The following is a 57,671-nucleotide window of genomic DNA, read 5'->3' as shown; positions in this document are numbered from 1 at the left end:
GCATCAGGGCCGTCTGCAGGAGTTTATAACTGGAGCAACGGAATGACAGGTCAGTCTATTACAGTAAATGAAGGTGGTGCTTATCAGGTTATTTACACGGCACCAAGTGGATGTAAGGTTGTAGGTAATGTACAGGTTCCATTAAGCCTTGAAAGTCTTATGTGGGTATTCCCAACAGGATGCTATGATGAATGCCTTAGAAAGAATTATGTTTTAGGACCAAAAGGAGTCTTCGATCATCATGATTGGCTGTTGTTTGGAAACAGCATCCAGAGTGGAAACAATGATTATATTTATCCGCTATATATTGGTGCTGCAGGAACTTATCAGTTGCAGATTGACCATCTGGGATGTCAATTTACTTCCGGAACCATGAATTACTATCCGGGTAAAGAATGCGGATACGAAACAGAATGTAAGCTGGAAGCGAGCATTAAAGACATGAAATGGGTTGGAGATCACTATAATGTGTATGGTGTGATCTACAACGGCGGAAGCCAGCCGATAAGTCTTACCGTTTCAAGTCTTAATGGATTTGGAATTTATCTTCCATCTATTATTACAATTCCTGCTGGTGGAGTGTATGATATGAACGCTAATCCATTGGCATTCTATCCAAACTCAAACTTCCAGGGTGCGGATGAGATTTTATTCTCCAATGAAACATGTAAGTTTACTACCAAAGCGGTAGATCCTAACTGGATGGGTATGAAAAATGCAGGAAGAAGTGTGGCGGCAACGTCAGTTTCTTCTCTGAAAATGACACCAAATCCTGCGAAGGAAAAAGTGAAAATCTCGTATAATACGGGCAATGAAAAATTACTGGCAAAACAGGTTACAGTTTTTGACGCCATGGGCAATGTCAAATTCCGTAAGGAACTGAAAACGGCTTCCGGAGAGGTAGACGTGGAGGTTACCAGCTGGCTGCAGGGTGTTTATATTGTTATCGTACAAACGGGAGACACCTCATTACAAGGAAAACTAATTAAAAATTAGTAGCTTATAAAGCAGTGTTCTTTTCGGAGAGCACTGTTTTTTTATAGTATGTGATAATTAAATGAAATTTTATGATACGATTAAAAAACAAACTTTGGGGATTACTTCTGATAGTACCAGGATTATCTTTTAGTCAGGCTTATCAGTGGCAATGGGGAAAACAGGCAGGAGGATTAACAGGTTCAGCTGATCCGGGTTTTCATTATGTCTTTGATGAATCCATAAGGGATATTGTAGTAGACAACAACAATAATACCTATTTTCTTGCCACCATGCGTGAACAGGAACAAAACCTGAATGGCGCTTCTGTAACCAATTACGGTTTGAGTGATCTTTTTCTGTTCTCTGCTGATTGCGCAGGAAATATACGATGGTCCAGGCCAATAGGCGGTTCAGGAGATGGAGAAAATGCATGGCATATTAAAGTAGATAATAATGGTGGATTATATGTGTTGGCAACCCTTTATAACAATTCATATGCAGGAGATCCTAATGCTGTTCCTATGCACTTTGATGATACTCATACACAACCGCTGTATACTTATTATGATCAAACGATAGAACCGGCCCATAAAGCGGCTTTTCTGTTAAAATACAATACTTCGGACGGTACACTGGCATGGAGCAAATCTTTACAGGGAGATGTTAATTATTTCTCCCGCATGTGCGATGTTCAGATGATGTATATGGATTCTTCCAAAAATATTCATGCTGTAATGGGATTCAGAGCAGGAACACATCTGAATGGATTAATTACAGTGCCTTCAACCTTCACATCAACCTATCAGTATTATGCGGTCAAGTTCAATTATGATAACGGAAATATGACCCCCGCAACTCCTTTGTTACTTCCTATTACAGGAGATGCAATAAATATTGTAGGTAGAGAGGGAAAGGTGAATGTAATATACGATGAAAGTTTGAATCGTTATTATATTGCTGGTAAAAGAATGGATCCTGGATTCAGTAATCTGGTTGATCTTTCCTATAATAATGTTCCCTTTACAAAAGCGGCTTATGTGTTTGCTTTTGATGGTACTACCGGAGCTGAGGTATGGAGAAAAGAACTTAATAACGGTACAACGAGTACTGATGATGAAATTCATTCTATTATCAAAGATCCCGTAACTTCAGATATTTATATTTCAGGACGGTATTTTAACGGAATAACAGTGCCTGCAACTTTCGGAACTTATACATTTCCTCTGAGAAGTTATGTGGAAGCCGTTCCGTTTGTTATGAAAATGAATGCTGCGGGTGCAGTACAATGGGCAAAAACTCCGGAAGCAATGTCTGGTCTTCAGTTTGGTTATCGTTTTACCAAAGGAACAATTGCCATTAATGGAAATGAAATAGCCTTTGCCAAAGGAAGCTGGTCTGATGTCTGGGGAAGCTATGCAATGATACGTCCTGATGGAGATAGATCCGATCCTTTATTGGTAAGACTTAATAAAGATACCGGAGAGGTCTTGGGAACAGGAGAAATCCGTAGTAACTATTATGTTATAGATGAATTTACAGCAGTTGCTGCAGATAACGATGGCAATTACGTAGTGGGCGGTTTTTTTCACGATCAGCTATTTACGGATGCCAATGATAACGTCAACACAATGGCGGTTAATGTAGCAGGAGGGAAATCTCAGTCTTTTTTTACAAAATTTGCTAAATCAACGTGCAGCCAGATGTCAGTAGAAGAAACCGCTGCTCAGGCAGGAATGCAATTATACCCTAATCCGGTTCAGGATGTATTGACGATCAAAAGTAAAGAGCCTTTGGTTTCTTATGAGATCTTTGGAGCAGCAGGACAACTGGTCAAGCAGGGAACTTTGAATATGATGCAGGAACAGATCGTATTATCTTCTCTTCAGACAGGAGTATATTACATTAAACTACATACAAAATCTTCAACAGTAACAGAAAAGATATTGAAGAAGTAAAAAAACAAAACTGAAAATTAATAACCTTATATATAAAACGGTGTTTTCCAGGAGAGGACACCGTTTTTTTATTGAAAAATATCGGTTTGTTCGCAATTTTACAATTTTTGGGTTTGAGGAATGTTTTGCTTTGTATAAAAATTTTACAATGAAAAAAATACTTATTCTAAGCTTATTATTACTCCTTACTTCATGGTCTGATGCCCAAAACAAAGATCTTAAGCCGGTAAGGAAGATTATAGAAGCCAGTAATGCAATCTACGCGGAACTTGCCAATAAAAATGACGGTTCCATTCTTAGCAGATATACTGATGATGCATGTCTTTTTCCACCCAATACCGCCCCATTATGCGGAAAAGAGCAAATACGTGATTTCTTTAAAAGCGGCCCGAAAGTACATGTTAAGTTTATGATTCAAAATCTGTATGGAGATGGCAGAACCTCAGTAACCGAAGAAAGTTATTATGAGATGACAGATTTAAAGGGCAACAAACTGGACGATGGAAAAGTGATCGTTATCTGGAAGAATACAAAAGATGGCTGGAAGATGCACCGGGACATGTTCAGCAGTAATCATCCTGCAAAATCAAACTAAAAACCAATATTAACAGCCTGTTGGAGATCAGCGTCGTTTTTGATCAGCGAATGTCTGGATGCAGAAGGGGTAATGCCAGTGAATTTTTTAAACTCTTTGATAAAATGAGCCTGATCATAATATCCGCAGTGGTAAGCTATCGTTGTGAGTGATTCCGGGGTGTTGAGAACCATTGGCAGACTTTTGTTAAATCTTGTTACTGAAGCAAAAGAAGAAGGGCTTATGCCCATATTCGTAAGGTAAAGTTTTTGAATATATCTTTCCGATAGACCTGAGCTTTGTGCTATAACAGGCAAATTCAATACATTCTGATTCATGAAAAGCTGTTGATTAAGCGCGTGGAGGATGGCCACTTTTTTAAGATGAGATTCATTTTTTTTCAGCTTTTGAAGAAAATACTTTTCTAAAACATTTATTTTTGAACAAAGATCCCCTGTATTCATAATGCGGTCATACAAATTTCTGTTTTCACTCCCCGTTACATCATACATATCAGTGGCATAGTTCGTGAATTCTGAAAGAGGGTCAGAAAAAAATAAAGTGGCGGCATGCGGAAATATCCTCGCAATAAGCACCGAAGTCCCTTTCGCTGCACTAAGCCGGGTGGGAAGTGTGAGATGTCCCAATAATTCTATATCGGGAGTGTTTTTGTGTTGGCCATTGATAACAGTAGCGGCAAAACCACCGGAAATATTGATAATGAGATCTATATATCCACTCGGATAAAATACTTCATCTCTGAGATCCTTATCAATGGTAACAACGGTGTAACTTTTTATATAAGGTGCAAGGCTGGCGGATGGTGAAATCTGCATAACGGTTAATCAGATTAATTCGTTGACGATTAGCTTGTTCTAAGTTAGGAATAAATACGATATGAAGAGAAAAGATCAACCTGGAAATTAAATTTCCATAATAAAACTTATCGTAATTTTTGTAACGGAGGTTTTGAAAAACCTATTCCGTATTTTTGTACGGAATTAAGCGGCTAAACTGTTTATTCCAATATATGAGCAATAGGTTTTCTGATCATCATCAGGTAGGTGTGGTTTCTTCTTTTTCTGAACTTGTAAATACCCGTTTTCAGGGCCTTATGAATGCCATTTGCTGGCACAGGAATTTAGTGGGTGATTTTAAAGAAATTGTCACAAAGCTTCTGCTGAAAGATAATATTACAGAAGTTTCCAGTGAAGATCTTTTAGCATTGGAATTGTCAGAAGAGGGGAGTATGGCGAGAGAAATTATTTTGAATGACCTGCAGTTATTAACAGATTTCGGCGCATCTCCCGTCCTTAATTTGCTTAAATGTTATGAACGCGATGAGGAGCTCGGTTTTATTTCAACAGATGTGTACTCCTATCATGTCGACCGTTCACCTGTCGGGACGGATACTTTTCTTTGTACTTATCACGGGACGGCAAGTGATATCATAGCTAATGATCAGGTGGAACAGAAAATTTTAATTCCTGAAATCCGGGAACAGCTCAGAAAATTACACGACGGTACTGAAGACGAATTTGAAGACTTCCTGAAAGAGTATTTCTTTGATCTTCATTATCAGCCTAAGCCTCATGCAGAACCTGTCAATTTAGGGGTTGGTCATCTTTGGCGCATTGCAGTAGATCATCCTGATCAGGAAGTATTACCTTGTGTTCACAGAGCACCTGTCGAAAATGATGGAGAGTATAGACTGCTGTTGATCTGTTAACTGATCTGTTATATCTTCAACGATACAAAAATCCAACATCTTCAGGATATTGGATTTCATCGTTGATAAAAAGAGTTACATATCAGTTATTTATTTTCAGAAGATCAGCTTCACCATTTTATTTTTATTTTGGGAACTACCTTTTTTATTTCTTTGGCTACATTAGTTCCTGCTTTCCCAAGCTCGTTACTAATGTTTCTGACCACCTTTACCGCTTCATGATTTTTTCCGGGGCCGTATTGTAAATCATGAACAGTCGTATTCCATGTTTTGACGATATCGTTATTAGGACCAAACTGACCTTTTAAAGCGTCTCCAATCTGGTTTAATCCTTTAACAATCGTATTATTTTTTCCGAAACATCCATTGTCACCACCAACTCCGTTTGTTAGACATTTATTTAATTCACGATAGGTTAACTGGCCGCCCGCACATCCTGCAAATGCATACGGCTGGCCTCCGGTACTTACGGCACATTCCACGGCTATTTGAGCTTCCGTATTCAGATTAAGCTTACCTGCTCCATAACACACGGCAGTTCCCATGAAAGATATTTCACCACTGTTGGCCTGATCTTTAAAGCAGGAAACTAATTGCTTGAGTTCAGGATCATTGACTTTATCAGCGAAACAAAGGGGATACATTTCATAATTGCCGCCATATTCTTTATAGCACTTCAACATATCCTGAGTAATCTGCTTTTCTTTTGAACCGCCTAAAATACTCAGCATACAAAGACTCTGTTCCTCCATGGTTGCCGAGTTTTTGGCGCACTTATAAATTTCAAGTTCTTTCTGTCCTGCCATATTCGTTACCATACAGTCCCCGAATTTCAACTGGTTTAATGAGCCATCAAAATTCAAAGAATTTTTATAACAGTCCACGGCATTCTGTTCACTGGTCATCATGACATCCCCATAAGGTTTTTGCTCGTCAATAATCTGGGTGGGTAAAGGTCTTAATCCGTCAGCGGTTTCAATTCCTATCTGATGATCGTACGTAGGCTTTGGCAGATACATAACCGGTGGAGGAGGAACAGGAATATTGGAATAACCCACGACGCGGTATCCATATCTGTAATCCAGCTCTATAATATTTTTATTGAAATCCAGGAAAAAAGCCTTTTGATAGGGAACAGCAGACGGTAAGCGCAGATAATTAATTCCGGTCTGATCATATACGGCCTGGCCTGCATTTCCCGGATTGCCATCCTGAACAATTACGCCCGTATTATACATCGTAAAAGACTGACCATAAGTAGTCAAAAACATCTGTCCGATAGGATAAACCTGCGCAAACATTAGGGAACAGAAACCCATCAGTGAAACCAGCACACTTAAAATGGATAGTTTTTTAATAATTGCGTCCATGATACTTATTTTTGATAAAGGTACCCCCGCAGACCAATATCAAAACATTACCCTTTTTCGCTATTTTTGAAGTCTGCAAGGCAAAGTCTCCTGATTTTGGAGATCGGATGTTTCAGGAAAGCAACAGATGGGATGAGTTTGGATGCTGATATAAAGATTGCTTTCCCCAATCCTTGCTCAGATTAATTTTTAATACTCAATCTTATGAATACAATTTTACAAATAATACTTCTTATCATTATATTTTCAAATTCAATATTTTTAATGTTGGAAAAAAAAATATCGTCCTTTAAAATATTTAAATTAAGTTGGATTATCGCATTAATAGATATTTTAGTAATCTTATTCTTTTTTGAACTAAAGCAATCTATTATCCTTTATATTACCTTTACATCAATTATAGTTGTATTTACTTTAGGGCTAAGAAGTTTTGTAAATAGTTATAGTACTAATACGTTGCAAAATCATGATAATAAAAAACGACTTGTCAATTTCTTCGCCTATTTTTTACTCTTCTTTTTAGTGATGCTTACAATTGGCGTTATGAAAAATCTTTTATTTGATTCTCCTTTGGAATAAATGATCTAATATTATAAATATATATCCCGCTACGCAAAGTCTCTTCACTTTGGGGCAATAATAAAGTCTTCCTTTTATAATATACTCCAAAGTCAGGAGACTTTGGAGAGCCTGAGATAATTGCCTAAGCAAGGGCAATATTTTTATGGATTCCCGTATTTTTTTAACTCTTAAATTTAATACATTTGTTGGGAATGGACTTTTACCAGTCCATACTTTTAACCTGTAAAATATTAAAACTCTTATGACTAAAAACAGAGGATCTCAATGGAGGAAATGGGATTTACATATTCATACGCCTGCATCCTTTCACTGGAATGGTACAAAACGGCTTAAGGATATGGATGCTGCGGAGAAGCAAGCTGAAATGAAAGCTTTTATCGGCCATATTAATTCATCAGACGTCGATGCATTCTGTTTAATGGACTATTGGACATTTGACTGGTATATTGAACTGCAAGACTACATAAAAGCCAATCCGGATGAATTGAAAAAAACTATTTTTCCTGGAATGGAACTACGGATTGAAAGTCCGACCAGCTACAGACTGAATATTCATGTCATCCTTTCCAATAATCTTACCAAGCAGGAGCTCGTAGACTTTAAATCTGAGTTAAACATAAGATCCATTGACAAGAAACTTTCTGACGATGCGTTGATCAAGTTTGCTAAAACCCTGGATACGGCTAAGGCAAGGAATCACAGTTATGGGGATCCTGCGACACTTGATGATTCCACCCTCTGGGAGCTCGGTTCCAGGACTGCTGAAATAACAAAAGAATCACTGCAGGCAGCATTTGACCAGATTCCAAAAAATAGTGGTTTTATCCTATTGCCATATGATACCAGTGACGGGCTTTTAAATCTGGACTGGGATAAACATCCACACGCTGATAATTACTTTATGCAGTCGGCGCACATCTTTGAGGCGCGTGATGCCCGAAATATCGATTTGTTCAATGGGACAAGAACGACAGATAATGAGAAGTTTTTTGACAACTTTACAAAAACCCTGGGTAATAAGTTTAAACCCTGTGTTTCTGGAAGCGATGCCCACAGATTTGCCGATTATGGAAAATATCCTTCGGAACGTATTACCTGGATCAAGGCTGATCCAAACTTTGAAGGTTTAAAACAGATCATATTCGAGCCAAAATCCAGGGTAAGAATTCAAGGTGCCAGACCTGAACAAAAGGAACAGAAACTTATCATCGATTCTGTCAGATTCATATCCGCAGACGGCAAGTTCAGCCCGGAACCGATTTATCTTAATGAAAATCTCAATGTTATAATCGGTGGAAAATCATCAGGGAAATCGATTTTACTGTACAATATTGCCAGAACATTATTAGCGGATAAGGAATTTTTCAAAAAAGCAAAAATTGAGGATCGTTATAAGTTCCAAAAAGATGATCCTACTTTTAATTTCGAGATTACGACAAAAGGAGGCTTTTCACAACTAATGTACCGTGATGTTGAAGAAAACAGTGTTTTACCACAGATTAAGTATATCCCACAGAATTACCTGGTACAATTAGCCGAGCCCGATGAAAACAAAACAGGTGATGCCCTCAATAAAATTGTTCGCGACCTTATTATAGAAAATTCGGAAGCAAGAGAAAATTATGAAAGTTTTATCACAAAGCTAAAAGCAAATGATAGAAAGAGGGAGTCGCTGATTGACAATTATTTTGAAATCGAAGAACGTGTTACGGGGCTTGAAAATCAGCTCTTTACAAAATCTAAAAAGGAAATCCTGGAGAATAATATTGAGGCCAATAATAAAACCGTAAAGGAACTCAATGAGGCTGCCGGCCTCACACCTGCGGAAATTGAAAAATATGATAAGCTTCAATTAGAGCTTGGAAAATTGACCGCTCTTAGAAATTCTTTAGCTTCCGATTTTAAAAGAATCACGGAATTTAACAAGGATTTTGAGAGTACATTAGTTACATTGAAAAACAGGGAGAAATTATTGGTCGAGTCTTTGGAAAGTAAAGAATTTAGAGTTATTTACCAGGAGGGATCAAACACTTTAGATCACGCATTTCAATTGTTAGCAGAATTTAATGAAAAATTTTTAGTGGTTCCGACTGAGGGTGGACCTAGTCGTTTTAAGGTCGCATCGGATGTATCAGAAATTATTACTGGAACTGTCCGAAGAATAAAAGAGATCGGAGAGGAGCTATTGCCCTATTTAAAGAACGATGAACTAAAAAAACAGATCGAAGAGATTAATAAATCCATTGTTGAGGATAAGGCTGCTGTTCATGCTATTGATCAGATCAATAAGGAAATTGCAGGGGCTAAAAAGACACTTACTGAGTTAAAAGAACAGATCTTTAATCTCTATAAGAGTAGTTATGCTGAATATGAGGCGATTATTGAAGAACTTAAAAGCCGAACTGTTGATCTTGAAAAAGATGGATTAAAAATTGAGGGTCTTACTAAATTTAACTTTTCAAAGTTTAGAAAAGCGATTTTCGACTTTAGTAACGGACGTCAGGCTAATTATAGAGCATATAATATTTGCGACGAGGAAAAGCAATCATTGGATAGCTATGTATTAACGGATCTGATTACTGATTTAAAAAATATGTTCGAGTCCATTGTTGAAAAGAAAGAGTATGCGTTAATAAGTAGATTCGACAGAAAAACCGCCGCAAAAATGCTTCTTGATGATTACTTCTTTGATTATTGGGAAATAGAGTATAAGAACGATAAATTGGGAGAAATGTCAACAGGCAAAGCCAGTTTTGTAATTCTCATGCTGATTGTGGGATTGAGTACCTCTAAAGCACCTATCCTTATTGATCAGCCTGAAGACAATCTGGATAACCGATCTATAACTGCTGATCTGGTGGAATACCTGCGCGAAAAGAAAATTGAACGGCAGATCATCTTGGTTACACATAATCCCAATATAGTGGTGAATGCTGATGCAGAAAACATCATTATCGCCAATCAGCAGGGACAAAACGAAATTGAAACCTCCAGCAAATATCAATTTGATTACATCAATGGTTCATTGGAAAATTCATCGAAAAAAGACGAATCAGAAAAGGATCTTCTAAAATGTATGGGCATTCGTGAGCATATTGCGGATATAGTAGAAGGTGGTCAGGAAGCCTTTAAAAAGAGAGAAGAAAAATATGGCTTTTCGGAAGTGTAATGTATTGAGTCCATCATCATCTGGATTAATCTAATGGATAAGTAAGTAAGAAATTGCCGGCCACATTCTATAGCCGGCAATTTTTATTTTCGACCATTTTAAACCCCACAGCTAAAGTATTTTTGAGCTATACTACAAAAATTACCAATTTGCTGTTTCAATTAAAAAGCCCGTTCCGGTCTGCAATTTGACTGAGTTAAATTTTATAATTTCTTTAAAATCCCGCTCCGCAAAGTCTATTGACTTTGAGGTAGTAATAAAGTTCTAAAGCTCAGAAACCACCAACAGGGGGACTTCAATAAACAAAAAAACAACCTCAAAAAAGGCTGTTTTATATTTTGAATGCAAAATTCTTAAAAAGTGATAAAGGAAACTGAATTTATTTCCCAATACAAAACTTAGAAAAAATATTCCCCAGCACCTCATCATTGGTCACCTCTCCGGAGATTTCGCCAAGATGTTCCAGGGCATTTCTCAGCTCATACGCTAGTAATTCCGTAGAGATCTGGAAAGAAATAGCTTCTTTCACTTTATCAACGGCATCCATGGATTTTCTTAAGGCTTCGAAGTGTCGTTGATTGGTGATCACAACATTATTTTCCTCAGTTTTTAAATGTTCCACATACGAAGAAAGCTCATTTTTCAGATCCTGAATATTTTGATTTTCAACTGCTGATATTTTAATGAAATCAAAATCATGAGAAATCGCATTTCTGAAAATATCTTCTACCGTTTCGTATTTGGTAGGAGTGACTTCGTCGATTTTTGTCGCACAGATAATCAGCTTCAGATCTTCTCTTAACAAGGATTGAATCATTTCAATATCCTCAGAAAAATCCTCGGTAGCAGCATCTGCCAGATACACTAAAATATTGGCGTTTTCTACTTTTTCTTTAGCTTTTTTTACTCCGATTGCTTCAATTTCATCCACTGTTTCACGAAGTCCGGCAGTATCAATTAATCGGAAAGCATGGCCTTTAATATGAAGAACTTCTTCAATCGTATCTCTCGTTGTTCCGGCAATATTACTCACAATCGCTCTTTCTTCCTTCAAAAGGGAGTTCAGCAGCGTAGACTTTCCAGCGTTCGGTTTTCCAATGATGGCAACAGCAGTTCCGTTTTTAATGGCATTTCCGTATTGGAAACTTTCAATCAAAGAATTTAACTTGACTTCAATTTTATCCAGTAATCCGCTTAGGGCACTTCTGTCTGCAAATTCCACATCTTCTTCTGCAAAATCAAGTTCCAGTTCAATTAAGGAAACGAAATTTAAAAGGTCAGTCCTCAATACAGAGATTTCATTGGTGATTCCTCCTTTCAGCTGGTTGATGGCTACTTTTCTCGAAGCTTCATTTTCAGAGGCGATGACATCAGCAATCGCTTCTGCCTGAGAAAGATCAATTCTGCCATTGATAAAAGCACGAAGGGTAAATTCCCCTGCTTTAGCCATTCTTGCCCCGTTTTTGATCAGGGTTTCAAGAATACGTTTTCCGATATGCGGAGAGCCGTGAAAAGCAATCTCCACAGAATTCTCAGTGGTGAAACTTTTCGGAGCCAGGAAAATAGAAAGCATCACCTCATCAATAGCTTCCTCCTCATCCATAAAATAACCGTAATGAATGGTGTGAGATTTCTGTTTTTCCAGATTTTTGGCCGGAAAACTTTTCTGAACCACAGATAAAGCTTCATTTCCTGAAACACGGATGATGCCTAAAGCACCTATTCCATTGGCCGTAGCCAGTGCACATATCGTATCGTTATTCATGCTGCAAATTTACGGTTTTTAATGTGAATTTGAATGGACGTCTGTTATTCAGATTATCTATTGTTGTATTCAGTTAAAAACAGCTAAGGTTAAAAAAAGGCTATGTTTTGAGGATGTGTTTGTATGAAAGATGTATTTGCTATATCAATAAATGCCTAATTATTTCTATTAAACATGTAAAGAAAATACCATTTGAAATATAAAATCCAGAAAATAATTCTGTTGAATATAGATGCGATGTGAAGAGTGTAATTTGTTGTGGTGTAACAATTATAAGTGTTTTTTGATAGCCTTGGCAGTCATATATAGTGTTTAAATATCATATAAAAACGAAAAAATTAAACAGTTGTTTGGTATGTTAATTGTTGTTAGTGGGGTCGATGATGTTGAAAATTTAAATATTTTTTATTTAAACAATAATAATTTGTTAAAGTATTATAAATGTGTATGAATAACCTATTTTTTTTAAATATTAATAAAAAATTATCTTTTTTATTAATGTTCGTCTTCAGTACAACGGCTTATGCCCAGTGTATTCCTTACACCGGACAGGCGCTCACAAGCGGAAATACCTATTGTCTTAACGGAACCCTCAGTGTAACTACCAATATCAGCATCCCGAACGGAGCAACCCTTATCATTCAATCCGGACAATTGCAATCCAATAGTATCCAGGTCGATGGAGTATTGGAAATTGGTGATGGTGCAAGTGTTAAATCCACAGGAACAGTGAAAGTAGGAACTTTCGGATCTCAGAAGAATTCAAAAATTAGATTAGGAGCGAAATCTTTTCTATCCCTTGTAGGATCAGTGATTCAGGAAGATCCGTCATTTGGTGGTTTTTATCCTGGAACAACTTCAGTTATTGAAATGGGAACAAGCAGTGTGGTAGAGATTTGCGGAACATTTACCCAACAGTCTACCACCTATCCTTCTGTTGAGTACGTAGGTATTCCTACCGGGAGAGCGTACTGTATTGCAAAAGCAGACGTAAGTGGCGGAGGAGGAGCTTCCATCATCAGTGATGACAGCCAGATCGTAGCTATTGTCATGGGATCCGTAATAGGACTAGGAATGGGGAATTCCAGTTTCTGTGGACCAAATGCAACAAAAGCAATGTGTCCCTCTCTTTGGCCTGAAGGATTGTCTGAAGCTAAAACAAGTTGTGGAAATGCACCCCTGATTATTGATGAGATCGATGGATTTTGTACAAAACCCGGCATTTCAGGAACCCCTGACGGATATACAAAATTCGGAATTACCGTACAGCAGAAAAGCGATTCGTGGCCTGAAAATATTCCTAATGGATTTCTGGCTATGGAATCAAAAAATAAAGGTTTTGTGATTACCAGAGTTCAGCATGTAAGCCAGACGCCACAGCCCGGAGATGCCATCGCAGAACCGAAAGAAGGAATGCTTCTGTATGATATTCAGGATAAATGTGTGAAGCTTTATAACGGAACTGAGTGGAACTGTGTACAAAGAAGCTGTAATGATTAATCTAACCGATAAATAGTATGAAAAATATAAGAAATATAAGTATAGCAGTTGCTTTAATCGTTTTCAACTCAGTTTTTGCGCAAGTAGCGATTGGTAAACAGATTGTAGATGGAAACAGTACTATATTAGATTTTGATAATACATCAGGAAATACAAAAGGTTTAATTCTTCCCGCTACCTCAGGATTTCCTGCAGGATCTCTGGTGAACGGAACATTCATCTTTGATGTAACAGATAATAAAGTGAAGGTCTACGAAAATGATGCGTGGAAATCCTTGTCAGATACCGGAAGTTCAAGTGCAATTGCTGCTAATAATTCTGCTGAAATAGGGAAGGGAGTGATTATGGGTGAAGCTACAAGTTCTGCTGATGGCGTATTGGTGCTGGAATCTCAGAATAAAGCGATGATTCTTCCTCAGATAGCCACGCCGCATCTTAATGTAAAAAATCCATATCCGGGAATGATGTGCTATGATACAACCAGTAAAACACTGGCGGTATTTGACGGCTCAGTCTGGAATTACTGGAAATAAACAATAAGCTAATCCGGAATATTCCGTTGAAAAGAAAAAAGCAGCCATGTACAATACGCGGCTGCTTTTTAGCTTAAATAATCTGCACACTTTCCTTAATGCTGTTCATGACAAAAATGCTCTTCGTCTGGCCGATTCCTTCAATTTCTGATAATTTGTTCACGAAAAACTCATGAAATTCATCCATATTGGGAGCAAGGATCTTCAGCATAAAGTCAAAATCCCCGCTGATATTGTAAAATTCTACCACTTCCTTCAATCTGCCCACTTCCTCAATGAATTTTCCCGCAGTTTTCTTGTTGTGAACATTTAAAGCGATCATACAGATCACCATCATCCCTTTATTAACCTTTTTACGGTCAACCACAGCAGTATACTCTTTAATGATTCCCTGTTTTTCCATACGTTTGATACGCTCATGCGTAGGTGTAGGACTCAAATTGATCCTGGCCGAAATATCACGGATACTCATCTTCGCATCTTTCTGAAGAAGACGGAGGATATATAAGTCTTTTTCATCAGGAATATAGTTTTCAGTTGCCATTTTGTTCTGTTTTTATAGGTTTTTCCTGGTAGATCAGGTGTTTTGTTCTTTTAAATATTTTAAATATTCAATATTGTTCCAAATTTAAGGTTAAATTTTCAAATACGTTCTGTTAATTTTAATTTTGCAGGAAATTTGAAACATGAGTACAAGGAAGAATTTAATATTAATTTTAGCATCGGTAGGAACATTTGTAGAGGCGTTGGATATTGCCATTATTAATTTGACCATTCCTTCTATTCAGCAGCAGTTTCAGATTGGAGCAGAGACGGTTCAGTGGCTGCAGACGCTTTATGTACTGTTCTTTGGAGGATTTCTGATTATTGGAGGAAAGCTTTCCGATCAGATAGGAAGAAAGAAAATGTTTCTCCTTGGAGCATTGATCTTTATGCTCACTTCACTAGGAGCAGGATTATCTCAAAACTTTGAAGTGCTTGCTATATTCCGTGCTTTGCAGGGATTGGGAGCAGCGTTAGTGATGCCGTCAGCATTATCGATTGTGACCAATACCTTCAGAGGGGAACAGGAGAGAAACCGTGCTATCGGAATTTTCAGTTCATTTGCTGCCATTGGTTCAGGTAGTGGTCTTTCAGTAGGAGGAATTATCAGTACTTACCTGAGCTGGCATTGGGTTTTCCTGATCAATGTTCCTATTCTTTTGATCACATTGGTGTTGTCATACTATTATCTTCCGGCAGATGAGAAAAATGAAACCGCTCAGAAAACAGATATGGTTTCAGGAATATTGATGGTGCTTGGGCTTTTAAGTCTGACTTACGGAACGCATGAATTGATTCATATTAAAGAACAGCCTTTCCTGATAACTGGTTCTTTGGTTTTAGCATTAGTACTGCTTGTTATGGTGTACTACCGTTTAAAATCCGTTGCAGAGCCTTTGGTAGATTTAAAACTGTTTAAACATAGATCTTTAGTAGTTTCCAATGCGGTATTTTTTACCCTGGGAGCGTTTTTTATCGGGTTTTTATTCCTGATTTCACTGATGCTTCAGAAAGATATGGGCTACAGCGCTGCTTCTGCAGGGTTAATGCTTGTTCCCTTCAGTATTCTGTCTGCGTTAACGGCCAAATTCATTCTGCCGCACATATCAAAACGTCTGAGTTCCTCTCAAATGGGTGTTTTAGGATGGTCATTTATGCTGGCCGGAGGATTATTGCTGCTGATTTCTGTTTATGCAGGACATCCGCTAACCGTAGTTTTATTGGGAGCTGCATGTATCTCCGGAGTTGGAATGACGTTTTGTTTTACTGCACTTTCAGTGATGGGAATCCAGGATGTGGAACCTGCACATTACGGATTGGCATCAAGTCTGAGCTCTACAAGTTACTTTCTGGGAGCAGGTATCGGATTGTCATTCATGACGTTAATGAGTCAGATCTTTCCGTCAGAATTATCAGTGGGAAGCTTAAATCTGATTATTTTAATCAGTTACGCTTTACTGGCTCTCGGAATGTTATTTTATTTTATATTGAAAAGCGTAAAAGTGAAGCAGGCAGAAGTAGCCGTTTCATAACAGGCGGCCTTAAAAATATACAAACTATATGAGGAAGGAATCGGTGCTTAGGTGCCGGTTCTTTTTTTTTGATTTTTGCTATTCTGTTTCCCTTTATTACCTTTGCTGTTTACTATATATCATGAAAATACAGGTCATCAGCGATCTTCATCGGGAATTTGGAAGTACGGAATTATGTTTTGATCACGCAGATGTGATGGTGCTGGCAGGTGATATCAATCTGGGGACCAAAGGATTTGAATGGATTAAAGAAGCAATACCCAATAAACCTGTAATCTATGTTTTGGGCAATCATGAATACTATAAAGGTTCTTACCCTAAAACACTCCATAAGATCAGAGAAGCAGCATTGGACTCCAATGTTTATGTGCTTGAAAATTCACATGTTGATATTGAGGGAATTCGTTTTCACGGGGCAACGCTGTGGACTGATTTTTCCATCTTTGGAAATCCTGTTCAATACGGAATGCTTTGTCAGCCCAAAATGAATGATTATAAGATGATCAAAAGAGATCCTTCTTATTCGAAAATGAGAACTTTGGATACCTTTAAAATTCATCAGCTTTCAAAACAATGGCTAAAAGAAAGTCTTGAAGACTCAAAAGAATTTAAAAATATTGTCGTTACCCATCATGCACCCAGTATACAATCTGTTCCTGAACATTACAAAGAAGATCCGTTAACAGCGGCTTACGCTTCAGATTTGGAAGATGTAATTAAAGAGTACCAACCCTTATACTGGATTCACGGGCACATTCATACTCCCGTAAGATATAAAATCGGAGAAACAGAAATTATCTGCAATCCTCATGGCTATATTGACGAAAAATATAATGGATATGATAAGGATCTGATGATTGTTGTTTAAAAAATAGAAGTAAAATTTCCACAGAATTCTTTTTTTGTCTTAAAAATGATAAAGTAAAATTGAGTCTGCTTCGTCTGTAATGCTAAAGCTGGTTTTTAATCCATTATCATTATGAAGACAAGTATACAAGAGGGGATTATTCTCATTCCGGATTTCAGCGGATTTACCGAATTTGTGTTCAATACAAAATTGTACACTGGCGAGTATATTGTGAGACAATTATTGTCTACACTGATTGATGTGAATGATCAGTATTTTGAAATTTCCGAGATTGAGGGAGATGCTATTTTATTTTACCGTTATGATGAAAATCCATCCTACCAGAGTATTTCAACCATGTTGTGGAAGATGAGAAGTGCGTTCAACAGGAAGATAGAGGAGTTGAGTAAGAGTTTGAGTACGAAAATTGATCTGGCTCTCAAGTTTATTGTTCATTACGGTTCCTTTTCGCAGTACAATATTGGAAACTTCAGAAAATTATATGGAAAAACAATTGTGGAAGCCCATCAGCTTTTAAAAAACGGAGTGGCAGAACAGCCTTCTTATGCGCTTTTCAGTAATTCTTTTCTGGAAAGCAGTAAAAATAAAAAGTTAGATTTTAATCAAGACCCGCTTCGTTTGCCGGAAGTAGGCGTTATCCATTATTTTGAAAATGTAAACTAGCATATATTTTTTAATATTATTCCTTGTAAATTTGCTATTGCTAACGGCCAGGGTGAGATCCTGGCTTTTTTTATGGGGTTTCTTTTAAATAAAAACTGATTTTACACATTGGTAGTAAAATATTCCTGTAATTATGGTAGATTTTAAAACATTTTTAAGATAAATTGAAATTATGTTTAAAATACTTTTTTAAGAATATTTATTATAAATGTGATTTATATTACTTGTTTTTATTGAATAATGTGTAGTGTTTTTGAATTTATGTTTAAATTCAGTATTGGTATCTTGTTGGTAATTAAGTATTTATTTTAATTTTTTTCTTTTTTGATGTAACGAAATTATGGAGTTAGTGGTCTTATAGATAAAACTATAATTTCACATGAAAATACTATTATTTCCAATAGCACTATTAACAGGCTCATTAGCAATAGCTCAGCAAGCTCCAGCTCCGGCAGCCAACGATACTGTAAAGGGAAATGCAAAAGAAATCGAAGCTGTTACTCTGGTAGCCAGAAAACCAACAGTAGAATCGAAAATAGACAGAACTGTATTCAATGTAGCCAATAGTGCAATTCTGGCAGGAAATACAACATGGGATGTTCTTAGAATGACGCCTTTGGTAAGTATTGATAACAATGATGAGGTAAAAGCCGAAGGGCAAATGGTAACGGTATACATCAATGACAGGAAATCGGTTTTTACTGGGAAAGAATTGAAGGAATATCTTAAAACAATTCCAGCTGATAACCTGATGAAAATTGAGGTGATTACCAGCCCCTCTTCCCGTTATGAAACTTCAGGATCCGTGATCAATATTGTCCTTAAAAAAAGAGATGACGAAGGGATAAAAGGAAGCATCTCCCTCAACAACAGACAAAGTACGAAGAACTCACAATATACGAACTTCAACCTGAACTATCATAAGAAAAGGTTTACCCAAACCTTTATAGGAGGCTACAATAGCGGAAATTATGTACAAAAGACTCAAACATGGGATAACCGTTATGCAACAAATAAACTGACTCAGTTTAATTTGGAGAATGTGATGAGAAACGAAAGTCCGTCTATTTCTTCCACTTCAGAATTTGAACTGAATGATAAAAATAATATCGGATTTGTAGCAGAGTATTCACAGAGCAGAAATTTGTCTCTGTCTGAATCTAATGGAATGATCTTCAATAACGGAGAGCCTGGAGATTCTTTTCTTCAGACTCAGAATACATGGGGATTCAACCGTAACCTGGGAACCAATGCTTTCTATAAATATTATGATAAAGAAAAGAACAGAATTTTAGATATTAATTTAGGAACCAACTACTCCGGCAATGACAATGACAATTTAATTGATAAACAAATTCATAATCAAACCGGCAGCTCAAATCAGCAGCTGGGAGTTATCAGTTCAAATCAGATGCGTAATTATTATCTGAAAGTAGATTATACACAGCCTTTAGGGAAATCCGGCGGTACGATGGAAGTAGGAGGGAAAACGGAAATTAACAACCATGTTATTCCTAATAGTCTGTATGGATTCAGTATGAATGATAGTAACTCAGAATTTTACAATCTTGCGAGAAATGATACCTTTCATTATGAGGATAATCTGAGCTCTTTATATCTTAACTATAGTAAGACATTCTTCAAAAAACTGGAAACAAGAATCGGAGTACGTTATGAATACATTGATTATAAAGTAAGACAGGATGTTGCAGGCACAGAGAGAAAAGATTCATACGGAACCTTTCTTCCCAATTTATTGCTGAAATATAATTTTTCAGAAAAATTTGACTTAAGTCTTACCTATAACCGAAGCATATGGAGACCTTGGTATTCTGAATTTAATCCTTTCCTCGTTCCTGAAATTAACGGAACCTATTCCAGAGGAAATCTTTATCTGAATCCCAATCCTAATGACCGGCTTTATCTGAAATTGGGAATCCTGAAAAAATACTTTATCTCTGCAAGATATATGCATACGAATCAGGATTACTGGACAACTTATGTTACGGAAAACGGAAGAACAGTTTCACTGCCAGGGAACTTCGATGGAAAGGTTGAAAAATATTACCTTTTTGCGAATACCAACCAGAATTTCCTGAAAAATAAACTGAATGTGAATGCCGGATTCGGGTGGTATTACATTAATAATAAGGATTTCAACCAAAAGAATGATCTAAGGGGTAAAGACTATATCAGTTATTGGGGAGCTTCTGCCAATGTATCTTATACGAATCTTTTCAATAAAAATATTAATCTGAGTGCATGGGTAGAACTGGCCAACCAGAATAACGGAAACTCTTATGCGAATAATACCAATGTTTTCCATAATATTTCAGTGACCAAAATATTCCCGAAAACGCAGATGGAACTAAGCATGCAGCTGATGAATATCTTTAAAAGACCTTATGGTGATAACACAACTTATAGCCCGGACGGAACGTTCAGAGAGTACTCAAAATGGGACTGGTACGGTGTTTCCCTTACTTTTGTAAAACGTTTTGGAAACCAGAAAGTAAAAGAAAATACAAAAACCGACGTTGAGAAAAATGGTGGCGGTGGAAAATAATTCAGGAATTGTTAGCTAAAAATGAAAGCAGGTTTCCAATTGGAATCTGCTTTTTATTTTTAGCTAGAAGCTAGAAGTAGTAAGGTAAATTCTTGATTGTCTATAAAAATCTGTGAAATGTCTGTGATCTTTGGGTGAAAAATTAAAAAAAACAGACCCCAATCCGGGATCTGTTTGCATTCTATCAAATAATTATAAATAGAGTTTATACTCTTAAATCTCAGTTTTATTTAAGGGTAAACTTTACTTTGGTTTTAATAGCATCGGAAGAATTTCCAATCTGTGCTTCAAAGTCTCCCGGTTCAGCTACCCAATCGTGTTTTTGAGCATCAAAATAACTTAAAGCCGTTTTATCAATAGTGAAACTCACTTCTTTCTGTTCTCCCGGATTCAGATATATTTTTTCAAAACCTTTCAGCTCTTTTGCAGGGCGTGGAACAGAAGATTTTAAATCACTGATATAAAGCTGAGCCACTTCAGCTCCTGCTTTTTTACCTGTGTTTTTAACGGTTACTGTAAATGTAATTTTACCGTCCTGTGAAATAGTAGTCTGGTCTGCTTTTGCCTTTCCGAATTCAAAAGTCGTATAGCTCAATCCATGTCCGAAACTGAAAAGAGGTTTTATATTCTTCATGTCATGCCAACGATATCCTACAAAAATGCCTTCATTGTAAGTAATATTGATGGGATTTTTCTGGTCTTTTCCTTTTCCTGCAGCCAGCTCATCTTTCTGTCCCGGATATTCTCCCAGCTGATGGGCGGAATTGTCTTCAAGTTTTACAGGGAAGGTAAACGGCAGCTTTCCTGATGGGTTGGCATCTCCTGCTAAAATGGCTGCAATAGAATTTCCGGCTTCGGATCCAAGATACCAGGCTTGCACAACCGTCGGAACGTCTTTAATCCAAGGCATTGCCACAGCATTTCCTGAAACTAAAACAACGGCAAGGTTTTTATTCGCTTTCGCAAGAGCAGAAATCACGTGATCCTGATTATATGGGAGTCCGTAACTTTTTCTGTCGTTTCCTTCACTGTCCTGGAAATCTGCTTTGTTCAGCCCCCCTACAAAAATGACATAATCTGATTTTTTAGCTAGTTCTACGGCTTCATTCAGTAATTCAGCTTCAGAACGGGTGTCTTTTAAGTCCTGTCCGGATTTTACTCCGTTATATTCTCCTCCGATATCGCCCACATACCCTCTTGCATACTGTACATCTACCTGTTTTCCGAATCTGGATTTGATTCCGTCTAAAGGAAGTGTTTCATATTTCACTTTTAAAGATGAAGAACCACCGCCAACAGTCATTATTTTGATGGCATTCTCTCCGATAACCGCTATTTTTTTAGCCTTATTAACATCAATCGGAAGAACATTTCCCTGATTTTTTAATAGAACAATTCCTTCTTCTCCGATTTCTTTGGCAACCGCTTTATGCTCTTCGGAAGCAATATTTCCGAAAGGCTTGTTACGGTTCATTGTTGTTTTATAGGCAAGACGAAGTAATCTGGTTACTTTGTCATCCAATTCTTTAGTTCCTACTTTTCCTGCTTTAATCAAATCAAGATAAGGCTTTGCCAGATAATAATTGTCATAGGCATTTTTAGTTCCCGCAGAAAGTCCGTTGGTCCATGAACCGAATTCAAGATCAAGACCATTGTGGATAGCTTGTTCTGTATTGTTTACAGCACCCCAGTCGGATACCACTACACCTTTATAATTCCATTCTTTCTTTAAAATATCGTTTAAAAGATATTGATTCTGGCTGGCATACTGGCCTTTATACATGTCGTAAGCTCCCATGATCGTCCACGAATCACCTTCTGTTACCGCTGCTTTAAAGGCAGGAAGGTAAATTTCATACAATGCTCTGTCATCCACATTCACATTGCTTGTATGACGGAACATTTCCTGATTGTTTAGGGCAAAATGTTTTACAGAAGTTGCTACGCCATTAGACTGCACACCTTTAATATAAGGAACTACCATTTTGGACGTCAGATAAGGATCTTCACCCATGTATTCAAAATTTCTTCCGTTCAGTGGAGTTCTGTAAATATTAACTCCAGGTCCCAGAAGAATATCTTTTTTTCTGTAGCGGGCTTCTTCACCCAACGCTTTCCCATAGTTCCATGACATTTTTTTGTTCCATGTTGCGGATAAAGCAGTCAGGGCAGGGTAGGCGATAATAGAATCGTTGGTCCATCCGGCCTGATCCCATTCGTCCCACATTACTTCAGGACGAACCCCGTGCGGGCCATCTGTTGTCCAGAATTCAGGAATTCCCAATCTTGGTACACCCGGTGAACTGAATTTCGACTGTGCATGAAGCATAGCCACTTTTTCTTCCAGTGTCATTCTTGATAATGCATCCTGAATACGCTGTTCTACAGGTTTGGATTCATCTAAATAAACGGGGATGGTAGTATTGGTCTGAGCCATATAAGAAGCAGAAATAAAGGTGAGTAAACTTATAATGACGGTTTTCTTTAACATAATGCCTTTCTATTTGATTAAAAACAAAAATAGACAAAAATTTTATTATCTCAAATTGAGAAAATAAAAAATTCACAAATAAAAAAACTGCCCACCCATTTGCAGACAGCTTATTATTAAATATTGCAGGTGTAAATGCGAAAAAACTGAAGAGAAGTTATCAGGTGAAAAAGAAAAACCCGAATCCACTCTCACAACTCTAATATCCTCAAACCCTCTCACTCATCAATCCCATCCTTTTACCGCACCTCCTTTGAAAATTTCTTTGGCTTTCTTTTCCACTTCGGGAGACTGATAGGCCTTTACAAAGTTTTTTACTTTCTGGCTGTTTTTATTATCTGGTCTCGCAACGACTACATTCACATAAGGTGAGTCTTTATCTTCCACAAGAATACCTTGTTTTTCCTGATCCAGCCCTGCCTGAGCTGCGAAATTATTATTAATTACCCCTACAACAACATCTCTGTCATCCAAAACTCTTGGAATCTGAGCACCTTCGATCTCCATGATCTTCAGTTGTTTCGGATTTTCCGTAATATCTGTTACTTTGGGAAGAAGTCCCACACCATCTTTCAATTTCAGCAAACCGCTTTTTTGCAGAAGCAGTAAAGAACGTCCTCCATTGGTAGGATCATTGGGAATAACAATAGTATTACCTGCCTGTAATTCACCAACGTTTTTAATTTTTTTTGAATAGGCTACAATAGGATAAACAAATGTATTGCCTACAGGCACAAGGTCATATCCTCTCTGCTTGGACTGTTCCGTTAAATAAGGAATATGCTGGAAGGCATTGGCATCAATATCTCCGTTAGTCAAAGCTTCATTGGGAACTACATAATCGTTGAAAGGGATCAGTTCCACTTCAAGATTGTACTTATCTTTAGCCACTTTTTTAGCTACTTCAGCAATTTCCTGCTCCGGGCCATAAGTGATCCCGACACGGATAAAGTTCGGATCATCCTTTCTTCCCGAACAGGCACTGAACAGCAATATTCCGGCAGCCACTAAACCAAAAATCTTTATTTTTTTCATTCTATTTTTTTATTTAAATACTATTGAAGCAAAAGAGTAAAAAATGATCTCATTCATCCCCATATCCCGAAACTCGCATCCCGAATCTCAAACACACCCAATCTCAAACTCTCTCACCCAAAAACTACCTGTGATCAAATCTTTTTGACAATCTGTCGCCCATAAACTGGATGATGAAAACCAAAAGAACAAGCAGAATCAAAACGGTATTCATTATAACAATATCATATCCGATATATCCGTACTGGTAACCCACCTGTCCAAGTCCGCCAGCTCCTACAGCACCACCCATTGCAGAGTAACCTACTAAGGTGATCAAAGTGATGGTTGCATTATTGATTAATGAAGGAAGTGCTTCAGGAAGCAAAACTTTTCTGATAATCTGTAATGGAGAAGCTCCCAAAGCTCTTGCCGTCTCTATAAGGCCGTGTGGAACTTCGATAAGGCTGTTCTCTACAAGTCTTGCAATAAAAGGGGCAGCTCCCACACTTAGAGGAACCAAAGCGGCGTTTACTCCAATAGAAGTTCCTGCCAGAATCCTTGTGAAAGGAATCATCCATACAATCAGAATAATGAAGGGAATGGCACGGAAAATATTAACCAGAATAGATAATCCTCTATGGTAGGCGGTATTTTCCAGCAGTTGTCCTTTTCTGGTTAAAAATAACATGATTCCTACCGGAAGTCCAAGTACAAATCCAAAAAATCCGGATAAAAATGTCATGTAAACCGTTTCCCAGGTTCCTTTTGCCAAAAGGGCAATTACCGTATCACTAAGCATATCCTTTTACTGTATTTTGAATTTTATTTTGGTTGAAATAATAGATCGCCTGCTGGTTTTCTTCCGCTTCACCCTGAAGCTGTAAAAGTAGTTTACCGAAATTGGAATTTCCAAAATATTCTACATCTGCCTTTAACAATTTATAAGGGATTTTATATTGGCTGTATAGTGTTGAAAGAATCTGTTCAACACTGATATTTTCGTTAAGTTCTATTTCGACCAGCGGAAATAAACCTTCTTTTGGTTCTTTCTGCAGTCTGCTGCTGAGTTCCTGTGGCAGGGTCATGATGTCTGAATTGATGAACTGGCGGATGATCGGGTGTTCTTTATCCGAAATAATCTCGCTTAAAGTTCCTTTTGTTAATAATTTTCCTTTGTCGATCACAGCAACGTGGTTGCAGACCGATTTGATGACTTCCATTTCGTGGGTAATTAAAAGGATGGTAATTCCCAGTCTCTGATTGATATCTCTTAAAAGCTGCAGAATAGACTGTGTTGTTGCCGGATCCAGTGCGCTGGTTGCTTCATCACAAAGCAAAAGGTGAGGATCATTGGCTAATGCCCTGGCAATGGCCACTCTTTGTTTCTGCCCGCCTGAAAGGCTTTTTGGATAATCATTGGCTTTATCTTCAAGGCCTACGATCTTCAGGAGTTCGTTTACTTTTCTGTTGATTTCGTCCTTGCTGGTATGATCCAGTTCCAGAGGAAGCGCTACATTATCAAAAACAGTTCTTGAAGAAAGAAGATTGAAATGCTGGAAGATCATTCCGATTTTTTTACGCTCCTCAGCAAGTTGTTGGGAACTGAGCTTTGTAAAATCCTTTCCATTAATAATAATTTGTCCTTCATCCGGTCTTTCCAATAGATTTACGGTACGGATCAGCGTACTTTTTCCTGCACCTGAAAAACCGATAATTCCTACGATATCTCCTTTATCTATAGTAAGACTTACCTTATCCAGTGCTTTGAAAGACTGTTTTTTCTGATGAAATGTTTTTGATATGTTTCTGATTTCTATCATTCTGATTTTATATACTTTTTAAATAGGCTGATATCTTCTGCCCGTTCTGTTTAAAAATCTCCTTACTCTTCTGATTTTGACCTTGGCCCGTTTTGAAAGTCTGAAATACTTGGTGACATTCGTTAGAAGTACTCCCAGCAATATGATGAATAAACCATACAGCTGACCTCCATTGATGCTTTGGTGGGCAACAATCCAGCCTGCAATCACTGTTACAATAGGATTGATGTAGGTATGGGTGCTTACCAAAGCAGCGGGTTTTACGGACAGAAGCCAAATGTACGACAAATAAGCGACTATCGATCCAAAGAAGATCAAAAATAGAACCCCAAACCATGCCGATAATGGAACCGCAGAAACTGAAAAATCAGTCCATTCTCTTCTGAAAAAAGCGATGAGGAAAGAAGCTAATCCCGCTACGATAAGCTGTTGGGCAATATTCATAAAGGTAGATTGGGATGCCGGATTTTTCTTTGAATATAATGAACCGAGTACCCAGGCAATGGAGCTTAGTCCTAATACCACAAACGCAGTAATACGCAGGTTTCCATCTGCCAATGCATGGGCATTTGAATTTACACTGCCCTTTAAAAACATAATCAGCCCTACGAAACCGATAATCAATCCTATCGGAATGAATTTATCCGAAAAATAATATTTCCAGTTCTTCTTATCGATAGCAATGAACCAGAATGGTCCTGTTGCAATAGAAATGGCCGCCTCAGAAGCTGTTACATACTGTTCTCCCCAGGCAACAAGCCCGGTTCCTCCGGTAAGAATAAGAATACCGGTTATGGCATTTTTCTTCCAGTTGATCAGAGAATTTGCTTTTTCCCCTTGAGACAGAAGATAACCTATCATCAGAATTCCGGCAACCAGAAATCTTAACCCCGAAAGAATGAATGGCGGAAATCCTTTTAAGCCAAATGAAATAGCTAAAAACGTAATTCCCCATATCACATAGATGTTTGTAAACGCCAATGGAATTAACCATTTGTTTTTAGAATTGCTCATTTTTATGTTTTTAATGTTGTTGTGTTCAATGAAAAAAGGCTCTACCACGTGGTAAAGCCTTTGAAAATATATCTAAATAAAAGTAAGGTCAACCACAGTATTCTTGATGTATAGGCATACATATATCCTTCATCATATTTTTGATGTTATGTTTCTTAATTGAATTATATTTTAATTCTGCCTTCATTTTGTCTTATTTCCTGAATACGTTTGCAAATATATAATATAATTTTTATTAGTCCACTAAAAAAGTAGGCTTTTTAAATATTAAATTATTGTTAATGGATTAACTGTATTTAATTCAGTGTTTTATGTGTTTTTATTTTTTGATTATTTTAAAGTGTTTACCAATGTTTTATGCTTTTTAATTCAAATACTATAGAAATTGACCGGTAATTGGGGTTGTGGAAAACATAAAATAAATTGAATTTTTTGAGAATTGTGTAAAGGTTGGTTATGAGATGTTTAAAAAATGATTTAAATGTGTTTCCGAAAAGAGAGTTTTGCATTTATTAAACTAGTTAAATGCACAGGATTTCTGTTCAATGTAATTTAGCATCAAAATTAAAAGACATGGACAATAGAATTTTAGGTCTGCATCATATTACTGCTATTGCAGACAACGCCAAAAGAAATTTAGATTTTTATACCAAAGTTTTAGGCGTAAGACTGGTAAAGAAAACCGTAAACTTTGATGATCCGGGAACGTATCATTTTTATTTCGGAAATGAAAACGGAACTCCGGGAACCATTCTTACATTCTTTCCGTGGGAAGGAATAGGAAAAGGAACTAATGGAAGCGGAATGGCTACTCATATCGGGTATTCTGTACCCAAAGGAAGTCTTGACTTTTGGAAAAACCATTTACAAAACCTTAATGTAACCACGGAAGAAGGCGAAATATTCGGAGAAAAGATGATTTCTTTTAAAGATCCGGACGGACTTCAGTTACAGTTAATAGAACCATTAGTTGAAGACAACAGAAAAGTATGGACCACGGATGATATCAAAGATGAAAATGCATTAAAAGGTTTTCACAATGTCACTCTAACCTTAAAAAAAGCAGATCCTACCATTAAAGTTCTGACCGATATTTTAGGATATGATTTGCAGAAACAGGAGGGAGAAAGATACAGATTAGCAACTGATGCTATTGATACCGCTAATATTGTTGATATTATTGAAAATGACACCATTCCGGCAGGTAGAAATGCAGCTGGAACCAATCACCATATTGCATTCAGAGTAAAAGATGATAATGTTTTGATGGAATATCGTGAGAAAGCCTTATCCGCAGGACTAAGCATCACTCCGAAAATCAACAGAGATTATTTCTACTCACTTTATTTCCGTGAGCCGGGTGGTGTTTTGTTTGAAATAGCAACCGATAATCCTGGATTCACTGTGGATGAACCTTTGAATGAGTTGGGAACCAATCTTAAACTTCCTGTTCAATACGAAGGAATGCGTGAAAAAATAGAAGGAGTATTGCCGAACTTATCATAGATCATCGGTCATAATTTATAAAGATGCTAATTTTGAATTAACAATTAAAAACAAGAAAAATGGAAAGAACAGAAATAGTTTTAGAAGGAAGAAAAGGGGAGATTCAGCTTTTCTCAGACGATCATAAAGCAGGTAAAATGGATATTTCAGTTATAGGAAAAAAACTGACCGTTTACCATACCGAAGTAAATCCGGAATACGAAGGAAAAGGCTTTGCCAAAATCTTACTGGAAAGACTGGTTTCCTACGCAAGAGAAAACGATTTAAAGATTCTGCCGCTATGTCCCTATGTTCACGCACAGTTTAAGCGTCATCCGGAAGAATTTAATGATGTATGGTTGAAGGAAGAACTGTAGGGAGTTTGAGATTCGAGATTCGGGTTTTTGAGGGGAAGAGGGTTTGAGAATCTTGAGCTAAAAACAGAAGATGAATAAAGTTATTCTCGAACTTATCAACTCGAATCCCGAACCCCGAAATCTCGCCTCCATTATAATAACCAATTAACAATTTTATCACAATGAAACTTATCACAGGATTGCATCACGTTACGGCAATTACGGGCAATGCACAGGAAAATATAGACTTTTATACAGGAGTTCTAGGACTTCGTTTAGTCAAAAAAACGGTTAATTTTGATTACTCGGATGTTTATCATTTTTATTTCGGTGACGAATACGGAACACCGGGAACGATTATGACTACTTTTCCATATGGTAAAGATCTGATTAATGGCAGACATGGCAAAGGAATGCTTAATACCACTGCTTTTTCAGTTTCTATAGACGCCCTGGATTATTGGATGAACCGTCTGGAGCAGTTTAATATTCCCTTCAAACAGCCGCAGCAAAGATTTTCTGATGAAGTTTTCATTTACCTGGAAGATTTTGACGGACTGGGACTGGAATTGGTTTTTAATGATAAAGACGAAAGAAAAGGATATTACAATGGTTATATTCCAAAAGATTATGCCATCAAAGGAATTCATCATGTGGAAATCTGGCAGGATGCCTATGAAAGAACAGCAGCACTTCTGACGACCCAGATGGATCATAAAGTAATCAAAGAAAGCCCTGACCGATTGAGATTGGGAACCGACAACATGCCGGGAAAATATGTAGATCTGCTTTCTACCCCAAATGCCTTAAAAGGTTTAGCAGGAAGAGGTACCGTTCATCATGTGGCTTTTGCTACTCCCGACGCAGAGTCCCAGCTGGAAATGGTAAAGAGACTGAATGCATACGGACTGGAACATACCGAAGTGAAAGACAGAAAATATTTTACTTCCGTATATTTTAAAGAACCGGGAGGCGTTTTGTTTGAAATAGCAACTTCAGGCCCAGGGTTCGACGTGGATGAAGAAGCTGCATTTTTAGGTGAAGATCTGCAATTGCCGCTACAGTTTGAAAAAAGAAGAGAACGTTTGAAAGAAGTTCTTCCTAAAATCGATTATCCAACAGAAAAATTCAGATAGAAATAATGAGTCATACTTTAAATATAAAAACAGCAGGAATACCCTTAAATCAGGCGGAAAAAGCTTTGATCATGATTCACGGACGCGGAGGAAGTGCTCAGGATATTCTGAGTTTATCCCAGCATTTGAATGTAAAAGACTATGCACTTCTAGCCCCACAGGCTTTGAATCACACCTGGTATCCTTTTTCATTTATAGCTCCGGTGGAACAAAACGAGCCGTGGTTATCATCAGCTCTTGAAATGGTTGAAGAGACTGTAAAAGCAGCCGTCAATGCAGGAATAAAACCTGAAAATATATACTTTTTCGGATTTTCCCAGGGAGCCTGTCTTACCCTTGAATTTTTAGCCCGCAATGCTCAGAAGTTCGGTGGAGCGGCAGCTATTATTGGTGGCGTGATTGGAGATAAAATCAACCGTGAAAATTATAAAGGTGATTTTGCAGGGACCCCGGTTTTCCTGGGAACCAGCAATCCTGATTTTCATGTTCCGGTAGAAAGAGTATATGCTACAGCTAATATTTTAAGAGAAATGAATGCGGAGGTAACAGAAAAAGTATATGCCAATTTTGGACATTCTATTAACGAAGAAGAAATTGAATTGGCCAACTCGGTTATCTTTAAATAAGTACTTTTAACTTTGAATATATTCAATAACGGCGGGCTTTAGCCCGCCTTTAAAAAAATAAATTTACCACTGGCTTTAGTCCAAACATAAATGATCAGAATCTGAAATCTAACTTCAAAAAACATGCACGAACAATTACTTTTAATATTAGGACTTTTATTACTGGTCATGCTGCTGGTCATGCTGGCACAACGGATCAAAATTGCCTATCCTATCTTTCTGGTACTTGCCGGATTGGGGATCAGCCTTATTCCCGGAGTCCCTGTTTTAAAGCTGGATCCGGAGATTATATTTCTGATTTTCTTACCACCTCTTTTATACGAAGCAGCCTGGTACACTTCATGGAATGATTTCTGGAAATGGAAACGTCCTATCAGCTTGTTGGCATTTGGTTTGGTATTTCTTACATCTTTGGTTGTTGCTTACACTTCACAAATGCTGATTCCGGGATTTACGCTGGCTTTAGGCTTTTTATTGGGAGGAATTGTTTCACCGCCTGATGCTGTGGCGGCCACTACGGTTTTAAAAGGATTAAAAGTACCGAAACGTACCCTCGCTATACTGGAAGGAGAAAGTCTTATCAATGATGCTTCCTCACTGATCGTTTTCAGGTTTGCTCTGGCCGCTGTAATGACGGGTGCTTTCTCAATGCATGAAGCTACAGGACAGTTTTTTCTGGTAGCAGGAATGGGAATTGTCGTAGGAATTGCCGGAGCACATATTTTTTATGCCATTCACCGTTTTTTACCTACAACACCTGCTATTGATGCGGCACTTACCGTAATGACGCCATATATTTTATTTCTTTCTGCAGAACATTTTCATTTTTCGGGAGTGATGGCGGTAGTGAGCGGAGGATTGTTTATGTCATTCCGTGCTCATGAGATTTTTAAAACAGGAACTACGAGAATCAATATGACAGGAGTCTGGAACACGCTCATCTTTGTGATGAATGCTTTGGTTTTTGTATTAATAGGTCTTGAACTTCCTGATATCATCAATGGATTGGGTGAAATTTCAGTAATGGAAGGTATCAAATATGGTTTGGTTATAAGTTTGATTGTCATTGTGGTACGTCTTTTATGGATCTATCCCGTAGCTCACCTTCCAAGGTGGTTCAGTGAAAAAGCCCGCCGTGATCCGAGTCCGGGATGGAAAAACCCCTTGATTATAGGATGGGCAGGAATGAGAGGAGTGGTCTCACTGGCAACAGCACTATCCATTCCGGTTATGATGAATTCGCAGGCTGAATTTCCTATGAGAAACCTGATCATTTTTATCACATTTGTCGTCATTTTTGTGACATTAGTGTTTCAGGGATTGACATTACCTCTGATTATTAAATTAACAAAAATAGGGGAGATCGATCATATTTTGCCTTCTCACGAACAGCAGGCCGGAATTCAGATGAGACTGGATAAACTTGCCGTTCAGAGGCTTGATAACGAATACAATGAGGTGTTGAACAGCAATAGTCTCCTTGAAAATCTTAAAAATACGCTGGAAAGTGATATCAAACTTCACCAGAATCATCTCAATTCTATTGAAATGTGTACCAACAGGCAAAACGATATGGCAGAATATCATAAAGTAATGCTGGATATATTTGCCTTACAGCGAAAAGAACTGTTTAAAATGAAACGCGAAAAACTTTTCAGTGATGACGAGATTCGAAAAGCAGAATCACAACTGGATCTGAATGAATTAAAAATTACAGGAAATAAGCATTTATAGAGATATTACGAGATGGGGTTTCGGGCTTGAGAGTCGTAAGGTTTGAGTGTTGTTAGGGTAGAGCAGGTTTCCAGATTCGGGTCATTGATTGGGTGCATTTGGGAGTAAAAGTGTTTAGATTTCTACGAATGGAAAAACTAAGCACTTTATCTATTCACACACTATGTCATTCCGCAGAAATCCAAATCGTCATTTTACCCTTTACATAAGCAGTATAAACATTAAACTCTGAACCTTGAATTTTAAACTTTAAACCTTCAACAACATGAAAACATTACATTTTTTAGTCATAGGAAAGAACCAGGAAATTCTGGATACTTTAAAAAGAATTATAGAAAACAATGAAGGCTGGACAGCAGACATACAAAGTGATGAAAATTTCTGCTATGAGTATATAAAAAATAATACAGTGGATATTGTCCTTTTAAGCTCTGGCCTAGAGGAGGATTTTGAGAAAGATATAAAAATATTCTGTGCCGGTTTGGATAAGGACGTTAAAGTAATCGATCATTACGGAGGAGGAAGTGGACTTTTAAAGAATGAAGTTTACAGTCTTTTTCCTAATTTGCAGGGATAAACCTGACGCCATGTTTGAAAATATCATCAAAAATATTACACGATTTATTTCAATCACTCCCGAAGAAGAAAAAACCTTTACAGATCTGCTTGTTTGCCAGTCGTTTCCAAAGAAAACGGTTTTGCTCAGAGAAGGAGAAATCTGCCAGTTTGAAGGGTATATTCATAAAGGATGTGTGAGAATGTATTGTTTGGATGATAATGGTTCCGAAGTAACGTTACTGTTTGCCATCGAAGACTGGTGGATCAGTGATATTGCATCATTTCATGAACAGAAGCCTTCTAAGGTTTTTATCGAAACGCTGGAAGATTCTGAAATTTATATGTTGAATACTACAACAAAAGAAAAACTGCTGCAGGAAGTTCCCAAATTTGAAAGAGTTTTCAGAATGCTGGTTCAGAGGAACCTGGCAACCCTGCAAAGCCGACTGGTGAATACCATTTCCAAAACCGCATCAGACAGATATCTTGAGTTCATCAAAGTATACCCTTCCATCCCGCAAAGAGTAGCACAATACTACATTGCTTCTTACCTTGGGGTTTCAAAAGAATTTGTAAGCACCATTAGGAAGCGTCTTGCTTCAAATGAGAAATAAATCTTAGTTTTTTATACTTGCAGATTGCAGAGATTTCAAAAAAAGCAATCCAATATACTTCATACTGCCAGATACAAAAGTATCCGGCATTTTTTTTTGCGGCAAAGTCATTTATTAAACTAGTTAAATGTGCAGGGTTTCCGGTCTCTCTAAATTTGTCCTATCAAACAAGAACAAATAACAATCTGATATGGACAGAAAAGATTTTTTAAAGAAAGGATTATTGGGAACAGGAATGTTTGTAGCATCAGCTTCTTTGGCAAGCGCTATGAAAAATGATATCGATGAGATCGAACCATTAGAACCGATCGGATACAATCATCTTCCCAATACAGAATCAAAAATAAAAGAAAACTCTGTGATCCACAGAGCTGATACAAGAGGGAAGGCAGATCACGGATGGCTGTTGAGCCAGCACACTTTCAGTTTTGCCAATTATTATAATCCTGAAAGAATGCACTTTGGAGTATTGAGAGTCCTGAATGATGATAAAGTGGAAGCAGGAAGAGGTTTCGGAACCCACCCTCACGACAATATGGAAATCATCAGTATTCCTTTGGAAGGTGACCTTGAACACAAAGACAGCATGGGAAATACAGCGGTGATCAGAAGCGGAGATATTCAGGTAATGAGTGCAGGAACCGGAATTATGCACAGCGAATTCAACAAAAACAGTGATAAACTTGTAAAATTCCTTCAGATCTGGATTTACCCGAAAAAAAGAAATGTGACGCCGAGATATGATCAGATCACTTTAGACAAAACCAAAGGTCACAATCAATTTCAGCAGATTCTTTCCCCCAATGCAGATGACGAAGGTGTATGGATCCATCAGGACGCATGGTTTCACCTGGGAACTTTTGATCAGAATAAAGAAACCCATTATCAAATAAGAAAAAAAGGAAACGGAGTCTATGCTTTTATTTTGAAGGGAAGCGCAGAAATAGGCGGTGAGATTATAGAAGAACGAGATGGATTCGGAGTTTGGGATATTCAGGAAATTACGATCAAAACCCTTCAGGAAGGTACAGAAATCCTTTTAATGGACGTACCGATGACACTATAAAAATTAAACAAAAATAACAACTCTTAAATTTTAAATTATTATGAAAAAATTAATCCTATCATTTGCAGCTGGTTTATTATCATTAACTGCATCAGCTCAAAACCCTGGAAAATCATTATTAAATCCTACCAATCACGCAGTAGTACTCATCGACCACGAAGGTCAAATGGCTTTTGCAACCAAAAGCATCAGCATGGAAGAGTTAAGAAACAATGTGGCACTGGTAGCAGGTGGATCAAAAATATTCAATGTTCCTACAGTAGTAACGACGGTGGCAGAAAAGTCATTCAGCGGACCTGTTTTCCCGGAAATTTCAGAAGTATATCCGCAAGCAACCAGTGGATATGTAGACAGAACTACCATGAATACATGGGAAGACGTTAATGCCCATAAAGCCATTACAGGAAAAAATAAAAAGAAACTGGTTTTCGCAGGATTATGGACAAGTGTATGTATCGTAGGACCTGTATTATCAGCGATTGACGAAGGTTACGATGTATATGTAGTAACAGATGCTTCTGGGGATATTTCTAAAGAAGCGCACGATCAGTCAATCACCCGTATGGTTCAGGCAGGAGCACATCCTATCACTTCTGTGCAGTATGTATTGGAACTGCAGAGAGACTGGGCAAGAAAAGAAACATACAAACCGGTTAATGATCTGATGAAAAAACATGGTGGAGCTTACGGTATTGGAATTCAGTATGCTCAGGAAATGTTAAAACACTAATGGTACTGTTTCGGCAGGCTGAAAGCCTGCCGAAACCTTCAAACTTAAATATTGAAATTATGAAACTACTGAATATACTTACCCTTTCCACAGTTTTGGCAGCAGGAATTCTGAATGCTCAGAAAGCAGACATGATCATTACCAATGGAAAGATTACCACAATGGATGATAAAAATCCGGAAGTACAGGCTGTTGCCATCAAAGACCATAAAATCTTACAGGTAGGAACCAATGCCCAGATTTTAAAATTAAAAAACGGCAATACAAAAGTCATTGATGCTAAAGGAAACAGAGTCATTCCAGGCTTATTTGACAGCCATTTGCATGTAATCCGAGGAGGAAGATTTTACAATACCGAACTTCGTTGGGATGGTGTGAAATCTTTAAAAAGAGCTTTGGAAATGCTGAAAGAACAGGCTCAGAGAACACCGAAGGGACAATGGGTAAGAGTCATTGGAGGCTGGAATGAATATCAGTTTGAAGAAAAAAGACTTCCCACACTGGCTGAAATTAATGAAGCTACGGGAAATGTGCCTACTTTCATCATGTATCTCTATGGAAAAGCCTGGCTGAACAAAGCCGGATTAAAAGAACTGAATATCAATGGAGATACCCCAAACCCTGCTCAAGGTTTAATTGAAAAAGACAATAACGGAGATCCTACAGGATTATTGGTGGCAGAACCGAATGCATTTATTCTTTATTCAACATTGGCGAAACTGCCGGAACTGAAAGAAGAAGAAAAAGTAAATTCTACCCTTCAATACATGACGGAACTGAATAGATTAGGTGTAACTGCAGTAATGGACGCAGGCGGAGGATTCCAGAATTTTCCGGATGACTACGGAACAACAGATCAGCTGAACAAACAGGGGAAAATTACCGTTCGTCTTCCTTACTATTTATTTGCCCAGAAAAAAGGATCTGAGCTTGCCGATTACACCAAATGGATTGGAATGGTAGAAATTGACGACCATGGTCATAATGATTTTAATGAAATCGATTATCATGTCAACGGTGGAGGGGAAAACCTGGTATCAGACGGAGCCGACTTTGAAAACTTTCTTTTCCCAAGACCGGAACTTCCGGCTACGATGGAGAAAAATATGAAAGAGGTGGTAAGTCTTCTGGTAAAAAACAAATGGCCTTTCAGAATTCATGCGACGTATAATGAAAGTATAACCAGATTTTTAAATGTCATTGAAGAAGTAAACAAAGAAACTCCTTTGAACGGATTAGTATGGTTTATCGACCACGCAGAAACCGTTACCGAAGATAATATGAAAAGAATCAAAGCGTTGGGCGGAGGAATTGCAGTACAGCACAGAATGGCGTATCAGGGAGAAAGCTTCATCCACAGATATGGTAAAAAGCCGGCTTTGGCATCTCCTCCGGTGAAAAAAATGCTGGAAATGGGAATTCCGGTTGGATTAGGAACAGACGGAACAAGAGTCGCAAGTTACAACCCATGGGTAGCTTTATACTGGATCACCACAGGAAAAACAATAGGAGGAACTCAGGTGATGGGTAAAGAAAATACGCTGGACAGAAAAACTGCTTTATCACTTTCTACTTACGGAGGATACGAACTCATTAAAGACTATCAGAAAGGAAAAATACAGAAAGGATACTTTGCAGATCTTACCATTCTGGATAAAGATTATTTCACAGTCAATGATGAAGACATCAAAAACATCACCTCAAAATTGACGATCGTAGACGGAAAAGTCGTGTACGGAGATGAAACCTACAAAACAGCAGCTCCGGCACCACTTCCAGTCATACCGGACTGGTCACCTGTGAAATATTACGGGGGCTATCAGACAAAATAATTTTTTAGCCATAAAAGTTTTTAATTATTCAAGTATCAACCAACGTTCCAACTGAAGGGGTGAAAATTCCCCTCCTTTGAAGGGGTGGCAAAAATTCTTTGAATTTTTGACGGGGTGGTCAACCCAGCATTAATACAATCACGACAATCAATTTAATTCATAGCTAAAATTCATTCCAATCATGAAAAAGTTAATCCATATCATCACCAATACCAATCCCGGAAGAAAATTAACAGATGTTGCCCTTCTAGCTTTTAGAATCTTCCTTTCTGTAGAATTAATCGTAGCGCACGGATTAAAAAAAATAGGAGTAGGCGTTTCAGAAGCAGAGCAGGTACCCAACCCGCTGCATCTTCCTGAAACTTTCAACAGTTTTTTTGCTGATGCAGCCAATCTCGTATTTCCGGTATTTGTGATCTTTGGTTTTTTCACAAGAATTGCAGTATTACCAATCCTGGCAGTGACCCTTACAGGATATTTTATACTTCATTGGAATGATGCTTTATTGGTGAAAGATACACCTTTTATGTACAGTTTATGTTATCTGTTTTTACTGTTTATGGGAGCTGGAAGATATTCGGTGGATCATTATTTAACAAAGAAATCATCATGAAAAAACTGATCGCCATTCTATTATTGCTGCAGATTTTTATTCCGGTTCAGCTTTCTGCTCAGTTTAAGTTGATGAGGTTTGATGAAGATTATGCTTCCTGTAAAGACTCTGCAAAAACTTTTTACAACTCCATCAAATATATACCTATTGCAGAAAAAAGCAACAATTATCTTTCATTGGGAGGAGAAGCAAGACTGGAATTTGTAGACTTTAATAATGAAGATTGGGGAAGAATGGGAATTGGAAGCAATCCTTTTCTGATTCAAAGATACAGTGTACATGCAGATCTGCATCTGGGCTCAAGAGTAAGAATTTTCGGACAGGTGAGAAGTGCATGGGAAAATGGAAGAAAGAACGGTCCGAGACCTATTGATGAAGACCATTTGAATATTCAGAATCTTTTCATTGATGTTGATATTTTGAAAAATGATAAAGAAAAGTTGACCGTACGTGCCGGAAGACAGGAACTTGATTATGGAAGCGGAAGACTGATCTCAGTAAGAGAAGGTCCGAATTTAAGACTCTATTTTGATGGATTAAAATTCATGTACAAAAGAGGGAACTTCAGATCTGATGCCTTTATGATGGCTGCCAGTGAAATAAGCCCGGGAGCATTTGATAACAAATCTTCAAAATCAATCAACCTTTGGGGAAGTTACAACACATGGATTATTCCCAGAAGCGGAAATCTGGAGCTCTATTATCTGGGGATTCACAGAAAGGATGTACGTTTTGAAGACGGGCTTTCCGATGAAAACAGACATACTTTTGGCGGAAGATTCTGGAAATATGGAGGAGGTTTTATTTACAATTTTGAAGCAGCCTACCAGTTTGGTAATTTTAATAAAGGAAATATCAGCGCATGGACGGCTTCTGCAGACATCGGATATATGTTTGAAAATGTAAAAGGAAAACCGACCATCAACCTTAGAAACGATTATATTTCAGGAGACAGTAATAAAGGAGATGGAACATTGGGAACATTCAATCCATTGTATCCGAAAGGAGGTTATTTTGGATTTAATCCTCAGATTGGTCCGGTGAATTTAATTGATATCCATCCCTATGCAACGATTGATTTAGGTAAAAAAATAACGGTGCAGGCAGACGTAGTTTTCAACTGGAGATATTCTATCCAGGACGGGATTTACAGACCCAGCGGAACACTAAACCTGGCGTCTTCCAACTCAAAAAAGAGATACATCGGAACCGCATTTTTAGGAAGTTTCAATTATAAGATCAATCCATTTTTAACCTTTAATACAGGAATACAGTATTTCAATACCGGAGCTTTCATTAACGATGTAATCGACAACCACAAAGACGGACTCTTCATCAATTCCAGAATTGTATTTAAATTTTAAAAAACACAGGGAATTTGAAAATTTGAAAATGAGATAATTTGAAAATAAATTAAACAATTATCCCACATCAATGCACCTTTCCATCACAGAAACTACCTTTGAAAAACAAATAAAAATAGCCGGAGCGAAGCGACTCGCGCCTTAACAACATAAACCTTAAAAAAACTTTGCGTCCTTGCGTTATTCCAACAAACAAAAATTAAAACCCGCAACAAAAATAACCCGCAACTCGTACCTCGTAACAAACAACAAAAAATAAATCACATGAAAAATACACTAAAACAATCACTGGTAATTGCAGCTTTAGCATTATCTACCTTAAACTTTGCACAAATTACAACCACAGCTCCTGCAAAAACAACAGCCATCGGAACTTCCAAAACCTGGGGAACCGTAGACGGAATTTCCATGATAGGATTGGTACAGGGCCCATCGTCTGCTGACGCCCAGCTTCAGGTAGCCTGTGTTTTCGAATATACAGAAGGAGACATCTTCAACGCTCAGGCATTGCCTGCTAAATTGAACGGATTGGTTCATCTGGATGAGGCCTTAAAAGGAGAACTGACCAACCTTAGAAAAACAGGACAGTTTCAGGGACATTCCTTGGAAACGATTTTAATTACACCTCCTGCAGGATCGATGTCTGCAAAGAAATTATTGCTGATCGGTTTAGGTGACCGTAATAAATTCACTCCTGATTTAATGACTTCCGTAGGCGAAGTGGCAGCCCGTGAAGCTATGAGATTAGGCGTTACCAATTTTGCATTCGCCAGCGATCTGAAAGACGCCGGAATAGATTCACCCACTGCTTTGGTAGCGGGAAATGTAGTAAGAGGAATTGTACATGCCAACCGTTCTGAAAATTACCTGAAAGAACACAAATTATCCGCCACAAAAAAATTAGAAAAAGTATACCTTCTGGCTGGTCCTGCCTTCTTTGAAACCGCAGGCGGAGGAATTTCCGATGCCATTTCAGAAGTAAAAAAGAAATAATGAACTAGTTTCATTACATTGTTGATCCGGCCCTCTTTTTTAGAGGGCTTTTTGTATAAAAATAATTACGATTATATATCTAAAAAGCAATTTGTTAAACGCAAAGTTGAATATATATTCCCTTAAATTTTAAGAGAGCAAAGATGGAATCAATGAAATTGGTTCTTTCCAAGCTTATGGATTATCCTTCTGCTCCATCAGCGACTTTAGCCGCATTTCTTTGCTCCCTCAAATAAATAATAGAATCCAATAACCTTTGCGTGAAAATATATTGTAAAACTTTACTCCTTTTATAGAACAAAACGTAATTTACTCTTTCTCAACGCTAAGTCCTCAACATTTAACTAAATTTGCAAAGTCAAAAAAAATCCCGATTTTTGCACTCCTTCAATAAACCCGAGTTCATGAAATTATGTATTGCCGAGAAACCCAGTGTTGCCAGAGATATCGCCAAAGTATTGGGCGCTACCACGCCTAAACAAGGCTATATGGAAGGAAACGGCTATTGCGTAACATGGACGTTCGGACACCTTTGTACCCTGAAAGAACCACACGACTACGGTCCACAGTTCAAATCCTGGAACCTTTTTTCACTGCCGATTATTCCCAGCAGTTTTGGAATCAAGCTGATCCCTAATAAAGGTGTTGAAAATCAGTTTAAAGTCATTGAAAAATTAGTTGAAGAATGTGATGAGGTCATTAACTGCGGGGATGCCGGGCAGGAGGGAGAACTCATTCAGCGTTGGGTATTGCAGAAAGCAAAGTGCAACAAACCGGTTCAGCGTTTATGGATTTCTTCACTAACGGAAGATGCTATTAAAGAAGGATTTGCCAGTTTAAAACCGGCAGAAGATTATAAAAACCTTTATCTGGCCGGAAATGCCAGAGCCATAGGAGATTGGTTATTGGGAATCAATGCTACGAGACTTTTTACGAAAAAATTTGGGGGAAATAAAGCAGTTCTTTCCATTGGAAGAGTGCAGACCCCTACACTCGCCATGCTGGTGCAGCGTCAGAAAGAAATTGATGCCTTTACTACGGAAGAGTATTGGGAACTGAAAACCAAATACCGTGACGTGATTTTCAATGCAGCCATTGACCGTTTAAAAACGTTGGAACGTGCAGAAAAAGGATTGGAATATCTTAAAGTAAATCCTTTTGAGATCGTTTCTTTCGAAATTAAAGAAGGAAAAGAAAAAAATCCACGGCTTTTCGATTTGACCGGACTTCAGGTAGAAGCCAATAAAAAATACGGGTATTCAGCAGAAAATACCTTGAACTATGTGCAAAGTCTTTACGAAAAGAAGCACGTAACCTATCCTCGTGTGGATACGACCTATCTATCAGACAGTTTATATCCGAAAATTGCAGGAATTCTTCAGAAAATGTATCCGTATCAGGATCTGATTGCTCCGTTGCTGGAAGCTCCGATTCCAAAATCAAAAGCGGTTTTCGACGATACCAAAGTGACCGATCACCATGCGATCATTCCTACGGAAATTCCGCCTTCTCAGAATTTGAGCAGGGAAGAAAAACTGATTTATGATCTGATTGCAAAACGTTTTATAGCCGTATTCTATCCGGAATGTAAAATTTCCAATACTTTGGTAGAAGGAAAAGTAGGAACCATTCCTTTCAAAACCAGTGGAAGACAGGTTCTTGAAGCAGGATGGAGAGCCGTTTACGCCAAAGAGCCTAAAGAAGAAACCACCGATAAGGAAAAAGAAAAAGAGGAAGAACAAACCATCCCTGAATTTACTGTAGGAGAAACCGGACCCCACGATCCGATGATCCACCAGGGAAAAACGACGCCTCCAAAACCTTACACCGAAGCAACACTGCTGAGAGCGATGGAAACTGCCGGAAAACAGGTTGAAGATGAAGAATTGCGTGAAATGCTGAAAAACAACGGGATCGGAAGACCATCTACCCGTGCCAACATCATCGAAACCCTTTTCAAAAGAAAATACATCGAGAAAAAAAGAAAAAATCTGATCGCTACCCAAACCGGAATCCAGCTGATCGATACCATCGAAGACGAACTGTTAAAAAGCCCGGAACTGACCGGAGAATGGGAATCCAAACTTCGTAAAATTGAAAAAGGAGAGTATGAAGCTAATCTTTTCAAAGAAGAACTGATTCAGATGGTGACAGAACTCACTGAAAAAGTGGTGTACGGAAAAGGAAAAGTAATTACCCTCCAGGAAGAAGAAAAAGAAGAAGTCAAGGAGAAGAAAAAAAGAGAACCTGCGCAGAAAAAAGAACTTCAGTCCTGGGAAGAAACGAAATGCCCGAAATGTAAAGAACATAATCTGATCAAAGGAAAAACCGCCGTAGGCTGCTCCGATTTCAAAAACTGCGGTTTTAAAATTACGTTCGAAATCTTCGGCAAGAAACTATCCGATAAACAACTTTTAGATTTGGTATTAAAAGGAAAAACTTCAAAATTAAAAGGCTTCTCTACCCACCCGGAAGCAATCACAGAAGGTGTTTTGACTTTAAGTGATGATTTCCAGGTACAATTGAGCTAATCAATAGTATACTTAATCTAAATTATCAGCTACCATTTGGAAAGAATAAACTAACTGGAATTATCAGGTGGAGAATACGGGATTCGAACCCGTGGCCTTTTGACTGCCAGTCAAACGCAATAGTTTTTTGTATGCGCTATACATATTGGAATGAGCTAAACATTCTCTCAAAGATAATAAAATAATCGCATGAACTTGGCTCAGATAGGTGATTCAGCTTTTGATGTTATCACATTTTATCGGAGATAAAATCCTTGCGTCTTACAATATAAAACTTAGGAGCAAAACTTGCGCCTTTGCGTTTTCCAACCCATCTATACATAGATTCTATGGAATGACAAAGTGTACGGATAAGCAAAACGTTGTATTTGTCATTCAACGGAAGCCAACCATACACTTATCTTTAGAATTAGAATAGTTATCCTATTTACAAATACCCCAACTAATGACGTAAAAATTCCCCTCCACTGGAGGGGTGGCAAAAATTCAAAGAATTTTTGACGGGGTGGTTTTACAGTTTCTTAAATACCGTGTCATCATGAAACTTCAACATTCTCCCTTTTCTGTTTGATAAACTGAAAAACAGATCCAACAATAAAAAGCAGAAGAATAACAAGAAGAGTCTGCCCGATGATGGGATCTTTGATATCTTTAGCCAAAGGATGTCCAATCGGAACCCGTGTGAATGTTTCGTTAATAGTGGGAACCAGCGACAGGAAAAAGCTGAATGACAACAGGAAATTCTCAAAATACCGGGCTTTCTTACTTTCTTTTTTATTGGAAAAAAGAAAATAGGCCACAGTGATCAAAACAAGGATAAATAATGAGAACACATGTCCTGCATTAAAACCTCCGTTTTTGGAGATACCTAATGCTGTAAGTGAAGTGACGGCCGTCGTATAAAAATAGACTTTTCCTGACGGCTTAGCCAGATTGATTTTACCATATCTGATAAATCCTATCACTGCGCCAACAAGAGCTGTTACGCCAATAATAGTGTGAAAAATTCCTAAACCTGATAGATTCATATTGATTGTATTTTAAAATTGATACTTATGAGCTGCAGGTATATTACTGTTCCCTGTAACTGACGGTACAAATTTGCGATAGAAATACAGAAATGATTTTGTGATTTAGTTCAAGAATTTGGGATTTTGGTTCAAAAAAGAACACCTTATCAAAACAGGAAATACATTTATAATCTTTAAAAAGGTACGATTATCATCCTTTCCGTTCCTGGCGGTAATTGGAGGGCGTTATATGAAATTTATCGCTGAAGTTTTTGGTAAAAGTGGCCAGATCGTTGAATCCGCATTCGAACGCGATATCGGTAATGCGTTCATCGGATATTAAAAGTAATTCGGCGGCTTTTTCCAGTTTTTTGTTTCTTATATAATTGGCGGGGGTATCATTGTAAAGTTTTGCAAATTCTCTTTTGAAAGATGATACACTTAAATTGCTTTGCTCAGCAAGCTGTTCGATTGTTAGCTGTGAAAATAAATTCGCTTCAATGATTTGCTTAAAAGAATAAGTGGTGGGAGAGAAAAGCTGTGACAGGATCAGCTGAACGGCCTTAGCATTCTGTGACTGAGCCAACAGCAAAATGATTTCCTTGAGTTTTAGAACCAATATATCTTCATTAACTAGGGAAGGTTTTTCAAAATAAAAAAGCAGCCCTTCTACGTACTTCTGAATCAGAAAGTCATTGTTTATTTTCTCATTGGATTTATTTGAAACGATATCGGAAGGTTTTTGCAGTAATAAAGGCAATTCTCTGTCATAGATTTTTTTCAGGATGTCAGGATAGAACGTAACGATCACAATCTCACAATGATCTTCTGACACTGAGTTCTGAATATGTTTTCCGGAGCTGATACAGTTCAGAAAAAGAGAATAATTTGCAGAAACATCAAACTCCTGTTCCTCTGTTTTGTACTGAAACTCACCTTTAAGCACATACAGAAAGCAGGCTTGCTCCGAAACCGGAAAATCATACCTGAAGGATCCCGATATATCAATTTTCTGTATCAGGGTTTTCCCAAATAATTCGTGTTTTTTGTAATCATTCAGCATAATGGAGTACGTGAGTTTTTGAATTCAATAATAGGAAAGTTAAATAAATTTTTTTGTAAATGTAAAGCAATACTATATTTTATCGGAGATAAAATCTTAACGCCTCAAAAACAAATAGTTTGGCGACAATTGGCGACTTTGCGTTTTCCAACCTATCTATCCAGAGATTCTTACGAAACCACATTATGTACGAATAAACTAAACGTCGTAAATTTCATTCCGAAGAAATCCGGCCTTACACTTTTTTTGACAGGTGGTTTTACCGGAATAACTCGTCATACCAGCCATCCACATCGCTTTTAATCTCCTCATGATGCTTACATAAAATCATAGCCAGCTCCAGTTCATATCTCTCAGATTGATAAGGATTCTTTCTGAAGAATCCGATCTGGAAGCCCTTTATCAATGTGTTGAAATATGCCGCGAAATGGGAAAAACAAAAGAGGAAGTGATAGATCATATCAAAAAATCATGTTCCACCTATCATCATATGACCGGAACCTGTAAAATGGGAATCGACAGCCTTTCTGTAGTAGATCCGAGACTGAGAGTATACGGAATAAAAGGATTGAGGATAGCTGACGTATCGATCATGCCGGATGTGGTTTCCGGAAATACCAACGCACCTACCATTATGATTGGTGAAAAAGAAGCCGATATGATCAGAGAAGATCATCATCTGAAAGCGTCAGGTTTATCTGAAAAGTTATCGTTTGTTGTGTAAGAAGGGTTTAAAACCTTGGAAAGAAGCCGTTTCCTGTTCATGGAGCGGCTTTTTAATGAAAAATTGAAAGATCATTGAGATCAAAAACTTTATAGCGCTTACCTTTGTTTAAAATAAAATTCATGACACCAGAAAAAAAGAAACTCATTACAGACAGCTTCAGCCGCTCGGAAACCTTGAAATTCTATAAAGCAGAACTGCTGGAAGTAGAAACTGATTTTATATCGATGAAGATCCCTAAGATGGAAATGATGACCCGAAAAGCAGGTATGTTCAATGGCGCAATGATCGCCTCTCTGGTGGATGTTTCTTCAGGATATGCCGCTGTGAGCCATTATCCGGAAGACTGTTATGTAGTGACCGTTGAATTGAAAGTGAACTACCTTCGTCCGGCAATGGGTGATGCTTTGATTTCAAAATCCTATGTTATCAAAGGGGGAGGGAAAATTGTTGTGGTGAGAACGGAAATCTATGTCCAGACCGAAGGTTCTGATTCTGAAAGTCATGTAGCCACTTCATTAGTAACGATGATGAAAATAAAATAAGAAATTAAGAGAAATAAAAGACAAGATATTCCTTCAATAAAGGGTTTCAAAGCATTTTTTTTCGGAATGGAATAGCTTTTGCTCAACAAACCCCATAAACATTAAAAAATATCACAATGAACTTAATTATCCGACTTTTTATTACAGCAATTGTTGCTTATCTTTTAACTAAAATTTTACCGGGAGTACAGTTTGAAGGATTTTCTTCAGCCATCATCTTTGCGATTGTGCTTGGGGTTCTTAACATATTTGTAAAGCCAATTTTAAGTCTGTTTGGCCTTCCGCTGACTATTCTTACCTTAGGATTCTTTGCGCTGGTAATTAATGCCGCAATTGTCCTTATTGCAGACTATTTCATAGACAGTATGGTTGTAGATGGCTTCTGGTGGGCATTTATCTTCAGTATATTATTATCAATTGTAACTTCTCTGGCGAATTCAATGTTCTCAGATGGAGATTAATTAAAATCATAAAGATCAAAATAGAAATCCGCTCAACGAGCGGATTTCTTTATTTTTTAATGAACTTCAGTAACACGAGGTCTCCTTTCGAATCTTTAAGCTTTAAAAAGTAATTTCCTGAGATAAGCTGACTAATTAAAATTTCTTTCATAAACTGATCTTTTAAAATCACCCTTCCATTCACATCTGTAATCTCATATTCGTTGAAGTTCCGGTCAGTATTTACTTTTAAAATATCTGAAACAGGGTTCGGATAAACTTTGATTAAAACGCTTTTATTTTTAGAGACTGATTCATTAGATATTAAAAATAAACATGAAGGCGGAGTGGTTATTACTCCATCTGTAAAATCATAATACAAAGTACTTCCCATCGGAATCAGATTGGTACTGATGGTAGCAGGAATATTCTCAAATAGAGTACAGTTATTAAAACGGACATTGGCACTTTCAAAATCTCTCGTAGTCTTATACCATGATTCACATCCGGCAGGTTGCATTACAACTCCGGGCCAGAATGTATCGATTGCAAATCCGTCTATAGAATTGGGACTGACCATATCAACCATTACACAGCTTCCTGATGCCCATGTGGAAGGTGCTTTAAAATAAATAGCAGCAGTAGGAATACTTCCTGTATAATACTTTTTACTGATTACAGGAGAAGAACTTCCTTGTCCGTTAACAAGAAATGCCTTGATCTCTTTATTCTGATCAATAGAAATCTGAACATTATTTACGGCAGAGGAAGAACTAATCGTCGGAGTGCTTCCGTCAGTGGTGTAATAAATAGTCCCGTTTCCATTAATTGTGACCTGATAAGGATTATAATAATGATTGGGAAAAGGGCTCATCGTAAGCTGTGAAAAAAAGAATGAAGATACACAGAGTGAAGAAAAAAGTATAAATTTTTTCATAGAAAAATGGGTATTAGTTTAGTCTTTTGTAAAACTAGTAAACTTTTGCCGTACATAAATCAATTATTTATCAACTTTAAAAACTTAATGTTAATTCTTTCGTCCGTTTTTATTTTAAATATTAACTTTGGCAATCTTTGAATTTAATAAAAGGATGTAGGAAATCAACTGATTTTGTACATCCGTTAAAAATGAATATCAACATATGAAACTTAAGTACAGCCTGCTGGCTTTGGCAGCTCCGCTTTTAATGAATGCACAACAAGTAATGACGCCTGAAATTCTTTGGACTTTGAAAAAAGTTGGGGTACAGGCAGTTTCACCAGATCAGGGTTCTCTTATCTATAAAGTAGGGCAGGTAGACCTGAAAACAGAGAAAACAAAAAATGAAAACTATTTTCTGAATGTTCTTAATAACCAGTCTTCCAAAATTGATTTCGGTAAAAAAGCACTTATTCAGTGGGATAAAAACGGAATTTATGCTCAGGAAGGAGATAAAATTTATCTTTCCAAAGATGCCGGAAAAACCTGGACAGAATTTTATACCATCGGGGAAGCTGATAATATTGTCATTTCTCCTGACGGGAAGAAGATTGCTTTCAGCAAGCAGGTATTGGTTGAAAAAGTAATGAGGAAAGATAAATTCAGTGATACTCCTAAAACAACGGCTCAGGTATACACAGACCTGAACCACAGACACTGGGATTATTTCAATGAAGGAAAATATAACCATGTATTTGTAGTGAATACAGCCGATAAAGTAGAAGGAGCGAAAGATCTTCTGGAAGGAAAAACCTGGGATTCTCCGCAAAGACCTTTCGGTGGTGCTGAAGATTTTATCTGGAGCCCGGATTCTGCACAGCTTTTATATGTTACAAAACCTAAAAGTGGTAAAGAATATGCTACAAGTACCAATACCGATATCTTTGCTTATGATCTGGCATCAGGTACTACCAAAAACCTTACGGAATCCAACAAAGGATATGATGTAAACCCAAAATTCAGCCCGGACGGAAAATCTCTGATCTGGCAGAGTATGGCCAGAGACGGATATGAAGCAGATAAAAATGATGTGAAAATCTTAGACTGGAAGTCAGGGAAGACGACTAACCTTACTTCAGGTTGGGACGAAAGTGTTTCAGGAGATGTGCTTTGGGGAGCAGATTCAAAAACAATCTACTTCACAGCGGCATTCAGAGGTACAAAACAGCTTTTCTCGCTGGATTCAAAATCAGCAAAAGTACAGCAGATCACCAAAGGAGATTTTGACGTTAACGAAATCTTTACAGATAATAAAACTTCACTTCTGGTAGGAAGAACAGACGTAAACCATGCCACAGAATTATTCTCTGTAAACGTTAAAAATGGAGAAATGAAGCAGGTTACTGAAGCCAACAAGGAAACTTATGCTAAGCTGGCTCAGGGGAAATCTGAACTTAAAATGGTGAAAACTTCAGACGGTAAAGAAATGGGAGTTTGGTTCCACTATCCACCGAACTTTGACCCGAACAAAAAATATCCTACTTTGGTATACTGCCAGGGTGGACCACAGTCTGCACTTACTCAATATTTCAGTGTAAGATGGAACTTTGCTCTTATGACAGCTAACGATTATATCGTAGTAGCTCCAAACAGAAGAGGAATGCCAGGCTGGGGAACAAAATGGAACGAAGAAATTTCAAAAGACTGGGGCGGACAGCCAATGAGAGATTATCTGGCGGCAACAGACTTTGCGAAAACTTTACCATACGTGGATGGTGACAGAGTAGCAGCTGTAGGAGCTAGTTACGGAGGATACAGTGTATTTATGCTCGCTGGAATCCATGAGAACAGATTCAAGACTTTCATCGCTCATGATGGGTTATTTGATATGAAATCCTGGTATCTGACTACGGAAGAATTGTGGTTTGCAAATTGGGATCTTGGTTCTCCATGGGAAAAACCACTTCCAAAAGCATACACAGAATTCAATCCAAGCAATTTTGTAGAAAAGTGGAACAAGCCGATCATGATTGTTCAGGGAGGAATTGATTTCCGCGTTCCTTACGAGCAGGGTCAGGAAGCTTTCCAGGCTGCAAAATTAAGAGGATTAAAATCTAAACTGGTGTACTTCCCGAACGAAAACCACTGGGTACTTCATCCACAAAACGGATTGGTATGGCAGAGAGAATTCTTCGACTGGTTGAAGGAAACTTTGTAGACAAACAATATAAAATATCAATAGAAACGGGCTTTAGCCCGTTTTTTTTAATTAAAAAAACAATGACTTTAGCCAAAACCTCAATAACTTCTTTCTTCAGGCTCCCGGTTTCCAGCCTAATTAAAATAAATTAAATCTTTATATTTGAATATGCAAAGCCGTATTTCTTCATTTCCACCCATTATTGATGCTCAGTCTGAAATTCTGATTTTAGGATCAATTCCCGGAGTGAAATCACTGGAAAAACAGCAGTATTATGCCCATCCGCAAAATAAATTCTGGAAAATCATTTTTGAATTGCTGAACGAAGAATTTACTGATGATTACACACAAAGAATTGAAATGATAAAGAAACATCATATTGCCCTGTGGGATGTCATTGATTCCTGCGAGAGAAAAGGAAGCCTGGATTCTGAAATCAGGAATGAAGAAGCCAATCAGATTGCTGAACTGTTGGAAAAACATCCGAACATCCAAGCTATTTTTTGCAATGGCGGAAAGTCTTACAAAAACTTACAAAAGTTGTTGGGGAAAAATTATAAACTTCCCGTTTTTTTATTGCCTTCTACCAGCCCGCTTCATACCGTTTCCTTTGAAAAAAAGCTGGAAGAGTGGAGGAAAATACTGGGTTTTTTGGTTTGAGTGTGGGAGAATTTGAGAGTTTTGGAATGACAGGGTTTGAGAGTGAGAAGATAAAGCTAGATTTCTGAGAAATGACAAACAGAGCGCTTTATTTATATGCACCCTTTGTCATTTTTTAGAAATCTATGGTCTTACAAAACTAACCCTCAAACTTTCCCACTCTGAAACCCATTAGCTTCCAGATATTCTCTCAATCCCTTCAACAGTTCCAGCTGGTTTTTTGTCCTGTCCAGATTATGTTCAGGATGCATGATAGAATAGTAGGTACTTCCGTTAAGGTAATCTGTTAAAAAGCGAAGTTCCTGAATATAAATAGCGACTTGTGCTGCATAATCAAGATTCTCATATTCTTCAGGCGTCAGCTTTTCCTTTAAATGAAATAAGAATCCCTCTTTTACTACCTTATACATTTCAGGGTTGAAATTGTTTTGGGCTGTCCCGTCATCTTCCTGTGTTGTATTGGTGTAAGACTGAATCATGGTTCCAAAATCATACAAAATAGTAGAAATCATCATGGTATCAAGATCAATCACAGCTAATGGATTACGGTTCTGATCAAAGAGAATATTACTGATTTTTACATCGGCATGAATAATCCTTTTAGGGATCTGGTTGTTTTTCTCCATTTCAATCCATCGGTCAGGTAAGGACAAAAGCTGGTTGGTGATTTCTATTTCAGTCTTAGCATTTTCTATAAAATAAGGCTCTGCATTTTTTAGAGAGTCTTTATAATCTGCAACCCTCTTCTCAAAATTGAGGAAATTGGGAAGAGAATCTTCAATGGCAGGTAATTGTTCAGTATTTACCGTATTGAGAAAATAACTGAAGGTTTTAGCCGCATCAAAAGCCGTCTGTAAGGAGGGAGCAGTAAGGAATGTAGTGCTGTTTTCTACAAAACTTAACATACGCCATGGCTGACCATTTTTATCTTTTACCAGAATTTTACCGGTAAGAGAAGGAATAGGTTCTATAATTTCAAATTGATAATTATTTGACCTGAGCACTTCATTGATCATTAAATGGTTATTAACGACCACTTCCGGCTGTTTAAAAACATGATTGTTGATTTTCTGCAGAATAAACTTTTTTCCCTGATCTTTATTCTCCAAAAGATAAGTGGTATTGATCAATCCATCAGTAATAGAAGTGAGTTCGTAATTATTCGTAGTTATAAAAGCAGCAATAATATCATTTAGCTCCATAAATCTTCCGGGTATCTGTTATTTTTAATCTCTGAAGTCAGAAAATCTATAATTTCCTTTTTATCGTCAGCATAGGTAACTCCCATCCATCGGGATGGAGAGGCTTTCACTTTTACTTTGACTCTGTTTTCGTTCATCATTTTTTGTACTGCGGAAGGAATGTAAAATTCCTGATTGGGCAGTGGATCAGATTCTATGAAATCATAGAAATAGGCTTCCAGATAACAAAAAATATGAGGATGGAAAATAAAAAAGTTCATGGATACCAATGTTTCGGGATCTAATTTTATATTTTCTCCGTTTTCAACATAAATGATTGAATGATTGATCTTTTGAATAGAAGTTTGTTCCTCTACTTTAATCAGATAATTTTCAGCATCCAACGTACATATTCCTCTTGCTACAGCACCGTTGCCACTCAATGTTGTACCCACAGGATAAGCAATCATCCCTAATTGTGTATCTGAAATATAATGATGGTTAATTTCATCAGCAGCCAGTCGATAGGCTTCTTTTCCGTAGAAATCATCTGCATTGATCATCACAAAAGGTTCCTGTATTGAATATTTGGCACAAAGTACAGCATGAGCAGTTCCCCATGGTTTCTCACGATCCGGATAATCAAAGCCTTCCAGTGAAATAGGAATGGTATCTATCTCCTGATATACCCAAAGCAATTCAAAATTTTTAGCTTTTGAAATGCTGTTGAGCCTTTCAATATAACTTTCAGGAATCAGTTTGTTGACAATAATAACTACTTTTTGGAAACCGGCTTCCAGAGCATCAAAGATAGAATACTCAAGAATCGGGGAACCGTTATCAAGTATTCCGTCTATTTGTTTAAGTCCTTTGTACCTACTGCCTAATCCACCTGCTAATATGAGTAATGTCTTCTTAGAACTCATCAGTCATTCCAAATACAGGTTTACGGGTTTTCCATTTTCCATTGGTAAAATCAGGGATATCAACTACCTGACCACCTTTGGCAATAGACTCTTCACTCAATGGGGTTATAGAATACCATAGGGCAAGATCATATACATCCATCGGGAATTCTATATTTCGTTTGATACATTCAATAAAAGTATTCATTACAAAGAAATCCATCCCGCCATGTCCGGCGCCTGCAGCGGTAGTTTCAAACTTCTTCCACATTGGATGATCATATTCTTTCATCCATTTTTCAGTATTATCCCAACGGTGGGTATGGTTCATTGTTTTTTCAAAATAGATATGTCCCTGGTTGAAATCTCCCCATCCGAAATCCTGCCACAATCCCTCAGTTCCTTGAACTCTGAAGCCAAGATCATATGGTCTCTGCAAACTTGTATCATGAGTAAGAAGGATAGTTTCTCCATTGGCACAGGCAATCTGTGTGGTTACAATATCTCCCTGGTTGAATTTTACTTTGGCACTAGGATGGTTTTCTCCTCCTTTTGGATGTTCAACAATATATTTATGAAGGCCTACAGATTTTGATGAGAATGAAGAAAGCCTCGTTAAACGATTTCCTCTGTTGATATCCATCATCATCGCAACCGGACCTAATCCATGGGTAGGATAAAGCTCTCCATTACGCTTTACATAATGTTCGGTTCTCCATTTTGCTTCACTGAATCCTTTTTCTCCAAATTCAGCCCCGGAATTGTACGGATTAACTCCATCATTGAAAAGAACGCCTCTCAGATCATGCTGATAACCACCTCTTCCATGCACCAGCTCTCCGAACATTCCTTTACGGACCATATTCAGGATGGCCATAATATCTCTGCGGTAACACACGTTTTCCATCATGAAGATAGGAACTTTCGTTTCCTCATATACCTTTACAAATTCCCAGCAGTCCTGAAGCTTTATAGCCCCGGAAACTTCCATGCCCACAATTTTTTTAGCACGCATAGCTTCTACGCCCTGGGTAAGATGCCATTCCCATGGAGTAGCAATCACAACAGCGTCTATAGTTTTTAATTTTAAAAGATTTCGATAGTCATATTCCCCGTTGGAAAACTCCTGAGCAGCCGGTTTATTGTTGTCTTTTAAGATTTTTTGAGAAGCAGCAAGCATTCTTTTTTCCGGATCTGCAAACGCAACAATCTCTACATCATTACGTTTTGCCAGTAATTTTACATGCTCCTGGCCACGAAGGCCTACACCGATAAAACCGACGCGGACTTTTTTATCCGTTTTAAAATCATTGGAATAAGCAAATAAAGAATTGGGTAAAACCAATGCCCCAAAGCTTGCTAAAGCTGCAGTCTTAAGAAAGTTTCTGCGGGAGTTACTATTGTTCATCTATTTTTTTTCTTAAATATATTAAAACTTTTGTAAATCCCGATAAAGTGATAGATAATAGGAGAATGAAGAAACAGAAGTAGTTGGTGAGAATTTGTAGCTTGTTGGATTTTAAAGTTGAATGATTTTGGAATTGTTGACGTATGGATTATTAATTTTCGCTTTTTTCTCTATTTTGATCATTTATATTTTTTTTACATATTTTGTTATATGTGTGAAAATTTATTGATTGATCCAGGCTTTTCTTAATGCAATCTGTTTTGAATCGGGGTTGGAAACAGGAGTTACCTTTCCGGTAGCTTCATCATAGTTGAATCCTGCTTTTTCCAGATACTCTTTTAAAGGAATGGGTTGAGTGCCTTGTACGAAATCTCTAAAAAAAGTCTGTATTTCGGGATAAGTCATTTTGGTAATCTCATCAAAAAGTTCATCATCATTAAAATATTTACCTGCTCCATACTTTTTCATAAGCATCTGCATCAGATCCTGAGTTCCCATTTTCCCGTTAGAAAGTTCTCTTAGTCTTATATCCAGACATAACCCGAGTAATGCTCCTTTCATATAAAAGTTCATATACTGATCCTGTCTTTCCATAGATTTTTTACTCATTTCTGTTAAAGATAGAGTATTGTCAAATGCTTTCATACCTTTGATCTTTTCTTCCAGACTTTTTTCAAAATCTTCCAGACTGATCATTTTTTGTTTGATAGGCATATGAACGGTAGCATACTCCGTCATTCCTTCGTATAGCCACAAATGTTTAGACATGACAGGATTCAGGAAATCATAATGCTGAATTTCCCCTGAATGAATGTTGAGTGGAGTAACAACATGGAAAAACTCATGGGAAGCCACTCTGTTCAGAGCATTTGGAAGAAACTTCATACTTCCGGAACGGTACAGGCAGACCGTAGAGTGGGAATGTTCAAGTCCGTCTCCTAAAAATCCGTTCTCATTGGAAGATTCATAATAAATCAGAAAAGCATATTTGTTGACAGGTAATGTTCCGCCAAGATAAGCCTGCTGATTTTTCAGAATATTTTCTATTTCGTGAGCAATCGTTTTGGAGTAATGTCTTTCCTTTTTATTGTAGAATGAGACAAGTACTTTGGTATGACCTATTTTCAGCCAGGTGGTATCAGGAACGGAATATAAAACAGGAGAATCTACCAGTTCACGGTAATCCTTTGCCCAAACCATATCCGTATTCTTATTTTTCTGTTGATAATTTAAAGCAGAAGATGCGTAGAAATCCTTATTCTTTGTAATGGTAATCTTATAAGGAATATCTTTTAGTTCTTCAAAATATCCCACTAAAGAATTATAATTGATGACAAAAACACTGTCTTTTATAAACATGCTGCCGGCAGATCTGGCTTCGTTAGATTCTTTTTCCAAAGAGTCCCACCCGTCAGCTACCTGATAAGATATTTTCTTTACACGATTGAGATTATGTACCATCCAGCTGTTTTTATCCAGACGTTCGGTTACTACTTTTTTACCGTTTTTATCGGTGGCGGTGAAATCAGAAACATATTGTCCGAAATTCATAGCCTGATAAAACCCGGGTATCAGTTTGGGAATGATAAATTTGCCCTGTTTAAGATTATTCTTTGGAGGCGAAAGAGATACCCGGACTTCATCATTGGACATATGAAGAAGATCTATAGAATATTCGTAATTTTTCTTTGAAGTCTGGGCAATCATCAGGCTAGGTAGTATGATGACCACAAAAAATAGCTTTATAAGGGTATTCATGGGCTGCAAATCTTAATTATTACGAAAATTCTAAATCACTTCTAAGTTTTGTTGGTCTTATTTTTCCATATAGTATACCTCCTCATAAGGCTGAATCAGTACCCATCCATGTCCTGAAAATTTCATCTGAAACTCTTCGCCGCTTCCTCTGCCGATAAGACTTTTGAAAGAAACATTCGTTTTCAGTTCCGGGCTTAGGTTTCCGGACCATGCCACAGTAGCATTAGGATCTGTGAAAACATGAGTATCTGGAGTAACCAACAATGTAAGAGGATCTCCGTGAGTTGTAATGGCAATATGTCCCGTTCCTGAAAGTTTTGCCTGAAAAAGTCCTCCGGACATCATTCCTGCAATACTTTTCAGCATGGTGATATCGCTTTTGACGCTTTGTTCGTGGGCAAGGATATCATTTCCGTTTACACAAACAGATTCATTATTCAGATACAGAATACGGACTTTCTTCCCGGAATCTGCAACATATAGTTTTCCGGTTCCTTCTGCTTTCATCAGCCTGGCTCCTTCACCGCTGATAGCTTTCTTTAAAAGATTTCCAATTCCTCCGGACAGCATTCCCTGTCTTTCAAAATTGATATTTCCCACATAGCTTACCATGCTTCCTCTTTTCGTCCATACTGCCTGATTGTTAAGGTTGATTTCCAGAAGATGTTTCGTTTCCAGTTCAAAATAATCTCTTTGCTGCGGATTTTCTTTCGTTTCGTTGATAAATGCTTCAATTGAATATTTACTCATAATGATATTTTTTAATTGGCTGTTTTTATAGTGTTATTACTTTAGTTTGTCGAGTTTATACTCCCTTTTGTTACTTTTAGGATTCAGATCTACAAATTCATACGCTTCAAAATTGGCAAGTCTGGTTTTGAACATTTCAGTTGCTTTTTCTAATGACCATGTTTTAGGATAATGAAAACCTTCAAATTCAGTATTGAAAATTTCTGCTTTGAAATCATGTGAAAACTCATAATCGCCTGCGTAGGTCAGTGCTATTTTGCCCGTCCATGTAATATCATATCGGTTATTCTCTTTTTTGAAAACCGGATCTGATGTCCTGCACAGCTATCATGTCCCAGCAGGTAGATGTTGAAAGCAAGATCATCATCAGAATGTTGTTCAGACGGAAGATCATTACTGAAAAGATCATTTTGAACAACAGCATCGAAATCTAATTTTTCATCAAGGTTATTAATTCTGATTCCTCTCTGTTCACTCCAATAGTTGGACGAGAGTGTACAGGCATGATAGTTTCTCCATACGATTTTGGAGTCCCAGTCGGACAGATCTTCGTCGTCTTCTTCCCCGTTTTCATCGTCATTGGCGTAATAATTTTCAGTTTTTAAATGAAAATCAAACCAGATAAATCCATATTCATCAATCCGCCCGTTCCAGCTAAAGGTTTCAATTTTGTGGCCATTAGGATACGGATTATCAATGAAGTATATTTTACTTACAGATTCCATGTTGAATTTTAATTTTTCCAAAAATACTCTTTTTATGCCTTGGAAATCCCCGTAAAATCACGGTTTTATATTTGATTGTAAATAATACTTGACAAAGGGGTGTTCAATGTCGTATATTTGCACTCCGAAAATTACACCTTGTAATTTCAGTAATTTTTAAACCGTAATTTAAAAAATGAAAACATCAGATTTTAATTTTGATCTTCCTGCGGAATTATTAGCAGAACACCCATCAGAGCACAGAGACGAAGCGAGATTAATGGTACTTGATAGAAAAACACAGACTATCGAGCACAAATTATTCAAGGATGTTGTGGATTATTTTGATGAAGAAGATTTGTTCATCTTCAACAATACAAAAGTTTTCCCTGCACGTCTTTACGGAAATAAAGAAAAAACAGGTGCTAAAATTGAGGTTTTCTTATTAAGAGAGCTTGATAAAGAAACCAGAGTTTGGGACGTTTTGGTAGACCCTGCAAGAAAAATCAGAATTGGTAACAAATTATTCTTCACAGAAGATGAGTCTTTGGTAGCTGAGGTTATTGATAACACAACTTCAAGAGGAAGAACATTAAGATTCTTATTCGACGGTTCTTACGACGAATTCAGAACGAAATTAAAAGAATTGGGAGAAACTCCACTTCCAAAATATATCAAAAGAGCAGTAGAGCCGGAAGATGCAGAAAGATATCAGACAATCTATGCAAAAGTAGAAGGAGCAGTGGCTGCCCCTACAGCAGGTCTTCACTTCTCTAAGCATTTGATGAAGAGATTGGAGATCAAAGGAATCAATTTTGCTGAAGTTACCCTTCACGTAGGATTGGGAACATTCAACCCGATTGAGGTAGAAGATCTTTCCAAGCACAAAATGGAATCTGAAGAGATTATCATCGATGAGAAAAACGCTGCCATCATTAATAAAGCAGTTGAATCTCACAGAAGAGTTTGTGCTGTAGGAACTACTACTATGAGAGCACTGGAAACTTCTGTTTCTTCAAACAAAAAAATCTCTGCTTTCAACGGATGGACAAACAAATTCATTTATCCTCCTCACGATTTTGGTGTAGCGAACTCAA

Annotated in this window: 50 protein-coding genes (2 of these 50 cut by a window edge); 31 read left to right on the top strand and 19 right to left on the bottom strand. The window is 37.6% G+C overall.

Features of this window, described 5'->3' with window-relative positions; genetic code table 11:
- The 3 genes from RHP76_RS07405 to RHP76_RS07395 form a co-directional block, all read left to right on the top strand.
- Positions 1-996 carry the 3' portion of a PKD domain-containing protein gene (locus tag RHP76_RS07405; protein ID WP_311229860.1) on the top strand. Its footprint begins 3,873 nt before the window's first position, so the window shows 996 of its 4,869 coding nt (coding positions 3,874-4,869); the start codon falls outside the window, past its left edge; it ends in the stop codon at positions 994-996.
- A gap of 71 nt (positions 997-1,067) precedes the next feature.
- The gene (locus tag RHP76_RS07400) at positions 1,068-2,933 is read left to right on the top strand and encodes a T9SS type A sorting domain-containing protein (protein WP_311229859.1); all 1,866 of its coding nucleotides are present in this window, start codon (positions 1,068-1,070) and stop codon (positions 2,931-2,933) included.
- Between the two features lie 148 nt (positions 2,934-3,081).
- Complete coding sequence (locus RHP76_RS07395; RefSeq protein WP_311229858.1) at positions 3,082-3,528, top strand: YybH family protein; 447 nt, start codon at positions 3,082-3,084, stop codon at positions 3,526-3,528.
- On the opposite strand, the gene RHP76_RS07390 is transcribed toward RHP76_RS07395, so the two are convergent.
- Positions 3,525-4,343 carry a helix-turn-helix domain-containing protein gene (locus RHP76_RS07390; RefSeq protein ID WP_311229857.1) on the bottom strand — a complete coding sequence of 273 codons (819 nt, stop codon included), beginning with the start codon at positions 4,341-4,343 and terminating at the stop codon, positions 3,525-3,527. The genes RHP76_RS07395 and RHP76_RS07390 overlap by 4 nt on opposite strands.
- A 194-nt stretch (positions 4,344-4,537) precedes the next feature.
- Here RHP76_RS07390 and RHP76_RS07385 point away from each other — a divergent pair, with 194 nt between their 5' ends.
- Positions 4,538-5,236, top strand: coding sequence for a DUF1826 domain-containing protein (locus tag RHP76_RS07385; RefSeq protein WP_311229856.1), 699 nt, complete (start codon positions 4,538-4,540; stop codon positions 5,234-5,236).
- Between the two features lie 110 nt (positions 5,237-5,346).
- Here RHP76_RS07385 and RHP76_RS07380 read toward each other — a convergent pair whose 3' ends face one another.
- Positions 5,347-6,606 (bottom strand): hypothetical protein, encoded by a 1,260-nt coding sequence (locus RHP76_RS07380; protein WP_311229855.1) that lies wholly within the window; start codon positions 6,604-6,606, stop codon positions 5,347-5,349.
- 823 nt (positions 6,607-7,429) lie between these two features.
- Here RHP76_RS07380 and RHP76_RS07375 point away from each other — a divergent pair.
- The gene (locus RHP76_RS07375) at positions 7,430-10,357 is read left to right on the top strand and encodes a TrlF family AAA-like ATPase (protein WP_311229854.1); all 2,928 of its coding nucleotides are present in this window, start codon (positions 7,430-7,432) and stop codon (positions 10,355-10,357) included.
- A gap of 379 nt (positions 10,358-10,736) precedes the next feature.
- On the opposite strand, the gene mnmE is transcribed toward RHP76_RS07375, so the two are convergent.
- Positions 10,737-12,122, bottom strand: coding sequence for a tRNA uridine-5-carboxymethylaminomethyl(34) synthesis GTPase MnmE (gene mnmE, locus RHP76_RS07370; RefSeq protein ID WP_311229853.1), 1,386 nt, complete (start codon positions 12,120-12,122; stop codon positions 10,737-10,739).
- A 498-nt stretch (positions 12,123-12,620) separates the two neighbouring features.
- Between mnmE and RHP76_RS07365 the strand changes: the two genes are divergently transcribed.
- Positions 12,621-13,622, top strand: a complete 1,002-nt coding sequence (locus RHP76_RS07365) for a phage tail-like protein (RefSeq protein WP_311229852.1) — start codon at positions 12,621-12,623, stop codon at positions 13,620-13,622.
- A 17-nt stretch (positions 13,623-13,639) separates the two neighbouring features.
- Positions 13,640-14,155 (top strand): phage tail-like protein, encoded by a 516-nt coding sequence (locus RHP76_RS07360; protein ID WP_288442910.1) that lies wholly within the window; start codon positions 13,640-13,642, stop codon positions 14,153-14,155.
- 73 nt (positions 14,156-14,228) lie between these two features.
- Here the strand turns inward: RHP76_RS07360 and RHP76_RS07355 are convergent, their stop codons facing one another.
- Positions 14,229-14,699 carry an Lrp/AsnC family transcriptional regulator gene (locus tag RHP76_RS07355; RefSeq protein ID WP_288442909.1) on the bottom strand — a complete coding sequence of 157 codons (471 nt, stop codon included), beginning with the start codon at positions 14,697-14,699 and terminating at the stop codon, positions 14,229-14,231.
- A 142-nt stretch (positions 14,700-14,841) separates the two neighbouring features.
- Between RHP76_RS07355 and RHP76_RS07350 the strand changes: the two genes are divergently transcribed.
- The 4 genes from RHP76_RS07350 to RHP76_RS07335 all read left to right on the top strand — a co-directional run bounded on the left by RHP76_RS07350 (position 14,842) and on the right by RHP76_RS07335 (position 20,327).
- A complete protein-coding gene (locus RHP76_RS07350; RefSeq protein WP_311229851.1) occupies positions 14,842-16,230 on the top strand; it encodes an MFS transporter in 1,389 nt (462 codons plus the stop codon).
- Between the two features lie 121 nt (positions 16,231-16,351).
- Positions 16,352-17,098 carry a metallophosphoesterase gene (locus RHP76_RS07345; RefSeq protein ID WP_311229850.1) on the top strand — a complete coding sequence of 249 codons (747 nt, stop codon included), beginning with the start codon at positions 16,352-16,354 and terminating at the stop codon, positions 17,096-17,098.
- Between the two features lie 111 nt (positions 17,099-17,209).
- On the top strand, positions 17,210-17,761 hold the full coding sequence (locus tag RHP76_RS07340) for a DUF2652 domain-containing protein (RefSeq protein ID WP_311229849.1): 552 nt from the start codon (positions 17,210-17,212) through the stop codon (positions 17,759-17,761).
- A gap of 379 nt (positions 17,762-18,140) precedes the next feature.
- Positions 18,141-20,327, top strand: coding sequence for an outer membrane beta-barrel protein (locus RHP76_RS07335; protein ID WP_311229848.1), 2,187 nt, complete (start codon positions 18,141-18,143; stop codon positions 20,325-20,327).
- Positions 20,328-20,553: 226 nt separating this feature from the next.
- Here RHP76_RS07335 and RHP76_RS07330 read toward each other — a convergent pair whose 3' ends face one another.
- The 5 genes from RHP76_RS07330 to RHP76_RS07310 form a co-directional block, all read right to left on the bottom strand.
- The gene (locus RHP76_RS07330; protein ID WP_409193532.1) at positions 20,554-22,764 is read right to left on the bottom strand and encodes a glycoside hydrolase family 3 C-terminal domain-containing protein; all 2,211 of its coding nucleotides are present in this window, start codon (positions 22,762-22,764) and stop codon (positions 20,554-20,556) included.
- Positions 22,765-23,043: 279 nt separating this feature from the next.
- Positions 23,044-23,853 (bottom strand): methionine ABC transporter substrate-binding lipoprotein MetQ, encoded by an 810-nt coding sequence (metQ, locus tag RHP76_RS07325; protein WP_311229846.1) that lies wholly within the window; start codon positions 23,851-23,853, stop codon positions 23,044-23,046.
- Positions 23,854-23,977: 124 nt separating this feature from the next.
- Positions 23,978-24,634 (bottom strand): methionine ABC transporter permease MetI, encoded by a 657-nt coding sequence (gene metI / locus RHP76_RS07320; protein WP_120231802.1) that lies wholly within the window; start codon positions 24,632-24,634, stop codon positions 23,978-23,980.
- Positions 24,627-25,655 (bottom strand): methionine ABC transporter ATP-binding protein, encoded by a 1,029-nt coding sequence (locus RHP76_RS07315; protein WP_311229845.1) that lies wholly within the window; start codon positions 25,653-25,655, stop codon positions 24,627-24,629. The genes metI and RHP76_RS07315 overlap by 8 nt, the downstream gene beginning before the upstream one ends.
- An 18-nt stretch (positions 25,656-25,673) precedes the next feature.
- The gene (locus tag RHP76_RS07310; RefSeq protein ID WP_288442896.1) at positions 25,674-26,669 is read right to left on the bottom strand and encodes an EamA family transporter; all 996 of its coding nucleotides are present in this window, start codon (positions 26,667-26,669) and stop codon (positions 25,674-25,676) included.
- A gap of 573 nt (positions 26,670-27,242) precedes the next feature.
- Here RHP76_RS07310 and RHP76_RS07305 point away from each other — a divergent pair.
- The 14 genes from RHP76_RS07305 to RHP76_RS07240 all read left to right on the top strand — a co-directional run bounded on the left by RHP76_RS07305 (position 27,243) and on the right by RHP76_RS07240 (position 42,307).
- Positions 27,243-28,175 (top strand): ring-cleaving dioxygenase, encoded by a 933-nt coding sequence (locus RHP76_RS07305; RefSeq protein ID WP_311229844.1) that lies wholly within the window; start codon positions 27,243-27,245, stop codon positions 28,173-28,175.
- Between the two features lie 59 nt (positions 28,176-28,234).
- Positions 28,235-28,531 carry a GNAT family N-acetyltransferase gene (locus RHP76_RS07300; protein WP_120231799.1) on the top strand — a complete coding sequence of 99 codons (297 nt, stop codon included), beginning with the start codon at positions 28,235-28,237 and terminating at the stop codon, positions 28,529-28,531.
- 161 nt (positions 28,532-28,692) lie between these two features.
- Positions 28,693-29,646: a VOC family protein gene (locus RHP76_RS07295; RefSeq protein ID WP_216444224.1), complete on the top strand. Its 954-nt coding sequence runs from the start codon at positions 28,693-28,695 to the stop codon at positions 29,644-29,646.
- Between the two features lie 5 nt (positions 29,647-29,651).
- The gene (locus tag RHP76_RS07290) at positions 29,652-30,272 is read left to right on the top strand and encodes an alpha/beta hydrolase (protein WP_123279667.1); all 621 of its coding nucleotides are present in this window, start codon (positions 29,652-29,654) and stop codon (positions 30,270-30,272) included.
- Between the two features lie 123 nt (positions 30,273-30,395).
- Positions 30,396-32,006 (top strand): Na+/H+ antiporter, encoded by a 1,611-nt coding sequence (locus RHP76_RS07285; protein ID WP_280210143.1) that lies wholly within the window; start codon positions 30,396-30,398, stop codon positions 32,004-32,006.
- A gap of 265 nt (positions 32,007-32,271) precedes the next feature.
- On the top strand, positions 32,272-32,583 hold the full coding sequence (locus tag RHP76_RS07280; protein ID WP_288442887.1) for a hypothetical protein: 312 nt from the start codon (positions 32,272-32,274) through the stop codon (positions 32,581-32,583).
- 10 nt (positions 32,584-32,593) lie between these two features.
- On the top strand, positions 32,594-33,178 hold the full coding sequence (locus RHP76_RS07275) for a Crp/Fnr family transcriptional regulator (protein WP_311229843.1): 585 nt from the start codon (positions 32,594-32,596) through the stop codon (positions 33,176-33,178).
- A gap of 190 nt (positions 33,179-33,368) precedes the next feature.
- Entirely contained in the window at positions 33,369-34,244 is an 876-nt protein-coding gene (locus tag RHP76_RS07270) for a pirin family protein (RefSeq protein ID WP_311229842.1), read from the top strand.
- A gap of 40 nt (positions 34,245-34,284) precedes the next feature.
- Positions 34,285-34,974 (top strand): hydrolase, encoded by a 690-nt coding sequence (locus RHP76_RS07265; protein ID WP_110010611.1) that lies wholly within the window; start codon positions 34,285-34,287, stop codon positions 34,972-34,974.
- 59 nt (positions 34,975-35,033) lie between these two features.
- The gene (locus RHP76_RS07260) at positions 35,034-36,806 is read left to right on the top strand and encodes an amidohydrolase (RefSeq protein WP_120232231.1); all 1,773 of its coding nucleotides are present in this window, start codon (positions 35,034-35,036) and stop codon (positions 36,804-36,806) included.
- Between the two features lie 181 nt (positions 36,807-36,987).
- Positions 36,988-37,419, top strand: a complete 432-nt coding sequence (locus tag RHP76_RS07255; protein WP_311229841.1) for a DoxX family protein — start codon at positions 36,988-36,990, stop codon at positions 37,417-37,419.
- The gene (locus RHP76_RS07250; RefSeq protein ID WP_311229840.1) at positions 37,416-38,783 is read left to right on the top strand and encodes an alginate export family protein; all 1,368 of its coding nucleotides are present in this window, start codon (positions 37,416-37,418) and stop codon (positions 38,781-38,783) included. Before RHP76_RS07255 ends, RHP76_RS07250 begins: the two co-directional genes overlap by 4 nt.
- A 264-nt stretch (positions 38,784-39,047) precedes the next feature.
- Positions 39,048-39,776 carry a M17 family peptidase N-terminal domain-containing protein gene (locus tag RHP76_RS07245; RefSeq protein ID WP_311229839.1) on the top strand — a complete coding sequence of 243 codons (729 nt, stop codon included), beginning with the start codon at positions 39,048-39,050 and terminating at the stop codon, positions 39,774-39,776.
- A 404-nt stretch (positions 39,777-40,180) separates the two neighbouring features.
- Positions 40,181-42,307, top strand: coding sequence for a type IA DNA topoisomerase (locus tag RHP76_RS07240; protein WP_110010615.1), 2,127 nt, complete (start codon positions 40,181-40,183; stop codon positions 42,305-42,307).
- A 536-nt stretch (positions 42,308-42,843) separates the two neighbouring features.
- On the opposite strand, the gene RHP76_RS07235 is transcribed toward RHP76_RS07240, so the two are convergent.
- From RHP76_RS07235 to RHP76_RS07225, 3 genes are all read right to left on the bottom strand, one after another.
- Positions 42,844-43,335: a hypothetical protein gene (locus RHP76_RS07235; protein WP_311229838.1), complete on the bottom strand. Its 492-nt coding sequence runs from the start codon at positions 43,333-43,335 to the stop codon at positions 42,844-42,846.
- Positions 43,336-43,528: 193 nt separating this feature from the next.
- Positions 43,529-44,380: a helix-turn-helix domain-containing protein gene (locus tag RHP76_RS07230; RefSeq protein ID WP_311229837.1), complete on the bottom strand. Its 852-nt coding sequence runs from the start codon at positions 44,378-44,380 to the stop codon at positions 43,529-43,531.
- A 259-nt stretch (positions 44,381-44,639) separates the two neighbouring features.
- Positions 44,640-44,786, bottom strand: a complete 147-nt coding sequence (locus RHP76_RS07225; protein ID WP_311229836.1) for a hypothetical protein — start codon at positions 44,784-44,786, stop codon at positions 44,640-44,642.
- A 21-nt stretch (positions 44,787-44,807) separates the two neighbouring features.
- Between RHP76_RS07225 and RHP76_RS07220 the strand changes: the two genes are divergently transcribed.
- From RHP76_RS07220 to RHP76_RS07210, 3 genes are all read left to right on the top strand, one after another.
- Positions 44,808-45,104, top strand: a complete 297-nt coding sequence (locus RHP76_RS07220; RefSeq protein WP_311229835.1) for a GMC oxidoreductase — start codon at positions 44,808-44,810, stop codon at positions 45,102-45,104.
- A gap of 122 nt (positions 45,105-45,226) precedes the next feature.
- Entirely contained in the window at positions 45,227-45,649 is a 423-nt protein-coding gene (locus RHP76_RS07215; RefSeq protein ID WP_062672074.1) for a PaaI family thioesterase, read from the top strand.
- Between the two features lie 116 nt (positions 45,650-45,765).
- A complete protein-coding gene (locus RHP76_RS07210; protein WP_114821738.1) occupies positions 45,766-46,110 on the top strand; it encodes a phage holin family protein in 345 nt (114 codons plus the stop codon).
- Positions 46,111-46,159: 49 nt separating this feature from the next.
- On the opposite strand, the gene RHP76_RS07205 is transcribed toward RHP76_RS07210, so the two are convergent.
- On the bottom strand, positions 46,160-47,026 hold the full coding sequence (locus tag RHP76_RS07205; protein WP_120231785.1) for a chitobiase/beta-hexosaminidase C-terminal domain-containing protein: 867 nt from the start codon (positions 47,024-47,026) through the stop codon (positions 46,160-46,162).
- 205 nt (positions 47,027-47,231) lie between these two features.
- Between RHP76_RS07205 and RHP76_RS07200 the strand changes: the two genes are divergently transcribed.
- Together RHP76_RS07200 and RHP76_RS07195 are read left to right on the top strand one after the other, a co-directional pair.
- On the top strand, positions 47,232-49,226 hold the full coding sequence (locus tag RHP76_RS07200; protein WP_311229834.1) for a S9 family peptidase: 1,995 nt from the start codon (positions 47,232-47,234) through the stop codon (positions 49,224-49,226).
- Positions 49,227-49,376: 150 nt separating this feature from the next.
- On the top strand, positions 49,377-49,868 hold the full coding sequence (locus tag RHP76_RS07195) for a DNA-deoxyinosine glycosylase (protein ID WP_311229833.1): 492 nt from the start codon (positions 49,377-49,379) through the stop codon (positions 49,866-49,868).
- A 146-nt stretch (positions 49,869-50,014) separates the two neighbouring features.
- Here RHP76_RS07195 and RHP76_RS07190 read toward each other — a convergent pair whose 3' ends face one another.
- The 6 genes from RHP76_RS07190 to RHP76_RS07165 all read right to left on the bottom strand — a co-directional run bounded on the left by RHP76_RS07190 (position 50,015) and on the right by RHP76_RS07165 (position 56,616).
- Positions 50,015-51,070, bottom strand: a complete 1,056-nt coding sequence (locus RHP76_RS07190) for a phosphotransferase enzyme family protein (protein WP_120231782.1) — start codon at positions 51,068-51,070, stop codon at positions 50,015-50,017.
- A complete protein-coding gene (locus tag RHP76_RS07185; RefSeq protein WP_311229832.1) occupies positions 51,061-51,975 on the bottom strand; it encodes a nucleotidyltransferase family protein in 915 nt (304 codons plus the stop codon). Before RHP76_RS07185 ends, RHP76_RS07190 begins: the two co-directional genes overlap by 10 nt.
- Positions 51,965-53,362: a Gfo/Idh/MocA family protein gene (locus tag RHP76_RS07180; protein ID WP_062672061.1), complete on the bottom strand. Its 1,398-nt coding sequence runs from the start codon at positions 53,360-53,362 to the stop codon at positions 51,965-51,967. The genes RHP76_RS07185 and RHP76_RS07180 overlap by 11 nt, the downstream gene beginning before the upstream one ends.
- A gap of 222 nt (positions 53,363-53,584) precedes the next feature.
- Positions 53,585-55,120 carry a M61 family metallopeptidase gene (locus RHP76_RS07175; RefSeq protein WP_311229831.1) on the bottom strand — a complete coding sequence of 512 codons (1,536 nt, stop codon included), beginning with the start codon at positions 55,118-55,120 and terminating at the stop codon, positions 53,585-53,587.
- Between the two features lie 57 nt (positions 55,121-55,177).
- Complete coding sequence (locus RHP76_RS07170; RefSeq protein WP_311229830.1) at positions 55,178-55,870, bottom strand: AIM24 family protein; 693 nt, start codon at positions 55,868-55,870, stop codon at positions 55,178-55,180.
- A gap of 251 nt (positions 55,871-56,121) precedes the next feature.
- Positions 56,122-56,616 (bottom strand): hypothetical protein, encoded by a 495-nt coding sequence (locus tag RHP76_RS07165; protein WP_311229829.1) that lies wholly within the window; start codon positions 56,614-56,616, stop codon positions 56,122-56,124.
- Between the two features lie 154 nt (positions 56,617-56,770).
- On the opposite strand from RHP76_RS07165, the gene queA reads away from it, so the two are divergent.
- On the top strand, positions 56,771-57,671 hold the 5' portion of the coding sequence (gene queA, locus RHP76_RS07160) for a tRNA preQ1(34) S-adenosylmethionine ribosyltransferase-isomerase QueA (RefSeq protein ID WP_034696367.1). The gene runs 149 nt beyond the window's last position; the window shows 901 of its 1,050 coding nt (coding positions 1-901); it begins with the start codon at positions 56,771-56,773; the stop codon falls past the right edge of the window.

Source organism: Chryseobacterium sp. SG20098 (assembly GCF_031844745.1).
Taxonomy (GTDB): Bacteria; Bacteroidota; Bacteroidia; order Flavobacteriales; family Weeksellaceae; genus Chryseobacterium; species Chryseobacterium cucumeris.
Note: the sequence above shows the minus strand (reverse complement) of the source record. Positions and strands in the feature narration are given on the sequence as shown.

Bases quoted from the DNA above. Each gene is read 5' to 3' on its own strand.
- RHP76_RS07175 (WP_311229831.1), bottom strand. From the start codon at position 55,120: ATGAATACCCTTATAAAGCTATTTTTTGTGGTCATCATACTACCTAGC.
- RHP76_RS07235 (WP_311229838.1), bottom strand. From the start codon at position 43,335: ATGAATCTATCAGGTTTAGGAATTTTTCACACTATTATTGGCGTAACA.
- RHP76_RS07350 (WP_311229851.1), top strand. From the start codon at position 14,842: ATGAGTACAAGGAAGAATTTAATATTAATTTTAGCATCGGTAGGAACA.
- RHP76_RS07355 (WP_288442909.1), bottom strand. From the start codon at position 14,699: ATGGCAACTGAAAACTATATTCCTGATGAAAAAGACTTATATATCCTC.
- RHP76_RS07400 (WP_311229859.1), top strand. From the start codon at position 1,068: ATGATACGATTAAAAAACAAACTTTGGGGATTACTTCTGATAGTACCA.
- RHP76_RS07380 (WP_311229855.1), bottom strand. From the start codon at position 6,606: ATGGACGCAATTATTAAAAAACTATCCATTTTAAGTGTGCTGGTTTCA.
- RHP76_RS07245 (WP_311229839.1), top strand. From the start codon at position 39,048: ATGAAAAATACACTAAAACAATCACTGGTAATTGCAGCTTTAGCATTA.
- RHP76_RS07255 (WP_311229841.1), top strand. From the start codon at position 36,988: ATGAAAAAGTTAATCCATATCATCACCAATACCAATCCCGGAAGAAAA.
- RHP76_RS07240 (WP_110010615.1), top strand. From the start codon at position 40,181: ATGAAATTATGTATTGCCGAGAAACCCAGTGTTGCCAGAGATATCGCC.
- RHP76_RS07215 (WP_062672074.1), top strand. From the start codon at position 45,227: ATGACACCAGAAAAAAAGAAACTCATTACAGACAGCTTCAGCCGCTCG.
- RHP76_RS07270 (WP_311229842.1), top strand. From the start codon at position 33,369: ATGGACAGAAAAGATTTTTTAAAGAAAGGATTATTGGGAACAGGAATG.
- RHP76_RS07340 (WP_311229849.1), top strand. From the start codon at position 17,210: ATGAAGACAAGTATACAAGAGGGGATTATTCTCATTCCGGATTTCAGC.
- RHP76_RS07300 (WP_120231799.1), top strand. From the start codon at position 28,235: ATGGAAAGAACAGAAATAGTTTTAGAAGGAAGAAAAGGGGAGATTCAG.
- RHP76_RS07295 (WP_216444224.1), top strand. From the start codon at position 28,693: ATGAAACTTATCACAGGATTGCATCACGTTACGGCAATTACGGGCAAT.
- RHP76_RS07180 (WP_062672061.1), bottom strand. From the start codon at position 53,362: ATGAACAATAGTAACTCCCGCAGAAACTTTCTTAAGACTGCAGCTTTA.
- RHP76_RS07330 (WP_409193532.1), bottom strand. From the start codon at position 22,764: ATGGCTCAGACCAATACTACCATCCCCGTTTATTTAGATGAATCCAAA.
- metQ (WP_311229846.1), bottom strand. From the start codon at position 23,853: ATGAAAAAAATAAAGATTTTTGGTTTAGTGGCTGCCGGAATATTGCTG.
- metI (WP_120231802.1), bottom strand. From the start codon at position 24,634: ATGCTTAGTGATACGGTAATTGCCCTTTTGGCAAAAGGAACCTGGGAA.
- RHP76_RS07220 (WP_311229835.1), top strand. From the start codon at position 44,808: ATGGGAAAAACAAAAGAGGAAGTGATAGATCATATCAAAAAATCATGT.
- RHP76_RS07365 (WP_311229852.1), top strand. From the start codon at position 12,621: ATGTTCGTCTTCAGTACAACGGCTTATGCCCAGTGTATTCCTTACACC.
- RHP76_RS07315 (WP_311229845.1), bottom strand. From the start codon at position 25,655: ATGATAGAAATCAGAAACATATCAAAAACATTTCATCAGAAAAAACAG.
- RHP76_RS07250 (WP_311229840.1), top strand. From the start codon at position 37,416: ATGAAAAAACTGATCGCCATTCTATTATTGCTGCAGATTTTTATTCCG.
- RHP76_RS07390 (WP_311229857.1), bottom strand. From the start codon at position 4,343: ATGCAGATTTCACCATCCGCCAGCCTTGCACCTTATATAAAAAGTTAC.
- RHP76_RS07285 (WP_280210143.1), top strand. From the start codon at position 30,396: ATGCACGAACAATTACTTTTAATATTAGGACTTTTATTACTGGTCATG.
- RHP76_RS07200 (WP_311229834.1), top strand. From the start codon at position 47,232: ATGAAACTTAAGTACAGCCTGCTGGCTTTGGCAGCTCCGCTTTTAATG.
- RHP76_RS07195 (WP_311229833.1), top strand. From the start codon at position 49,377: ATGCAAAGCCGTATTTCTTCATTTCCACCCATTATTGATGCTCAGTCT.
- RHP76_RS07210 (WP_114821738.1), top strand. From the start codon at position 45,766: ATGAACTTAATTATCCGACTTTTTATTACAGCAATTGTTGCTTATCTT.
- RHP76_RS07375 (WP_311229854.1), top strand. From the start codon at position 7,430: ATGACTAAAAACAGAGGATCTCAATGGAGGAAATGGGATTTACATATT.
- RHP76_RS07275 (WP_311229843.1), top strand. From the start codon at position 32,594: ATGTTTGAAAATATCATCAAAAATATTACACGATTTATTTCAATCACT.
- RHP76_RS07305 (WP_311229844.1), top strand. From the start codon at position 27,243: ATGGACAATAGAATTTTAGGTCTGCATCATATTACTGCTATTGCAGAC.
- RHP76_RS07185 (WP_311229832.1), bottom strand. From the start codon at position 51,975: ATGAGTTCTAAGAAGACATTACTCATATTAGCAGGTGGATTAGGCAGT.
- RHP76_RS07385 (WP_311229856.1), top strand. From the start codon at position 4,538: ATGAGCAATAGGTTTTCTGATCATCATCAGGTAGGTGTGGTTTCTTCT.
- RHP76_RS07170 (WP_311229830.1), bottom strand. From the start codon at position 55,870: ATGAGTAAATATTCAATTGAAGCATTTATCAACGAAACGAAAGAAAAT.
- RHP76_RS07190 (WP_120231782.1), bottom strand. From the start codon at position 51,070: ATGGAGCTAAATGATATTATTGCTGCTTTTATAACTACGAATAATTAC.
- RHP76_RS07335 (WP_311229848.1), top strand. From the start codon at position 18,141: ATGAAAATACTATTATTTCCAATAGCACTATTAACAGGCTCATTAGCA.
- RHP76_RS07345 (WP_311229850.1), top strand. From the start codon at position 16,352: ATGAAAATACAGGTCATCAGCGATCTTCATCGGGAATTTGGAAGTACG.
- RHP76_RS07280 (WP_288442887.1), top strand. From the start codon at position 32,272: ATGAAAACATTACATTTTTTAGTCATAGGAAAGAACCAGGAAATTCTG.
- RHP76_RS07310 (WP_288442896.1), bottom strand. From the start codon at position 26,669: ATGAGCAATTCTAAAAACAAATGGTTAATTCCATTGGCGTTTACAAAC.
- mnmE (WP_311229853.1), bottom strand. From the start codon at position 12,122: ATGAATAACGATACGATATGTGCACTGGCTACGGCCAATGGAATAGGT.
- RHP76_RS07360 (WP_288442910.1), top strand. From the start codon at position 13,640: ATGAAAAATATAAGAAATATAAGTATAGCAGTTGCTTTAATCGTTTTC.
- RHP76_RS07230 (WP_311229837.1), bottom strand. From the start codon at position 44,380: ATGCTGAATGATTACAAAAAACACGAATTATTTGGGAAAACCCTGATA.
- RHP76_RS07260 (WP_120232231.1), top strand. From the start codon at position 35,034: ATGAAACTACTGAATATACTTACCCTTTCCACAGTTTTGGCAGCAGGA.
- RHP76_RS07395 (WP_311229858.1), top strand. From the start codon at position 3,082: ATGAAAAAAATACTTATTCTAAGCTTATTATTACTCCTTACTTCATGG.
- RHP76_RS07290 (WP_123279667.1), top strand. From the start codon at position 29,652: ATGAGTCATACTTTAAATATAAAAACAGCAGGAATACCCTTAAATCAG.
- RHP76_RS07205 (WP_120231785.1), bottom strand. From the start codon at position 47,026: ATGAAAAAATTTATACTTTTTTCTTCACTCTGTGTATCTTCATTCTTT.
- RHP76_RS07265 (WP_110010611.1), top strand. From the start codon at position 34,285: ATGAAAAAATTAATCCTATCATTTGCAGCTGGTTTATTATCATTAACT.